At 49.6% G+C, this 57,671-nt stretch carries 36 protein-coding genes and 13 tRNA genes (1 of these 49 cut by a window edge); 23 read left to right on the top strand and 26 right to left on the bottom strand.

Going from position 1 to position 57,671, the window contains the following annotated elements:
- Positions 1-182: 182 nt before the first annotated feature.
- The gene (locus tag VR7878_RS05205) at positions 183-1,322 is read left to right on the top strand and encodes a flagellin (protein WP_077334030.1); all 1,140 of its coding nucleotides are present in this window, start codon (positions 183-185) and stop codon (positions 1,320-1,322) included.
- 540 nt (positions 1,323-1,862) lie between these two features.
- Positions 1,863-2,996, top strand: coding sequence for a flagellin (locus VR7878_RS05200; RefSeq protein WP_077334028.1), 1,134 nt, complete (start codon positions 1,863-1,865; stop codon positions 2,994-2,996).
- Between the two features lie 176 nt (positions 2,997-3,172).
- Here the strand turns inward: VR7878_RS05200 and VR7878_RS05195 are convergent.
- The 18 genes from VR7878_RS05195 to lolB all read right to left on the bottom strand — a co-directional run bounded on the left by VR7878_RS05195 (position 3,173) and on the right by lolB (position 9,538).
- Positions 3,173-3,257, bottom strand: a tRNA-Leu gene (locus VR7878_RS05195).
- 88 nt (positions 3,258-3,345) lie between these two features.
- Positions 3,346-3,420 (bottom strand) — tRNA-Gln (locus VR7878_RS05190).
- 15 nt (positions 3,421-3,435) lie between these two features.
- Positions 3,436-3,522 (bottom strand) — tRNA-Leu (locus VR7878_RS05185).
- 25 nt (positions 3,523-3,547) lie between these two features.
- Positions 3,548-3,624, bottom strand: a tRNA-Met gene (locus VR7878_RS05180).
- Positions 3,625-3,655: 31 nt separating this feature from the next.
- A tRNA-Leu gene (locus VR7878_RS05175) sits at positions 3,656-3,740 on the bottom strand.
- An 88-nt stretch (positions 3,741-3,828) separates the two neighbouring features.
- Positions 3,829-3,903, bottom strand: a tRNA-Gln gene (locus VR7878_RS05170).
- Positions 3,904-3,938: 35 nt separating this feature from the next.
- Positions 3,939-4,023 (bottom strand) — tRNA-Leu (locus VR7878_RS05165).
- An 89-nt stretch (positions 4,024-4,112) separates the two neighbouring features.
- A tRNA-Gln gene (locus tag VR7878_RS05160) sits at positions 4,113-4,187 on the bottom strand.
- 15 nt (positions 4,188-4,202) lie between these two features.
- Positions 4,203-4,289, bottom strand: a tRNA-Leu gene (locus VR7878_RS05155).
- Positions 4,290-4,314: 25 nt separating this feature from the next.
- A tRNA-Met gene (locus VR7878_RS05150) sits at positions 4,315-4,391 on the bottom strand.
- Positions 4,392-4,469: 78 nt separating this feature from the next.
- A tRNA-Gln gene (locus VR7878_RS05145) sits at positions 4,470-4,544 on the bottom strand.
- Positions 4,545-4,580: 36 nt separating this feature from the next.
- Positions 4,581-4,665: transfer RNA gene (locus VR7878_RS05140), tRNA-Leu, on the bottom strand.
- Positions 4,666-4,708: 43 nt separating this feature from the next.
- Positions 4,709-4,785, bottom strand: a tRNA-Met gene (locus VR7878_RS05135).
- 282 nt (positions 4,786-5,067) lie between these two features.
- Complete coding sequence (gene ychF / locus VR7878_RS05130) at positions 5,068-6,159, bottom strand: redox-regulated ATPase YchF (RefSeq protein WP_077334026.1); 1,092 nt, start codon at positions 6,157-6,159, stop codon at positions 5,068-5,070.
- 10 nt (positions 6,160-6,169) lie between these two features.
- Positions 6,170-6,760, bottom strand: a complete 591-nt coding sequence (gene pth, locus VR7878_RS05125; RefSeq protein WP_077334024.1) for an aminoacyl-tRNA hydrolase — start codon at positions 6,758-6,760, stop codon at positions 6,170-6,172.
- 225 nt (positions 6,761-6,985) lie between these two features.
- Complete coding sequence (locus VR7878_RS05120) at positions 6,986-7,933, bottom strand: ribose-phosphate pyrophosphokinase (protein WP_077334022.1); 948 nt, start codon at positions 7,931-7,933, stop codon at positions 6,986-6,988.
- A 106-nt stretch (positions 7,934-8,039) separates the two neighbouring features.
- Positions 8,040-8,933, bottom strand: a complete 894-nt coding sequence (ispE, locus tag VR7878_RS05115) for a 4-(cytidine 5'-diphospho)-2-C-methyl-D-erythritol kinase (protein WP_077334020.1) — start codon at positions 8,931-8,933, stop codon at positions 8,040-8,042.
- On the bottom strand, positions 8,930-9,538 hold the full coding sequence (lolB, locus tag VR7878_RS05110; RefSeq protein WP_077334018.1) for a lipoprotein insertase outer membrane protein LolB: 609 nt from the start codon (positions 9,536-9,538) through the stop codon (positions 8,930-8,932). The genes ispE and lolB overlap by 4 nt, the downstream gene beginning before the upstream one ends.
- 168 nt (positions 9,539-9,706) lie before the next feature.
- On the opposite strand from lolB, the gene hemA reads away from it, so the two are divergent.
- The 8 genes from hemA to ybaK all read left to right on the top strand — a co-directional run bounded on the left by hemA (position 9,707) and on the right by ybaK (position 17,686).
- Positions 9,707-10,963 carry a glutamyl-tRNA reductase gene (gene hemA, locus VR7878_RS05105; RefSeq protein ID WP_077334016.1) on the top strand — a complete coding sequence of 419 codons (1,257 nt, stop codon included), beginning with the start codon at positions 9,707-9,709 and terminating at the stop codon, positions 10,961-10,963.
- 32 nt (positions 10,964-10,995) lie between these two features.
- Positions 10,996-12,084: a peptide chain release factor 1 gene (gene prfA, locus VR7878_RS05100; RefSeq protein ID WP_077334014.1), complete on the top strand. Its 1,089-nt coding sequence runs from the start codon at positions 10,996-10,998 to the stop codon at positions 12,082-12,084.
- Positions 12,085-12,090: 6 nt separating this feature from the next.
- Entirely contained in the window at positions 12,091-12,945 is an 855-nt protein-coding gene (gene prmC / locus VR7878_RS05095) for a peptide chain release factor N(5)-glutamine methyltransferase (protein WP_077334195.1), read from the top strand.
- Between the two features lie 40 nt (positions 12,946-12,985).
- The gene (locus tag VR7878_RS05090) at positions 12,986-13,369 is read left to right on the top strand and encodes a SirB2 family protein (protein WP_077334012.1); all 384 of its coding nucleotides are present in this window, start codon (positions 12,986-12,988) and stop codon (positions 13,367-13,369) included.
- An 18-nt stretch (positions 13,370-13,387) separates the two neighbouring features.
- The gene (locus tag VR7878_RS05085; protein WP_077334010.1) at positions 13,388-14,197 is read left to right on the top strand and encodes a SirB1 family protein; all 810 of its coding nucleotides are present in this window, start codon (positions 13,388-13,390) and stop codon (positions 14,195-14,197) included.
- A gap of 24 nt (positions 14,198-14,221) precedes the next feature.
- Positions 14,222-15,073, top strand: coding sequence for a 3-deoxy-8-phosphooctulonate synthase (kdsA, locus tag VR7878_RS05080; RefSeq protein WP_077334008.1), 852 nt, complete (start codon positions 14,222-14,224; stop codon positions 15,071-15,073).
- Positions 15,074-15,362: 289 nt separating this feature from the next.
- Entirely contained in the window at positions 15,363-17,072 is a 1,710-nt protein-coding gene (gene ushA / locus VR7878_RS05075) for a bifunctional UDP-sugar hydrolase/5'-nucleotidase UshA (protein ID WP_077334006.1), read from the top strand.
- Positions 17,073-17,182: 110 nt separating this feature from the next.
- Entirely contained in the window at positions 17,183-17,686 is a 504-nt protein-coding gene (gene ybaK / locus VR7878_RS05070) for a Cys-tRNA(Pro) deacylase (protein WP_077334004.1), read from the top strand.
- Between the two features lie 87 nt (positions 17,687-17,773).
- On the opposite strand, the gene VR7878_RS05065 is transcribed toward ybaK, so the two are convergent.
- Positions 17,774-19,015: a uracil-xanthine permease family protein gene (locus VR7878_RS05065; RefSeq protein ID WP_077334002.1), complete on the bottom strand. Its 1,242-nt coding sequence runs from the start codon at positions 19,013-19,015 to the stop codon at positions 17,774-17,776.
- A gap of 186 nt (positions 19,016-19,201) precedes the next feature.
- Here VR7878_RS05065 and VR7878_RS05060 point away from each other — a divergent pair, with 186 nt between their 5' ends.
- A complete protein-coding gene (locus VR7878_RS05060; RefSeq protein ID WP_077334000.1) occupies positions 19,202-20,482 on the top strand; it encodes a DUF2066 domain-containing protein in 1,281 nt (426 codons plus the stop codon).
- 90 nt (positions 20,483-20,572) lie between these two features.
- On the opposite strand, the gene wrbA is transcribed toward VR7878_RS05060, so the two are convergent.
- From wrbA to bepA, 3 genes are read right to left on the bottom strand one after another with little or no spacing between them, the layout of a single operon-like run.
- Positions 20,573-21,160 carry an NAD(P)H:quinone oxidoreductase gene (wrbA, locus tag VR7878_RS05055; protein ID WP_077333998.1) on the bottom strand — a complete coding sequence of 196 codons (588 nt, stop codon included), beginning with the start codon at positions 21,158-21,160 and terminating at the stop codon, positions 20,573-20,575.
- Positions 21,157-21,507: an arsenate reductase (glutaredoxin) gene (arsC, locus tag VR7878_RS05050; RefSeq protein WP_077333996.1), complete on the bottom strand. Its 351-nt coding sequence runs from the start codon at positions 21,505-21,507 to the stop codon at positions 21,157-21,159. Before arsC ends, wrbA begins: the two co-directional genes overlap by 4 nt.
- 17 nt (positions 21,508-21,524) lie before the next feature.
- Positions 21,525-22,982 (bottom strand): beta-barrel assembly-enhancing protease, encoded by a 1,458-nt coding sequence (gene bepA, locus VR7878_RS05045; protein WP_077334193.1) that lies wholly within the window; start codon positions 22,980-22,982, stop codon positions 21,525-21,527.
- 438 nt (positions 22,983-23,420) lie between these two features.
- Here bepA and VR7878_RS05040 point away from each other — a divergent pair, with 438 nt between their 5' ends.
- A complete protein-coding gene (locus tag VR7878_RS05040) occupies positions 23,421-24,500 on the top strand; it encodes an AI-2E family transporter (RefSeq protein ID WP_077333994.1) in 1,080 nt (359 codons plus the stop codon).
- A gap of 125 nt (positions 24,501-24,625) precedes the next feature.
- Positions 24,626-26,497: a methyl-accepting chemotaxis protein gene (locus VR7878_RS05035; RefSeq protein WP_077333992.1), complete on the top strand. Its 1,872-nt coding sequence runs from the start codon at positions 24,626-24,628 to the stop codon at positions 26,495-26,497.
- Positions 26,498-26,617: 120 nt separating this feature from the next.
- Here the strand turns inward: VR7878_RS05035 and VR7878_RS05030 are convergent, their stop codons facing one another.
- Genes VR7878_RS05030 through VR7878_RS05015 form a run of 4 tightly spaced genes read right to left on the bottom strand, consistent with a single transcriptional unit; the run spans position 26,618 to position 30,141 of the window.
- Positions 26,618-27,877: a TRAP transporter large permease gene (locus VR7878_RS05030; RefSeq protein ID WP_077333990.1), complete on the bottom strand. Its 1,260-nt coding sequence runs from the start codon at positions 27,875-27,877 to the stop codon at positions 26,618-26,620.
- A 2-nt stretch (positions 27,878-27,879) separates the two neighbouring features.
- Positions 27,880-28,410, bottom strand: coding sequence for a TRAP transporter small permease (locus VR7878_RS05025; protein WP_077333988.1), 531 nt, complete (start codon positions 28,408-28,410; stop codon positions 27,880-27,882).
- A gap of 15 nt (positions 28,411-28,425) precedes the next feature.
- On the bottom strand, positions 28,426-29,391 hold the full coding sequence (locus tag VR7878_RS05020) for a TRAP transporter substrate-binding protein (RefSeq protein ID WP_077333986.1): 966 nt from the start codon (positions 29,389-29,391) through the stop codon (positions 28,426-28,428).
- Positions 29,392-29,412: 21 nt separating this feature from the next.
- A complete protein-coding gene (locus tag VR7878_RS05015; protein ID WP_077333984.1) occupies positions 29,413-30,141 on the bottom strand; it encodes a GntR family transcriptional regulator in 729 nt (242 codons plus the stop codon).
- A gap of 114 nt (positions 30,142-30,255) precedes the next feature.
- On the opposite strand from VR7878_RS05015, the gene VR7878_RS05010 reads away from it, so the two are divergent.
- The 10 genes from VR7878_RS05010 to VR7878_RS04965 form a co-directional block, all read left to right on the top strand.
- Positions 30,256-31,056: an amidohydrolase family protein gene (locus tag VR7878_RS05010; RefSeq protein ID WP_077333982.1), complete on the top strand. Its 801-nt coding sequence runs from the start codon at positions 30,256-30,258 to the stop codon at positions 31,054-31,056.
- Positions 31,057-31,579: 523 nt separating this feature from the next.
- A complete protein-coding gene (locus VR7878_RS05005) occupies positions 31,580-31,987 on the top strand; it encodes a hypothetical protein (protein WP_077333980.1) in 408 nt (135 codons plus the stop codon).
- Positions 31,988-32,126: 139 nt separating this feature from the next.
- Positions 32,127-33,320: a glycine-rich domain-containing protein gene (locus VR7878_RS05000; protein WP_077333978.1), complete on the top strand. Its 1,194-nt coding sequence runs from the start codon at positions 32,127-32,129 to the stop codon at positions 33,318-33,320.
- Positions 33,321-33,588: 268 nt separating this feature from the next.
- Complete coding sequence (locus VR7878_RS04995) at positions 33,589-35,187, top strand: lipase family protein (RefSeq protein WP_077333976.1); 1,599 nt, start codon at positions 33,589-33,591, stop codon at positions 35,185-35,187.
- Positions 35,188-35,192: 5 nt separating this feature from the next.
- Positions 35,193-44,708 carry a DUF6603 domain-containing protein gene (locus VR7878_RS04990; RefSeq protein WP_077333974.1) on the top strand — a complete coding sequence of 3,172 codons (9,516 nt, stop codon included), beginning with the start codon at positions 35,193-35,195 and terminating at the stop codon, positions 44,706-44,708.
- A 9-nt stretch (positions 44,709-44,717) separates the two neighbouring features.
- Positions 44,718-46,205 carry a hypothetical protein gene (locus tag VR7878_RS04985; protein WP_077333972.1) on the top strand — a complete coding sequence of 496 codons (1,488 nt, stop codon included), beginning with the start codon at positions 44,718-44,720 and terminating at the stop codon, positions 46,203-46,205.
- A 7-nt stretch (positions 46,206-46,212) separates the two neighbouring features.
- Positions 46,213-47,160, top strand: a complete 948-nt coding sequence (locus tag VR7878_RS04980) for a hypothetical protein (RefSeq protein WP_077333970.1) — start codon at positions 46,213-46,215, stop codon at positions 47,158-47,160.
- Positions 47,153-51,130: a hypothetical protein gene (locus tag VR7878_RS04975; protein WP_077333968.1), complete on the top strand. Its 3,978-nt coding sequence runs from the start codon at positions 47,153-47,155 to the stop codon at positions 51,128-51,130. Before VR7878_RS04980 ends, VR7878_RS04975 begins: the two co-directional genes overlap by 8 nt.
- Positions 51,131-51,222: 92 nt before the next feature.
- Positions 51,223-52,614, top strand: a complete 1,392-nt coding sequence (locus tag VR7878_RS04970; RefSeq protein WP_077333966.1) for a hypothetical protein — start codon at positions 51,223-51,225, stop codon at positions 52,612-52,614.
- Positions 52,615-52,694: 80 nt separating this feature from the next.
- On the top strand, positions 52,695-57,671 hold the 5' portion of the coding sequence (locus tag VR7878_RS04965) for a type I polyketide synthase (RefSeq protein ID WP_077333964.1). It continues 2,388 nt past the right edge of the window; only the first 4,977 of its 7,365 coding nucleotides appear in the window; its start codon is at positions 52,695-52,697; the stop codon falls past the right edge of the window.

Below are 57,671 nucleotides of genomic sequence, written 5' to 3'. Positions count from 1 at the left end.
GGGTTAAATTTTTTATTTTAAAGTTGGCACAGTAATTGAATTAAATCTATCAGAGCGCAAGTTATCGGTTTGGAACCGGCAATGTTGCAGATGTGGCAAGTTATTTACGGTCAGTGCTTCCAAATAAGAGTTAAAGCTGACCGCTTCGCAGAAAGCTTGCGGACTCAATAGGAGAGCAAACTATGACCATCACAGTCAATACCAATGTGTCAGCGATGACCGCTCAGCGTTACCTGAATAAGGCAACGGGTGAGTTGAACACCTCAATGGAGCGTCTGTCTTCGGGTAACCGGATTAACAGCGCAAAAGATGATGCGGCCGGTCTTCAGATTTCGAACCGGTTGACTGCTCAGTCCCGAGGGTTAGATGTCGCGATGCGCAATGCCAATGACGGTATTTCGATTGCACAGACTGCTGAAGGAGCTATGAATGAGTCAACCAGTATATTGCAGCGGATGCGGGATCTGGCACTCCAGTCTGCAAACGGTACCAACTCCTCATCTGAGCGTAAGGCGCTAAATGAAGAGTATACGGCTCTTCAGGATGAATTGAACCGGATTGCAGAAACAACCTCATTTGGTGGTCGTAAACTGTTGAACGGTACATTTGGTGAGTCTGCCTTCCAGATTGGTGCCAGCTCAGGTGAAGCGATTATTGTTGGCCTTACGAGTATTCGGGCTGATGATTTCCGGATGGGTGGCCAGACATTCGTGTCCGAACAAGGCAAAGACATGAGCTGGGGCGTTCCTGCGAATGCCCGGGATCTGAAGTTAGAGTTTACCAAGAAAAATGGTGAGCAGGTTTCAGTCGATGTTATGGCAAAACCAGGTGATGACATCGAAGAGTTGGCAACTTATATCAATGGTCAGGTCGATGATGTCACTGCATCTGTAGATGATGATGGACACCTTCAGCTCTTTATGGCTGAGTCTAATCTTCAGGGAAATCTCTCGATATCTGGCGGATTAGCCACCGAGTTGGGTCTGGATGGTGGCCCGGGACAGAATACGACGGTTCAGACAACCGATATCCTGAATATTGGTAACTCGCAGAACTCGGTCGGTGTTCTTGATGCAGCCCTTCATTATGTGGATGCGCAACGTGCAGATTTAGGGGCCAAACAGAACCGTTTGAGTCACAGTATCAATAACTTGTCGAACATACAGGAAAATGTTGAAGCGTCGAAGAGCCGGATTAAAGATACCGACTTTGCGAGAGAAACGACGCAGATGACCAAAGCACAAATATTGCAACAGGCAGGTACTTCAATACTTGCTCAGGCAAAACAGTTACCAAACTCTGCAATGTCACTATTGCAGTAGTAACCGAGCTTTATCATTCAGCTCAGACGTGGGTATGTGATAAAGCTTGTTTGGTAAAGTGTGATTTGTGGATGATATAAAGCTCTCTCAAGTTTAACACCTGCTTTATACTCATTCCTCATCATGCGCCCGGTTAGTCATGAGTGTTCATTTCTCTTGATCTCCGCATGATTGACTTACCACCAATAGCCCCGGTTCTCTCAAAGATAAGGGGCTTTTTCCTTTTCTATCAATTCCTTATCTATTAATCAGGTTTCTTCAAGCGTAATTGTGGTTGGCTTATTTACGCCATGCGCGCTGGACGACTCGGCACAATGACGAAAAACTTGAGTCTTTTCTGAGTTTTATCTGAGATTTGTGTTGCTTCTCTCATTTTCTCCTCCTGACGATCACTTCGCTATGATAATGCCACCTTTTTCCTAAAGGAAATTCATTCTGAGTCGCTAAAAGGTCGAACTTTGAGAGAACTATAGTTTTCCGAGACGTCGGAAAACAGTCAAGAATTTCCGCGACGTCGGAAAATCAATAGGAGAAACCACTATGGCGGTTAATGTAAACACGAACGTTTCTGCGATGACGGCACAGCGCTATCTGAATAGTGCCACGAAGTCGATGAACTCATCCATGGAACGCTTATCCTCTGGGTATCGAATCAACAGTGCCAAAGATGATTCAGCCGGCCTGCAAATCTCAAACCGTTTGAGTGTTCAAAGCCGGGGCTTGGGGGTTGCTGTTCGTAACGCGAATGACGGGATTTCAATTGCTCAGACTGCGGAAGGGGCAATGAATGAAACAACCAGTATTCTGCAACGGATGAGAGACTTGTCTCTTCAATCAGCGAATGGTTCTAACTCTAAATCGGATCGTGTTGCGATTCAGGAAGAAATTACAGCATTGAATGATGAATTAAACCGTGTTGCGGAAACAACATCATTTGGTGGTAATAAGCTTCTAAACGGTACTTTCGATACCAAATCTTTCCAGATCGGTTCTGATAGCGGTGAAGCGGTTATGCTCCATCTGAAAGATATGCGTAGCGATAATAGCCAGATGGGCGGCATGTCTTATATTGCTGAAAACGGTAAAGGGAAAGACTGGCAGGTTCAAAATGGTGCCAATGATCTGACCATTACAGTCAATGACAAATTCAGTGGCGAGCAAACCATCAATATCAATGCGAAAGCAGGTGATGATATTGAAGAGTTGGCAACCTACATCAATGGTCAGACTGACATGGTTAAGGCGTCTGTTGATGATGAAGGCAAACTGCAATTATTCACGGATAATAATAAAGTGGATGGTGAGGTAAGCTTCGGTGGCAGTCTCGCGGGTGAACTGGGTATCGGTGAAGGTAAAGCGACAACAGTCAGCAATATTGATGTCACTTCGGTTGGCGGTGCCCAACAGTCGGTTGCTGTCGTTGATGCCGCACTGAAGTATGTGGATAGTCATCGTGCTGAGCTCGGTGCATTCCAAAACCGTTTCGGACATGCGATCAGTAACTTGGATAACATCAATGAGAATGTGAATGCATCGAAGAGCCGGATCAAAGATACCGACTTTGCGAAAGAAACCACAGCATTGACCAAGGCTCAGATCCTTTCTCAGGCATCAAGCTCTGTTTTGGCACAAGCCAAACAAGCGCCAAGTGCTGCATTAGGATTACTTGGATAATATTCTCTTTATTATCGGTACGAGAAAAATCCAGTTTCGGCTGGATTTTTTTATGCTTAGCCAATGGGATAGAGTACTTTGGGCAGAATGGAATGCTCTCTGATATTGGGTGTCATCAGGTATATTTACGCGGTGCAGATAAAACAAAACCCAGACAGATGTCCGGGTCAGAATGATGGTGCGGAAGGAGAGACTTGAACTCTCACACCTTGCGGCGCCAGAACCTAAATCTGGTGCGTCTACCAATTTCGCCACTTCCGCATTGTTTTGTTTTGAGCTTTCGCTCTGGCTTTCAACGCTTGTTTAAACAATTATATTTCAAACAATCAATGTTCAAAGCCATTTGATATGGCAGGTCTACCTGGATTCGAACCAGGGAATGACGGGATCAAAACCCGTTGCCTTACCACTTGGCGATAGACCTGTAATATTCTTTTGCTGGTGCGGAGGGAGGGACTTGAACCCTCACGTCCTAACGGACACTAGCACCTGAAGCTAGCGCGTCTACCAATTCCGCCACCACCGCATATGAGTAGCAAAAGAATGAAGTATGGTGGCTACGACGGGATTCGAACCTGTGACCCCATCATTATGAGTGATGTGCTCTAACCAGCTGAGCTACGTAGCCATCATTGCGTTATCTGCTGATAACAAATTCATGGTGCGGAAGGAGAGACTTGAACTCTCACACCTTGCGGCGCCAGAACCTAAATCTGGTGCGTCTACCAATTTCGCCACTTCCGCATTGTTTTATTTTGAGCTTTCGCTCCGACTTTCAACGCTTGTTTAAATAATTACGTTTCAAACAATTAATGTTCAAAGCCATTTGATATGGCAGGTCTACCTGGATTCGAACCAGGGAATGACGGGATCAAAACCCGTTGCCTTACCACTTGGCGATAGACCTGTCGTCATAACTTCATATTGAAGTTATCTTAAGCATGGTGCGGAAGGAGAGACTTGAACTCTCACACCTTGCGGCGCCAGAACCTAAATCTGGTGCGTCTACCAATTTCGCCACTTCCGCATTGTTTTGTTTTGAGCTTTCGCTCTGACTTTCAACGCTTGATTTAAACAATTATATTTCAAACAATCAATGTTCAAAGCCATTTGATATGGCAGGTCTACCTGGATTCGAACCAGGGAATGACGGGATCAAAACCCGTTGCCTTACCACTTGGCGATAGACCTGTAATATTCTTTTGCTGGTGCGGAGGGAGGGACTTGAACCCTCACGTCCTAACGGACACTAGCACCTGAAGCTAGCGCGTCTACCAATTCCGCCACCACCGCATATGAGTAGCAAAAGAATCAAATATGGTGGCTACGACGGGATTCGAACCTGTGACCCCATCATTATGAGTGATGTGCTCTAACCAGCTGAGCTACGTAGCCTCATTTTAGAGCGAGACAATATAATCAATCCCGCTGTTTGTTTCAATCTCTTTTTCTCAGATTGAGACAAATTAAATATGGCAGGTCTACCTGGATTCGAACCAGGGGATGACGGGATCAAAACCCGTTGCCTTACCACTTGGCGATAGACCTGTCGTCATAACTTCATGCTGAAGTTATTTTAAACTATGGTGCGGAAGGAGAGACTTGAACTCTCACACCTTGCGGCGCCAGAACCTAAATCTGGTGCGTCTACCAATTTCGCCACTTCCGCATCTATTTCCTAAAGACTTTTCTTGTTAAAAGCTTTTAGGAAATGGTGGCTACGACGGGATTCGAACCTGTGACCCCATCATTATGAGTGATGTGCTCTAACCAGCTGAGCTACGTAGCCACAAACCCCGAAGCAGGAGAACCATAATCCTGCGAACGGAGCGCATTATGCGGATATGGCTTGAGAGCGTCAATAGTTTTTTTGAATAAATCGATGAAAAACAACTGTTCGTTTTTTTTTTAGTCAAACCGCGTTGTTTATAGACAAAATAACTCGCAAATCAATTGGCTGAGCGTGAGGGTGCGCGATTAGAGTTCGATATTTCAGAAGGAGAAATGACGGCAGATTAAACAAAAGGCCCTCGATTGAAGGCCTTATATACAGAGAATATTTGCAATCCGATTAGACGTTGAATCGGAAATGGATCACATCGCCGTCTTTGACAATATAATCTTTCCCTTCCAGACGCCATTTACCGGCTTCTTTAGCGCCACTCTCACCGTTATATTGAATAAAATCATCATAACCGACGACTTCAGCACGGATGAAACCACGCTCAAAGTCGGTGTGAATTTTTCCGGCAGCTTGCGGGGCGGTTGAACCAATCGGGATTGTCCAAGCTCTGACTTCTTTGACTCCCGCAGTAAAATAGGTATGCAGCTCGAGGAGTTCATAACCAGAACGAATCACGCGGTTCAATCCCGGTTCTTCAATCCCCAGATCAGCAAGGAACTCATCTCGCTCTTCATCATCCAGCTCAGAGAGTTCTGACTCAATGGCAGCACATACGGCTACGACGACGTTATTTTCTTTGGCCGCAAATTCCCGGACAGCATCCAGATAAGGGTTATTTTCAAAGCCGTCTTCATTGACGTTCGCGATATACATCGTTGGTTTGAGGGTCAGGAAGTTGAGATAACCAATGGCCGCCAACTCCTCTTTTGCCAGTGTGACACTTCGGGCCATGCCACCTTCGGTGAGGACGGGAAGCAGTTTTTCCAGAACGGAAATTTCAAATTTTGCCGCTTTATCTCCACCTTTAGCACGCTTGGCTTGGCGTTGAATCGCTCGTTCACAAGTGTCTAAATCGGCCAAAGCCAATTCTAAGTTAATGACTTCAATATCTTCAATCGGAGAAACTTTGCCAGCGACGTGTACGATGTTTTCGTTTTCGAAACAACGGACTACGTGACCAATGGCATCCGTTTCACGGATGTTGGCCAGGAACTTGTTACCCAGCCCTTCACCTTTCGATGCACCGGCAACTAAACCGGCAATATCGACGAACTCCATCGTTGTCGGCAATACCCGTTGCGGATTCACAATTTTCGCGAGCGCATCAAGGCGTAAATCCGGAACAGGGACAATACCTGTGTTGGGTTCGATGGTACAAAACGGAAAGTTTGCCGCTTCAATTCCTGCTTTGGTTAAAGCGTTAAAAAGTGTTGATTTGCCTACGTTTGGTAAACCAACAATGCCACATTTAAACCCCATGACTATAACCTTATTCAGCTTTGAATGTGTGTAAACGATTTTGTGCTTTCGTAAGACCTTCTTTGAGCAGTATGTCCAAACAGCGGACAGACTCGTCTACAGCGGCATCGAGGCATTCCTGTTCTTTTTCAGGCGCCTTACCTAACACATAACCTGTAACTTTATCTTTATGTCCCGGATGACCAATGCCGATCCGGAGACGGTAGAATTCTTTGTTGTTGCCCAGTTTACTGATGGTATCTTTTAAGCCGTTATGACCCCCGTGACTGCCACCCTGTTTAAATTTAGCAACCCCGGGCGGTAAGTCGAGCTCATCATGAGCGACCATAATCTCTTCCGGCTGGATCTGATAAAATTTTGCCAGCGCGGATATCGCTTTTCCTGATAAGTTCATATACGTTGTCGGGATCAGTAAACGTAAATCCTGACCTTGAATGCTAATTCGACCGGTCAGACCAAAAAATTTGGGCTCATTTTTTAACACTGTATGATGAGCTCGGGCTAATTCTTCGATGACCCATGCTCCTGCGTTATGCCTTGTTCTTGCGTACTCTGGGCCCGGGTTGGCTAGCCCAACAAGTAGTTTTATAGGTTGACTCACAGTCAGGCTCTCCTGATGTCTACAATGAAAAGCGCGGTATAATAGCACAGAATTTTTTATCCCCAAACTTCCTAAAACGACCGCATGAACCGTGATGATAGATGCTAAAACTGGTTGGCAGAAAATCAGTGCCAATGAATGGCAATGTACGGGGGAATAAAAAGCATCTCCGAAGAGATGCTTTTAAAAGACAACAATAAGCAATGATGAGTTAAACGTTAAACGTTAAACGTTAAACATTGCTGAGATTGACTCTTCGTTACTAATGCGGCGAATTGCTTCAGCGAGCATCGTTGAAAGTGTCAGTTGAGTGACACGCCCTGTTGCCTGCATTTCTTTGGAAAGCGTAATTGAGTCGGTGATAATGACTTGGTCGAGAACGGAGTTTTTAATATTCTTAGCGGCATTGCCTGAGAATACTGCGTGAGTTGCGTAAGCAAAAACACGTTTTGCCCCACGGGCTTTTAACGCTTCAGCCGCTTTACATAGTGTGCCACCAGTATCGATCATATCATCAACGATGACACAGTCACGGCCTTCAACATCACCAATCAGGTTCATGACTTCAGACACGTTAGCGCGAGGACGACGTTTATCAACAATCGCGATATCGATGTCACCGAGAGCCTTGGCTGTCGCGCGGGCGCGGACAACACCACCCAGATCGGGGGATACGACGACTGGATCTTCCAGACTTCGTGCTTTCATATCTTCAAGCAAAACCGGGGTTCCAAAGATGTTATCAACAGGAACATCAAAGAAACCTTGAATCTGTTCAGCGTGTAGGTCGATCGTCAGTACGCGGTCAACGCCAACGTTCGAAAGAAAGTCAGCAACGACTTTTGCAGTAATGGGTACACGGGCAGAACGGACACGACGGTCTTGGCGAGCATATCCAAAATAAGGGATAACAGCGGTAATACGGCCTGCTGAAGCACGGCGCATCGCATCAATCATTACCACGAGTTCCATCAGGTTGTCGTTGGTTGGTGCACAGGTTGATTGAATGAGAAATACGTCGCTTCCTCGCACATTCTCGTTGATTTGCACTGCAACTTCACCGTCGGAAAAACGGGAAACAGTGGCATCTCCAAGAGAAATATACAAGCGATCAGCAATACGTTGGGCTAGTTCAGGGGTAGCGTTACCGGCAAATAGCTTCATATCAGGCACGGTGGAAACCTCAGGGTTGCGTCCAGTATTTAAATAGGTTGGGTGTGAGCCGATTGATCATACTCTTGTTATAACGGTTGAATGATCTAATGCATCACTTGCCATCTTAACAATTGTTGTTTTCACAACGTTGAGTATAGCCTGTCAAAGTTTCTTTCAGCGGCGAAATATTACATCCCTTTGCTACAAAAGCAGAAACTCTATCCGGCAAACGGGAAAGAACCTGTTGTGCTTCATTTTTGTTCGAAAATTCAGCAAAAACACATGACCCTGTCCCGGTCAATCTCGACGGCGCGTATTGTAGCAGCCATGAAAGTTGCTTATCAACCTCTGGGTAAAGCTTTCGGACAATTTTTTCGCAATCGTTTTCGTACGGAGTTTGTAAAAGCGTTGTCAGATCTCGCTTGGGCGTGTTTCTAGTTAATTTGGGATGCGAAAAAATGGTGGCGGTTGAAATACTGACATCGGGTCTGACTACCAGATACCATTTTTCTTGTGGTGTGACGAGAGTCAGCTTTTCTCCGACGCCTTCCGCGTAAGCCGCATGGCCTTGTACGAAAACAGGAACATCAGCACCGAGCTGCAATCCGATTTCAGCCAGTTGATTTTGAGATAACCCGCATTGCCAGAGATGATTCAGAGCGACCAAGGCTGTCGCTGCATTGGATGATCCCCCTCCGATCCCACCGCCCATCGGTAACACTTTGTGCAAGTAAATATCAGCACCCAACGATGTTTGTGTGTCGAGCTGAAGTTTGCGGGCAGCTTTCCAGATCAGGTTGTCATGCAATGCAACGCCATCAATTTCCGGTGAGACAGTGATGTTCCCGCTGGTATTGATTCGGATTGTCAGTTCATCCCCGTAATCGAGAAACTGGAAAAGTGTTTGCAACTCATGATAACTATCATCCCGTTGACCCGTGATATAGAGAAACAAGTTCAGTTTGGCTGGTGATGGCCAGACAGTTTGGGCGGTATTGATAACATCTGATGTATTCATTGTGTGACTTTCCACTGCGAGATATGGATATTAATTTTGGTTGAGCCTTGTTGTAGCGACAGGCGATCCGGCAACGGGAGCGGGTGTGTTTTGAAGGTCACGGCAGTGTATGTTTTGTACTGTACTCGCCATTGCTGATTTGCCAGTTTTTTCTCTAGACTGTCCAGCGTATTTTCCGGGTTCAGTGAAAAGTTATCCGCAAGCGCCGGGCGCCCTAAAATCCACTGGCTAAGCGAACTCAGGGGAATATCGAGCCCGGTCAGTTGATGCAGTAATAATTCCGGAGTTTGAGCCGTGTAGTGCTGTCCTTCATAGGTATCGGCTTCCGCTCGCTGGGGATAAATATCCATTTTCAATACGGTTTGCCCCAGAAATGTCGTTAGACGTAGTTGACTGTGATGGTCTGATTTCTTCCATTGAAAATTGAGCGAGCGGCGCTCTTGTGGCGAAATGTAGCCCAGTTTTCCCACAATCTGATAAGTGCTGATCTGTTGGAGACGTTGCTGGTGTGATTGCCATTCCACGGGCTGAAGCGGTGTCTGCACAGTGCTACAGCCTCCTAAAATGATGATTGTCAGAAATACTCGGAGGATACGATAAGTCATAAATACGGCTTTTGTTGATCGAAAACGGGTTCTTGAAAACAGCAACACTATAGCATTGATATCACGAAGTTATAAAAACAAATCCGTTAAAGTCTTTTCTTCAATAAGGGCATACAGTAAAATTCCGGTCTTACCCCTTAAAAGATGTGATCAGAGTACCTCCAGTCGATGTCCTTACTTGCCATTGGAATTAATCACCAAACAGCGCCTCTGGAACTGCGTGAGAAAGTTGCGTTTGGTCCGGATAAGCTGCCTGAAGCCCTCAGCCAGCTGCGGAAATATGCGGATGTTAAAGGGAGCGTCATTCTTTCGACCTGCAACCGAACTGAAGTCTACTGTGACATCAAACCAACCAGTAAAGGGCGCTTGATCGATTGGTTATCTGAATTTCATCGGGTGAATCCTCAAGAGTTAAAACCAAGTATTTATATTCATGAAGAGCAAGCAGCAATCCGTCATCTGATGCGAGTCTGTTGTGGGCTCGATTCTTTGGTTTTAGGGGAGCCTCAAATTCTCGGACAGGTCAAGCAAGCGTATTCAGAATCAAAGGATTTGGCATCGATTGATGCCGCGATAGAGAAACTCTTTCAGAAGGCATTCTCGGTTGCTAAAAGAGTTCGGACTGAAACGGATATCGGTGGTAATGCCGTCTCGGTCGCTTATGCGGCCTGTACTCTGGCAAAACATATTTTCGAATCGCTGACCAATGCAACAGTGTTACTTGTCGGTGCCGGTGAAACCATCGAGTTAGTCGCGAAGCATCTCGCTGCCAACGGTTGTCAGAACATGATTGTGGCGAACCGTACCCGAGAAAGGGCAATGGGCTTAGCGGAACAATTTGATGCGCAGGTGATCCGTTTACAAGAGATTCCGGAACACCTTGCCAAAGCTGATATTGTGATTAGCTCGACAGCCAGCCCTTTACCGATTATCGGCAAAGGGATGGTAGAGAAAGCGCTTAAAGCCCGGCGCTATCAACCGATGTTACTGGTTGATATTGCGGTGCCGAGAGATGTTGAAGCGGAAGTTAGCGAGATCGGCGACGCTTATCTGTATAGTGTCGATGATTTGCAGTCGATTGTAGACAGCAATATCGAGCAGAGAAAGGTCGAAGCGATTCAGGCCGAAGCCATTGTCAGTGAAGAAAGTGCGGCGTTCATGAGCTGGATGCGGTCATTACAGGCCGTCGATAGTATCCGCGATTATCGTGACAGTGCGAATCATATCCGTGAAGAGCTTGTGAATAAAAGTCTTCAAGCACTCGCGTTGGGGGGCGATCCGGAAAGAATCCTCCAAGAACTCAGTTATAAATTAACCAATAAATTAATTCATGCGCCGACCCGTGCACTACAGCAAGCCGCCGAGCAAGGGGAACCTGCGAAGTTGGCTATAATCAGACAGAGTCTGGGGCTTGATAATCTTTAATTTCGAAATTATTTCCGTACAAAGAAGAAACTATGAAAGCGTCAATTTTACAAAAGCTTGAAACGCTCGCTGAGCGCTATGAGGAAATTCAGCACCTGCTTGGTGATCCTGACATTATTGGGGATCAAAACCGATTCCGTGCGTTATCTAAAGAGTTTTCTCAGCTTGAAGAAGTGACTCAATGTTTTCAGGCTTATCAGCAGGCGCAAGAAGATTTAGTCGCAGCCGAAGAAATGGCGAAAGAAGATGACGCAGAGATGCGAGAAATGGCTCAGGAAGAGATTGAAGCCGCACAAGCATCGATTGAGCAATTAACCGATACGCTGCAAATATTGTTGCTACCGAAAGATCCGAATGATGAGCGGAACTGTTTTCTTGAGGTTCGCGCCGGTGCCGGTGGGGATGAAGCCGGGATTTTTGCCGGTGATCTGTTCCGCATGTATAGCCGTTTTGCCGAAAGGAAAGGATGGCGCATCGAAGTGATGTCATTCAGTGAAGCTGAACACGGTGGTTATAAAGAGATGATCGCGAAAGTCAATGGTGAAGGGGCTTATGGGACATTAAAATTCGAATCTGGAGGTCATCGGGTTCAGCGTGTCCCGGCAACGGAATCGCAGGGAAGGGTTCACACCTCAGCCTGTACCGTTGCCATTATGCCGGAAATACCAGAAACCGAATTGCCTGAGATTAAAGCCAGCGATCTGAAAATTGATACTTTCCGTTCTTCAGGCGCGGGTGGTCAGCACGTTAACACAACTGACTCTGCCATTCGGATTACGCACTTACCAACCGGCGTGGTGGTCGAATGTCAGGATGAGCGTTCTCAACATAAAAACAAAGCGAAAGCGATGTCTGTACTGGCGGCACGGTTAGCTCAGGCTGAGGAAGCCAAACGGGCGGCTGAAGTGTCAGATACGCGGCGTAATCTGTTAGGCAGCGGCGATCGCAGTGATCGCATCCGAACTTATAATTATCCGCAAGGCCGGGTATCAGATCACCGGATTAATCTGACCTTATATCGTCTTTCAGAAGTGATGGACGGTGAACTGGATAGTTTGATTGGCCCGATTATTCAAGAACATCAGGCTGACCTCCTCGCTGCACTGGCAGAGCAAAGTTAATTGATGATGTCTCTTCCTGCCCGTATTGATGAATTAACCCGTTACAGCACTGCCGTTTTATCAAAAAGCGGCAGTCCTTCGCCTGCCATTGATGCTGCGGTATTACTTTGCCATGTTCTGGAAAAACCCCGCTCATATTTACTGACATGGCCGGAGAAAACGCTCACTGAATCGCAGCTTGATAGCTTTGCCGAATTATTAGCCCGTCGTCAAAACGGTGAACCGATAGCCTATATTCTCGGGCAACGGGAATTCTGGTCTTTGCCGCTGCAAGTCTCATCGGCCACGTTGATTCCACGTCCGGATACCGAGTGTCTGGTGATTGTTGCCTTGGAAAAGGCGCGGCAAGTCACCGGGCCTATTTTGGATTTAGGCACCGGCACCGGGGCAATTGCCTTGGCATTGGCTTCAGAGTTACCTGACATTAAGGTGACTGGTGTCGATATTCAGCCGGCAGCTTGTGAGGTCGCCAAGGCAAATGCAGAGCGGTTGGGGATCACGAATGTGAGCTTTTCTCAGGGAAATTGGTTTGAAGGGGTTGAGAAAGGTACGAAATTTGCTTTGATCGTTTCAAATCCACCTTACATTGATGCGGATGACCCGCATTTGCAATGTGGAGATGTTCGTTTTGAGCCGCGCTCGGCCTTAGTTGCAGAAGAGCAGGGGCTGGCGGATATCAGAACTATTGCAGCCGCAGCAAGGCAATACCTGCAACCACAGGGATGGTTGTTGTTTGAACACGGTTATGAACAAGCCGAATCAGTCAGAGGATTACTTCAATCTCTGGGGTATCAGTCCGTTCACACTGAGCAAGATGATTCTGGTCATGATCGCGTGACCGTCGGCTGCTTTTTGCCATAGCTGTTTTATGCCATAAAAAAGTGCCCATAAGAGGACGTTTATGTATCTGGGATTAAAATATTTCCACCTATTCACGATTGCGCTCAGTGTCGCTCTATTTTGTTACCGCTATGGGCTGATGATGATCAATTCTCAAGCGCTTCATCATCGCTTTTTGAAAATAGCACCGCATGTGAATGATACATTACTGTTGCTGTCCGGGGCTGCGTTATGTGTGGTGACCGGCTTTATCCCCTTTACACCTGAAGCTGCCTGGCTGACTGAAAAACTCATGTGTATGCTGGCTTATATTGCATTAGGTGTTTTTACCTTGAAGTTGGGGCGGGGTAAATTTTTGCGGAGTCTGGCATTTCTTGGTGCATTAGGCTGGCTTGCTATGGCCGGACAAATTTCTTTGACCAAGTTACCAATATTGATGCATTAATACTGGGCCGATATGTCTATGATTGAATTATTTGACGAAGATTTTGATGCGATGGAGCTGGTGGAAGGTGCGCTTGTCCTGAATCAGGCCATTAATCCTGAAACCCGGGTTGCGTGGGCGGAACAGACGTTAGTCAATATGACGTATGAAGCTGAAGCGTATCTCGATGACGCTGCTGAGCCAAAAGCACGCTTGGACGCCTTTTTGCAGTTATTCTATCAGCAATGGGGGTTCTCGGGTGATCACGAGGCTTATTTTGAGTCTCGTAATGCATTTATCGATCAGGTACTTGAACATCGTAAAGGGATCCCTGTCAGTCTGGGCGCGTTATTATTGTACTTCAGCAGCCGGCTGGGATTTCCGTTGAAACCGGTGATGTTTCCGACCCAGTTTTTAATTCAAATTGACTGGTCCGGTGAAGAGCCGGTGTATTTGAATCCGTTTTCTGGCGAATATGTTTCAAAGCATACGCTACAAGCCTGGTTGATCGGCAGTCAAGGACCACTTGCCAAATTAAAACCGAAACACCTTCGGGTCAGCGATCACCCGACCATTATCGGACGCTGGCTGGCTTTGCTGAAAAGTGCGTTGATGCGTGAAGAACGTTATACTCTGGCGTTGAAATGTACCAATCTGGCGCTGACGTTTGTCCCCGATGATCCTTATGAAATTCGCGATCGTGGATTTATTTATCAGCAACTGGAGTGTCATCAGATTGCGCTTTCGGATTATCAGTATTTTATTGAGCATTGCCCGGATGACCCCGCTGCTGAGTTATTGAAAAATCAGGTGAATTTGTTGCGTACTACAGCCGTAACCATTCACTAATATTGGGTTTATAGAGAGAATACGATGGAACAGAAAGTTGTAAGAGTTGGCGATATTGATGTTGCCAATGATCGACCGTTTACTTTGTTTGCCGGAATGAATGTCTTGGAATCCCGTGATCTTGCAATGCAGGTTTGCGAGCATTATGTCAAAGTGACAGAAAAATTAGGGATTCCTTATGTATTCAAGGCCTCATTTGATAAGGCGAACCGTAGTTCTGTTCACTCATATCGTGGTCCGGGTCTTGATGAAGGGATGAAAATTTTTCAGGAGTTGAAACAGACCTTCGGCGTAAAAATTATTACGGATATCCATACGGAAGCGCAGGCGCAGCCAGTTGCTGATGTGGTTGATGTGATTCAGTTACCGGCATTTCTTGCCCGTCAGACCGATTTAGTCGAAGCGATGGCAAAGACCGGGGCTGTGATTAATGTTAAGAAGCCTCAGTTTATGAGTCCGGGACAAGTTGGTAATATCGTCGAAAAATTTGCTGAGTGCGGCAATGATCAAGTCATTCTGTGTGAACGGGGTGCGTGCCATGGCTATGATAACCTTGTTGTCGATATGCTGGGTTTTGGTGTGATGAAAAAAGTCTCTCATGGCAGCCCGATTATTTTTGATGTGACTCACTCACTGCAAATGCGTGATCCGACCGGTGCCGCTTCCAGTGGTCGTCGTGAGCAGACTGTAGAACTGGCAAAAGCCGGTTTGGCAACCGGCATTGCCGGCTTGTTTATCGAAGCGCATCCGAATCCGGCACAGGCCAAATGTGATGGTCCTTCAGCACTACCTCTGGATAAGCTGGAGCCGTTTTTGGCGCAGATGAAGGCGCTGGATGACTTAATCAAAAGTTTTGCGGATATCGAGATTCAGTAAACTGTTTCATTGATGAGACTGAACCTATCAAAACCATCGTATTATGCGGTGGTTTTTTTATGCCTTCAGGTTTCTGAAAACCGGTTCGGCGGTCAGCTAATCTGGTGAAAGCTCGCGTGAATTGGTATCTGGTTTGCGATCACATCATCAAATATTTTTGTGACCTTAAGTTCATAATTTTATAGTATTCTTAACTGGTTAATGTATACGGCTAGCTGATGTTCAGGTCTGCTGAGGTAGCCAATAGCAACGGACAGTCAAGTCAGGGATCAGGATTGGCAGGAATATTATGCGATTATCACTTATTTCAACGCAATGGTTTTCAAATCAATGGTTTTCAAATCAGTGGCGTTACTCGAAAACCGTTCTCACCGCGCTGCTACTGGTGTTTTTATGGGGATGTACCACAACCCCTGAAAAACAGTGGCATCCGGATCAAACATACCATCTGACGGTACTTCACACCAATGATCATCATGGGCGGTTCTGGAAGAACAAATATGATGAGTATGGGATGTCTGCCCGCAAAACGTTGGTTGATCAGATTCGTCAGGAAGTTGCCGCCGAAGGCGGCAGCGTGCTGTTGTTTTCTGGCGGAGATATCAACACCGGTGTGCCAGAATCCGACTTGCAAGATGCAGAACCGGATTTTAAAGGGATGAATATCATCGGATACGATGCAATGGCGGTCGGTAACCATGAGTTTGACAATCCATTGTCCGTGTTATTCAAACAGCGCCAATGGGCGAATTTCCCGATGCTCTCAGCCAATATCTATGACAAGACCACTGGCAAGCGACTATTCCGCCCATATAAAATTTTTGATGAGCAGGGGATTCGTATTGCGGTGATTGGTTTGACCACCGAAGATACCGCGAAAATCGGTAATCCGGAATATATCGGCAATGTTGAATTCAGAGACCCGAAAGTTGAAGCGAAGCAACTGATTGCGGAACTGAAAAAAACAGAACAGCCGGATTTGATCTTTGCTGTGACCCATATGGGGCATTACGTCAACGGCCAGCATGGAATCAATGCTCCGGGAGATGTGGCACTGGCGCGTTATCTGGAGCCGGGATCACTGGATATGATTGTCGGTGGGCATTCTCAGGAGCCGGTTTGTATGGAAGGTCCGAATGTTGCTGATACACATTTTCAACCCGGGGATGCTTGCCAACCAGACAAACAGAATGGGACATACATTGTTCAGGCGCACGAGTGGGGCAAATATGTGGGTCGGGCAGACTATGAATTCCGCAACGGGCAGTTGAAGATGGTCAGCTATCAACTGATACCGGTCAACCTCAAGAAAAAAGTGACACATAATGGTAAAAAGCAGCGCGTGTTGGTTGATGAACAGATACCGGAAGATCCAGCGCTACTGAAGTTTTTGACCCCTTATGAAGAGAAAGGTAAGGCTCAGTTAGAACAAAAAATTGCGACAGTAAAAGGACGTCTGGAAGGTGACAGAAATGTTGTGCGTTTCCGGCAAACCAATCTGGGACACTTAATCGCAATGGCTCATAAAGATAAGGTTAAGGCTGATTTTGCTGTGATGAACTCCGGTGGGGTTCGGGATTCAATCGAATCAGGGGATGTCACGTATAAAGATGTCCTGAAAGTGCAACCTTTTGCCAATATTATCACCTATGTCGATATGTCCGGTGCCGAAGTGATCGACTATCTGAATCAGGTGGCGACCAAGCCTGTTGATTCGGGAGCCTACGCACAGTTTGCCGGTATTTCCATGACAGTCAGTGCTGCCGGTGTTTCTGATGTAAAAATTGGTGGTGAGCCGCTCCGGATGACACAAACCTATCGCTTTACTGTTCCGAGTTTTAATGCTGCCGGTGGGGATGGTTATCCCAAACTGACCGATCATATCGGTTTTGTGAATACCGGATTTGTTGATGCGGACGTTTTAAAAGCGTATTTACAGACGCATAGCCCTGTGGATGCTTCTCTATATCAGCCCAAAGGTGAGATTACCTATCAATAAAAAGCATTTGACTCAGACTCCTGAGTGATTTTTACTTGAGGCGGCAAAAATGGCCGCCTTTTTTCATCTGTGGAGGCGGACATTGCTTGATAGATAAAAAGGACTGACGTATGACTCCTGCGATTCGTTTGGCAAAGAAAAAGAAAATTCCCCATACAATTCATCAGTATGAACATGACCCGAGTCATACCAGTTTTGGACTGGAAGCGGCTGAAGTACTCGGACAGGATCCAAAGAAAGTATTTAAAACATTATTGTTTGCGCTGAACGGTGAGCCGAAATCGTTGGCCGTGGCAATTATTCCGGTGGATCAAAAGCTGAATTTAAAACTGGCGGCAAAAGCGGCCGGAGTAAAAAAGGCAGAAATGGCCAATCCTGACATTGCACAGAAAATTACCGGTTATGTCGTGGGCGGCATCAGTCCGCTCGGGCAGAAGAAAATGTTACCGACCTATATTCACACCAGCGCTGAGCAGCAAGAAACGATTTGTGTCAGTGCGGGCAAGAGAGGGCTGGAAATTGAATTAGCCCCCCGGGATCTGGCGGCGCTGACACGTGCAACATTTTTACCATTATGTTTAGACAGTGAATCGACGAACTCGGAACATCAATAAACCACCATCATTGGTCGTGCAGATAAAAAATCCCGGGGATTGACGCCCGGGATTTTTTTATCAATTTTTTATTAATGGTGCAGTGGACTAGTCTTCAATCTGAGCATTGTCAACGACGTGGTTTTCGCCCAAATCATCTGGCAAGATCAGATTCAATAAAATAGCGACAACACCACAGAGACTGATTCCCTGCAAGCTGAACTCACCGATACCGAAGGCCATACCGCCAATACCGAAGACCAAAGTGACCGCGACAATCACAAGGTTTCTCGATTTGTGCAGATCAACATGATTCTTGATCAGCGTATTCAAACCAACGGAAGCAATTGAACCGAATAACAAAATCATAATACCGCCCATGACCGGTACAGGAATGGTTTGGAGTAAGGCACCGAGTTTACCGACCAGCGCTAAAATAATCGCAGTTACTGCTGCCCAAGTCATAATCACCGGATTAAATGCTTTGGTGAGCATGACCGCGCCTGTCACTTCACTATAGGTGGTATTCGGTGGTGCCCCGACCATTGCTGCTGCCATGGTTGCAATGCCGTCTCCGGCAATTGTGCGGTGCAGCCCCGGTTTTTTCAGGTAATCCTTTCCGGTGACATTGGAGATAGAAAGAATATCTCCCACATGTTCGACTGCCGGGGCAATCGCAACCGGAATCATAAACAGGATGGCATTGATGTTAAACTCAGGCATGGTGAAGTGTGGAAGTGAGAACCAAGCTGCACTCTCAACCGCTTCAAAACTGACGACATCAAAAATCAGGCTTAGCGTGTAACCAGCAACAATACCGCCGAAAATCGGCAACAGCTTAAACATGCCGCGGGCAAAGACACTGATGAGAATTGTCGTAAACAAAGAAATACATGAAATCCAGAGTGCAACTTGTCCTTCAACTAACTGAACGGAACCGTCACCGGTTTTTCCCAGTGCCATATTTACGGCTGTGGGGGCGAGCCCAAGCCCAATCACCATGATGATCGGCCCGATAACAACCGGAGGCAGAAGTTTATGGATGAAATCTGCGCCATTGATTTTGATTAATCCACCGAGTATCACATAGACAGCACCCGCAGCCATCAGCCCACCCATTGTGGCCGGAATGCCCCAAGCTTGAACGCCATAGAGAATTGGTGCAATGAAAGCGAAAGAAGAAGCGAGGAAAATTGGGACGGAGCGACGGGTGACAAGTTGAAAAAGAAGGGTTCCGACACCAGCCCCAAACAGAGCGACGTTTGGATCGAGTCCCGTGAGGAGCGGGACCAGTACCAGTGCACCAAATGCAACAAACAGCATTTGAACACCTAATATGGCATTTTTCATGTTTTTTCCCTGATTAAGACAAATTTTGAGGATTCTATCACTTATTGAAACGTTTGCCATGTTTCAAAGTGGCTATTTTTTGGTGAGGGGAACGCAGGAATATTTATCATTGTCGCAGGGTTTTCTTGCCGGGAAACCAATAGTTGCTTATGATCGGGACACGATTGTTGATGTATTTGGATTACTATGCGTAATTTCGCTTGTCTGATTTTGTTATGCCTGACTTTTTCCGGTTATGCGGCAACACAGGTCAATATTTATCGTTCAGAAGTCGCGCTTGATCAAGAGCAAAATGAAGATCAGGCTCGAATTCAGGGCATGGAGAATGTGATTATTCGGGCGACCGGAGAAAAAGATGCTGTCGATAACCCGGTGGTGAAGAAAGCACTTTCTCATCATCGTCTGTATCTGTCTCAGATTAGCTATGGTCAGAAAGATGACCAAAAGATAGTTAAAATGCAGTTTAGTGCTAAGCAGATACGAACATTATTGACGCAGGCCCAGCTCCCTTTCTGGCCAGAAAAACGTGCAACGATTCTCGTCTGGTACGTTGAAGATCAAAATTTTCAGCGCAATATCGCCTGGGAAAATGTTGCGAATGCTAATGTTCAGCAACTTAAACAACTGGCTGAAAAACGGGGCTTACCGCTGATTGTACCGGTCGGTGATTTTGACGACATTACCAGTATTGAAGCATCGGATATCTGGGGCGAGTTTCTTCAGCCGATCCGTGATGCGAGTGAGCGTTATCATCCGGATGCAATTTTGATTATTCGGGCACAATCAGACACGCTTAACTGGAAGCTCTACGATCAAACACCGGAAAAACTGTTAGATATTTCGGTGCCGCCGATGAGCGGAAGTTTGAGTGGTGATGACGATCTCTCCCAGCTGGTGGATCAGTTAACGCAATATTATGCCAATAAAAATCGTGTGGTGGTTGCCGGACAATCATCTCATTCGATGATCCTCAATGTGAAGCATTTAAATCGAGCCGTTCATTTTTTCAAACTGGAGCAGGCGCTCAATCAGCTAAGCTCAGTGGCCAGTGTCGATACGATTCAGGTTCAAGGCGATGAAGTCACATTTCGGGTCCATTTGTTAACCACCCAGGAAGCTTTTGAACAAGAGCTTGCTTCACTCAATTTGATTGAACGATTGCCAGAGGCCAGTGGAGATGTGAGTTTAGGGCAACCTGCTGATGATTCTCAGACGGAGCAATCATTGCCATCAGAAGAGACTGCGATTGACGGAGCATTGACGAACCCGTCTTTGTCTGAAGAGCGCTCGCCTGAGGATTCGACAGAAAAGAAGTCCGTGAATGAAGTTGATGCTCAGACGATGAATCAGTCGCCGGCAGCAGCAAGTGTGACGGTATTGCAATATCAGTGGCATGAACGTCCGGTTTCGGAGCAGTCAGATAATGCTCAAACCGGTTCTTCACAAGACGCTTCATCCTTGAATTAGTCTCTTCACGAGACGCGATAATAAGATCAGTAAGAACAATATCAGTGAAAACAAGAGCCATTTGGCTCTTGTTTTTTATGTATCGGTAATTTATCGATTTGAAGTGGAAGCGGCAGGGGTGAGTCGAGTCGATAATGAAGCAAGGCGCTGACCAAGTCGTTGTGCCAGTGTTTTTTCTTCTGCACTCAGTTGACCCGGTATTGTGGCAAGATGGCTGGCTCCATATGGTGTGCCACCGCTTTGCGTGGTATGCAGTGCCGGTTCACTGTAAGGGATGCCGACAATGAGCATCCCGTGATGAAGTAAGGGCAATTGCATACTTTGCAGTGTTGATTCCTGTCCTCCGTGTAACGATGATGACGAGGTAAAAACACATGCGGGTTTATCGATCAGCGCACCACTGATCCACAGTGGTGTGGTTGAATCCCAGAAGTGCTTGAGTGGCGCTGCCATATTGCCGAACCAGACCGGGCTGCCCATCGCCAAACCGTCACAATTTTTTAACTCATCACATGTCAGATAAGGATCTGATGGCGGTTCTGCTGACGGTGGAATATCCGGGACGGTTCTCAGCAATGCCTCACAGCCCGAAACGGCATTGATTCCCCGGGCTATCTGTCTCGCCAGAGCCTGAGTAGAACCATGACGGCTGTAGTAGAGCACAACAATTCGGATCATAGAATATCGAGCACCTGCTCAGGCGGGCGACCGTGACGGGCCTTGCCATTGGCAACGACAATCGGGCGTTCAATGAGCTTCGGATGGTCGATCATCGCCTGAAATAGATCATCGTCACTGAGCGATTCGCGGCCTAAATCTAACTCTTTATAAATACTTTCTTTGGTTCTCATCATCTCTCTGACATGGCTGACACCGAGCTGAGCGTAAAGCGTTTTGAGAAGCGACGGTGTGAGCTCGGTTTCCAGATATTTGATCACCTGAGGCTGAATCCCTTTACTTTCTAAAAGGGCCAGTGTTTCCCGGCTTTTTGAACATTTGGGATTATGATAAATGACGACTGACATAATGACTCCTTCACGGATTATTTTTGTAAAGCAAGAAACTGTTCCCGCTGGGTGATAAGTTGGTCGATTCTTGCATCGTAGCGAGCCTGTTCCAAACTACCTAACTTGGCGAGTTGGCTGGCCCGGGTATAATACTGGATCGCCTGATCCCAGTCTGCTTTCAGCGCAAACAGTTCAGCACGTGCTGCATATTCTTCCTGCTGATTTCCCATATGGTTACTGGCTTGTGAGAGTATAGACCAGCCATTCGAATCTTCCGGATGATTGTGAGTGTAGCGTTGTAGTGTCTGTACAGCCCGTTGATATTGTTTGGCCGCCATTAACGCATTGGCGTAGTTAATCGTCAGGACTGAGTTGTGAGGCGACTGTTTCAGCGCCTGTGCGAGTAATTGAATTGCTTGCTTGGGTTTGTCTTGTCCAATATAGAGATCAGATGTTGCATCCAGATAGAAGTTATTTTGCGGATCGGCTTTGAGCAGGCGTTCCAGAATCGGTGCCGCTTTATCGTACTGTTTATTATCCAGATAGACCAGTGCCATTCCGTAATCACAAGCTGCCTGAATCACCGGAGCGTTCTTTTTCCGCTGGCGTTGTAACCAATCCAGTGCCGCTTTGTCGTCGATCCCCGTGTAACGGACGACGACTCTGACGCGGGCTAACTGATAGTCTTTGGCATAAGGAAGATTCAGATGTTTATAGTGTTGTGCTCTCGCCCGGCTATCGGTGATCCGGCTATCCGGTAATGGGTGAGTCAGCAACATGGCGGGCGGGTGACTGGAGTATTGATACTCTTCAGATAATTTGCCAAAAAAACGTGGCATTGCGTAAGGGTCAAATCCCGATTTTGCCAATGTTTCAATACCAAAACGATCGGCTTCTTTTTCATTGGCCCGGGTGTAGTTAATTTGTCCCTGAACAGAACCTGCGGTCGTGGCTGTGATCGCGGCAATCCCGGCTTCCGGGGCGGCAATGGCTAACAGTAGCGAGCCTGCAAGCGCAGCGAGGGTTGCCGGAGAGCGTTTTGCTTCTGCTTCCATGCTTCTGGCCAGATGGCGCTGGGTGATATGGGCAATTTCATGTGCCATGACTGAGGCCAGTTCACTTTCGGTTCGGGTGTGTAAAAACAGCCCTGAGTGCAGCGCAACGTGGCCGCCAAAGAAAGCAAACGCATTGATTTCACGGTTACGGATCAGGAAGAAAGTAAAGGGTGTCTTCACATCATTGGCATGAGAAACCAAGCGATGTCCCAGTGTATTGATATATTCATTTAACACCGGGTCATTGATAATCGGTTGTCTGCTCCGGAGAATTCGCATGTAAGCGTCTCCGTATTGTTCTTCCTGATCGATACTCAGTGTTGCACCGGCAACCGTGCCGATATCAGGAAGGTCATTGGTATCAGCCAATACAGATGCAGAGAGCAACATCGACGCAGACAGACATGAACAGAGTAAACTTCGGATTCGTAGACTCATCATATTAATACTATTTTTCCTTTGTAGTCCTGAAGATAGGACTTTTCTTCCGTTATTGGGTTCCCCGGCTTAGCGATATAGACAGCAGATTGACTTTGTGCGATCGAGTTTCCTATTTCACGGCATGATTAACGGTGGCATACGTTGTAAAACACTATACAATAACAGGCCTGTAGTAAGCATCAAGTGAAAGCATGAAACACTGTTTCCCCCCGATTGACACAAATAGTGCAGACTTATCTTCTTTGTTTTATGGCTCGACATCAATGTCAGAACGCTATGTTTCGGAGATAAAGCCAGTTTTCTTATGCCTGACAATATCAATAAAAAAACAGCTTAGAATATTTTCAGACTTCATTAGTCTGTGTGCATATATCCGTGGAATGCAATCAATTCGATGATTAATCTCAACTTCAAGTGATAAAAGGACGTTATGACATGTTCGATATGTTGAATCGGTGGTACAAACGGCGCTTTTCCGACCCTCATGCCGTTAGTCTTTTTGCAATGTTATTCTTCGGGTTTCTGATTATCTATTTTATGGGGCATTTAATCGCTCCGCTTCTGGTTGCAATTGTTTTAGCTTATCTGTTGGAGTGGCCGATTATCCAGATGGCTCGGCTAGGGATCCCAAGAACGCTGAGTGTCGTTCTGGTCATTGCGGTGTTCGTCAGTTTGATGTTGGTTGCCGTATTTGTATTAATTCCAACGATTTGGAACCAAGTCAGTAATCTGATTAATGATATTCCGGGAATGTATAGCCAATTACAACACTTGATCAATACTTTGCCGGAGAAATATCCCGAGCTGGCTGATCTGGCGATTGTTGAACCGATGATGGATAACATTAAGAATCAGGCACTGCATTTTGGTGAAAGTGTGGTGAAAGGATCGCTGGCTTCTCTGGTGAGTATCGCCACATTGGCGGTGTATTTGATCTTAGTGCCACTGCTGATTTTCTTTCTCCTGAAAGATAAAGGGGAAATGCTCAAAACGGCCAGTAATATTATGCCCAGAAACCGGAAACTGGTTACTAAAGTCTGGCTCGAAATGAATGAGCAAATTTCGAACTATATTCGTGGCAAAGTGTTGGAGATCCTGATTGTCGGGGGTGTGAGTTACATTGCGTTCGCCATTCTGGATTTACGGTATTCTGTATTATTAGCGGTGGCTGTCGGTTTCTCTGTCCTCATTCCTTATATCGGTGCTGCAGCCGTGACGATTCCGGTTGCAATCGTTGGTATTTTTCAGTGGGGATTTACCCCCCCGTTTTATTGGTTATTAGTCGTGTACGGTATTATTCAGACGCTTGACGGTAATGTGCTCGTACCGGTTTTGTTTTCTGAGGCGGTTAATCTTCATCCGGTTGCCATTATTGTTGCGGTACTGGTTTTCGGTGGGATGTGGGGATTTTGGGGTGTGTTTTTTGCCATCCCGCTGGCGACTTTAGTGAAAGCAGTTTGGCATGCTTTACCTTCAGGTGAAATTGAGGATGAGCCTTCGCAAACTGCATCATAAATTCGGCATTTATATTGATAATAATTCATAATGAAGAAACTCTTTTCTTGTATATTTAAGGTTTATTTTCACATTTGTCGCGTTGATAAGTGTGGGTTTTTATTGTGATGTCAGAGAGGTTTGCTATGAGGTTTAGCCAAAAGATAGTAGCAGCGTCATCGCTACTCTTAATCGTGACGATTTTGTTGCTGTCTTTGCAACAATTAAGAACGGTTAGAAGTAGTTTTGAGTCGTTGGTTTACAGTAGCTTGCAAGAGTTGGTGTCAGGTGTGAAGAACAGCATCACAACCGATATGCAGGCGAAAGAAGCGACAGCTCATTCGGTGACAGAAATTATTCAATTAGATCCCAATAATCGGGATTATGTTAAGAATGTGTTGGAAACCCCGACACTCAAATCAGGTTTTGTCGCTGTCGGATTGGGATATGCAGATGATGGGGCAGTGATCGAAAACGATGATAGCTGGGAGCCAACACCAGATTATGACCCACGGAAACGCCCTTGGTACATTGATGTTAAAAAACAAGGGGAAATGTTCGTTACCGAACCTTACATAGACTTCACATCGAAGAAAATCATTATCTCTATCGCGACACCTGTTTATAAAGATGGTCAGTGGGTCGGAGGGATGTATTATGATCTGGACCTCTCCGGTCTCTCAAATGTGGTCAATTCCGTAAACCTTTTTGATGCCGGCCACCTGTTTATCGTGACGGAAAAAGGGGAAACCATTGCACACCCTAATCGGGATTACAATGGTAAGAAATTTACCGAGTATCTACCCGGTGCCGAATTGAAAACCGGTATGCAGCATGTGGAAATTAATGGTAAAAACTACCTGATTAACTTCACTGAGGTGCCGAGTGAGCATTGGTATGTCGGTGCTGTGATTGATGAATCTATCGCTTTTAGTACACTTTCTTCATTAAGAAACAGCTCTATTATCTATACATTGGTCGGTGTCATTATCAGCTTGATTTTACTCACTCTGCTGATTAAACGACTGATTCGTCCGCTCGGTATTCTCAATACTGCGATTGATGATATCGCTTCCGGTGAGGGGGATTTGACCAAACGACTGGAAACAGATTTGGATCAGGAATTTGCGATGTTAGCGATCGGTTTCAACCAGTTTACCGAAAAGCTCCAGCATCAAATCAGTCAGTCGAAAGAAATTAGTCGTGATATTCTCGATGGTATCAAGACTATTGCCGATCATTCGAGCAACTCCGCTGAAGGAATGCAATCCCAAATGCTGGAAGTTGACCAGCTTGCAACAGCGATGAATGAGATGGCTGCGACCGCGTCTGAAGTTGCTCATAATGCACAAAATGCAGCGTCGGCGGCAAAAGAAGCAGATGATGCATCGCATGAAGGGGCTGAGGTTGTCAGTTATACAACTCAGGCGATTAATGAACTTTCAGCAAGAATTGATCAAGCCGTTGAAGAAGTTATTCAATTAGAGTCCGCAACGGCGAATATCGAAACAATTCTGGAAGTCATTAATGAAATTGCGGATCAAACCAATCTGTTGGCATTGAATGCTGCGATTGAGGCAGCCAGAGCCGGAGAATCCGGACGCGGCTTTGCTGTGGTGGCTGATGAAGTACGAACCTTGGCACAGAGAACGCAGAAATCAACAACAGAGATTCGTACCATGATTGAGCAGTTGCAATCCGGTGCATCTTCAGTGTCTGCTGCGATGGGCGAGAGTAAAGGTAAAGCGGCTGAAGCCGTTGATAAGTCCCATGTAGCCAATCAGGCGCTACAGCGTATCAGTCAAGCCATTCAGCAGATTAGTGACATGAATATCCAGATTGCTTCAGCCGCAGAAGAGCAAAGTCTGGTCGCTGAAGAAATTAACAATAACATGGTGAAAATTAAAGATATCAGTGGTGAAGTTGCAGACTCTGCCAAAGGGGCAAGTCATGCAACCCGGCAACAGGTTGATAAAGTTCACCAGCAGGAAAAACTGTTGAATCAGTTTATTGTTTGATTTGTGATGAAACGATTCAGATGAAAATGCCAGCCGTCAGGCTGGCATTTTTATAAACGAAAGCCGAATAATTTAATCGACCTGAGAAGCTGTCTCTCGTTTCAGTTTAGCGAAACCGTATTAACGAAACCATAGTGCCGTAGCAGGCACAAACGAGACAATCATTAAGGTGACAAACATCGCCAGAATGAACCACTTACCATACCGCATCACTTCATTGACTTTGATTCCTGTGGTTGAACAAACTGCCAGCAAAACTGATGCAACCGGCGGTGTTTGCTGACCGATCCCCAGATTCAGACAGACAATTACACCGAAGTGTATCGGATCGACACCGATTTGATGCGCCAAAGGCAATAACATCGGTACAACCACAATGATTGCCGCAGAGGCGTGTAACACCATGCCTAACAACAGCAGGAAGACATTGATCACTAGCAGCAATACCCAAGGCTCATCACTGACTGAACCGATTGATTTAGCGATGAGCTGAGGTAACTGCTCATTCGCCAAAAACTGTCCAAGGACTGCTGAACCTGCAATGATCATCATAACCAGCGAAGTTTGTTTCACGGTTGCGTTAATGATGGTGCCTAATTTTTTCCAAGTCAGATCGTTTTTGAGGATGGTTCCGAAAAACAATGCTGCAATCACGCCTACAGCCGCTGCTTCTGTGGGGGTTACCAACCCCATGATGAGGCCTCCGACCACAATAACCGGAATCATTAATGGCACGATAGCTGCGGTAAATGCTGCCACAAGGTGAGAGAATCGAAATGCTGAGTCTACCGGGTGATTTTCCTTATAGGCGAAAATATAGATCACCACCATAAATGCCAGACCAAGAATAATGCCCGGTACAATCCCGGCAATGAACAGATCTTTGATTGATTGATTTGATGTGACGCCATATAGCACCATCGGGATAGACGGTGGAATAATAATGCCCAGCGTCGCACTGGTCGCGGTCACCGCCGCAGCAAACTCCTTCGGAAAGCCTTTGCGCTCCATTTGTGGCACAAAAACCTTGCTCATCACCGCTGCATCGGCAACTGCGGAACCGCTCATTTCAGCCATGAACATCGATGTCAACACGTTGATGTGGCCCAGACCACCTCGCATCCAGCCTACCATCGAAGATGCCAGATTAATGATCCGTTCGGATATTGATGTTGCGCCCATCAACTCTCCCATAAAAATAAACAACGGGATGGCCAGTAGCACGACACTATTCGTTCCGGAGAACATCTGAATCGGAACCATGATTAAATCGATGCCAGTCATCAGCATACAGATTGTCGCAGTAATCATCAGCGTGAAACCAACTGGCACGCCAGCCATAATCAAAAGACAAAGGATGCCCAACACAACCCATATCATGTTTAATACTCCTTCATTTTTTTGATTATTTGGTCAGCTGTGGCAATCAGCATGAGGACTGAGAAAATGACCAATACCGACATAAACCACCCTTGACCGATTTCAGCCGTTTCAATTTCTGTCGTGCCGTCCACCATAATCATTCGGCATGCTTGATAAAACAGCATGACCAAAAACGCACCGACAAGGAGATCGCTAAGGAGTGTGAGCTTTTGACGAGCCTTTTGTGGCAGTTTGTCCAACAACATGTCAAAGGCGATATGGCCTCCGTCACGCATCGCAAGATAAGCGCCCAAAAATGCAACCCAGACCAGCAACAGACCCGGTACTTCATCCGCCATAGCACTGAGCGGAGACAAATATTGGTCAAAAAATTGGTACAAACCGGGCAAAATATGATGCTCAGCCAGTTTGTATAGCCCCCCTTGAACAAGGTAGCGATTGGCTACATTGATAATAATGAGCAGGGTTGAGGCGATCAGGGTTATCCCGGCAACCAACGCCGTCACCCGATCTAAGATCCGCATGAACATCGTATTTTTCCTCTGTTACCGGGCTTGTTCGATCAAATTCAGCCAGTCACTGCCAAATTTCTTTTCATACTTTGCACGGGTAGACGTTGTTGCTTGCTTGAATGGAGTCAAATCAACTTTGTTAATTTTGGTGAGCTTACCCATCTCATTCAGATATTTTTGCTCCAGCGCTGCCGCATCAGCATAGGTTTGTTGAGTAATATCGTGACCGACTTCTGCAAACACTTTGCGTTGCTCGTCGGTCAGGCTGTTCCAAAAGTTTTTCGATGCAATCAGAAAACTTGGAGTATAGACATGACTTGTTTCGCTGAAGTAGCCTGCCACTTCATATTGCTTTTGCTCATAGAAGCCATATGTTGCTGCTTCTGCACCATCAACAACGTGAGTCTGCAACGCTGTAAATGTTTCTTTCCATGCCACACTTTGAGGCGTTGCTCCGATCTTCCGGAACACGTCCTGACGCAGCTTTCCGCCCGAGACTCGAATTTTCAGCCCTTTCAGATCACTCGGTGTTTTTATGGCACGGACTGAATTCAGGATATGACGGAAGCCGTTCTCATAGATGCCGAGCACTTTGACGCCTGCTTTGTCTTCAATACGCTGTTCAACAGCCTGACCCAACGGGCCTCTCATTGCTCTTTCAACGTGTTCACGGCTGTCAAATAGCCATGGTAAATCAAAAATGCCTAACTTCTTATCCAGTTTCAGTACGCCAGAGGCCACACTAATCATTTCAATCGCCCCTGCTTTGACATTGGTGATTAATGCTTTCTCTGTTCCTAGTTGCCCTGAGGGATAAAGTTTAAATTCAAACTGACCGGGAAGACGCTTTTCTACTTCACTGGCAAACAGTTGACTTTGTTGATACAAAGGCGATAACGCTGATACGTGGCTGGCAATACGAACTTCGACAGGATTCGCGGCTACGGAAAAGGAGGCAACAATCGTTGCTGTTCCAACCAGAAAATGATTCAGTTTCATAGGTGACCTCTTACGTTCTCGTTAAAATATATTGATTTGATAGCGGAATTTTTCTGCCGCTCCTCGGCTGCTACGCCATTCAACGGTATTACCCGAAATATCGACAGTCGTTCGTTCTATGACGATGACCGGTTCACCGGCCTGCAAGCCCAATGCTTGTGCATTTTCGGTACTGACCTTTTCAACCATCAGTTCTTCTTTTGCTGACACAATGGCAGCGCCACACAAGGTTTCGTAAAACGGATACAGTAAATTTGGAAATTCTGTCGGAGAAATTGCCAGAAGTGGCTCAAATTTTGGCAGGGGAAGCCAGATATCTTCGATGAGGACCGGATTGCCTTTCCAAATACGTAAACGATTGATATGCACTGCGGAACTATCCGGGGGCAGACGAAGCTTGGCGGCAATTTCGGTGCAGGGTTTCACTTTCTGTATATCCAGAATTTTCCCTTCCGGAATAATGCGTTCGCCACTGTCGTCACTAAACCTGAAAAACCGGAACAGCGACATATTGAAATCCGCGCGGCGCACAAAGGTTCCGACACCGTGACGGCGTTCCAGCAGGCCGTTTTTCATCAGTTGTTGAATGGCCTTACGCATGGTGCCTAGAGCCACACCATATTCAGTAGATAACTGCGATTCAGCCGGAATTGCATCGCCCGGCTGCCACTCGCCATTGAGAATACGCTGGTGCAATTGGTCACTGATTTGTAGGTAGCGCGCCAGTCTTGTATCTAGAGAAACACTCATATCGATTACTTTTATTCTTTCACATTACATTTAGTTTACATAAATTTCACATAAAGATATACTCCTCTATAGGACTTGTATTAGTTATTTTAATTTTTGTGAGGTGAACCAAGAATGAGTCTGGTGATTGATTCTCATACCCATGTGTGGAGTGATAAGTGTCCGCTCACCCCAGTGCGCCGTTATACGCCAGCTTATTCACGCAGTTCTGAGGATTTATTGGCACAGATGAATGCGGCAGGTGTGAACCGTGCCGTATTGGTGCAACCTAGTTTTCTCGGTACCGATAATCGTTATTTGTTACAGCAGCTGGAATGCAACCCCGAAATATTCAGAGGGGTGGTTGTGGTAGACCGAAACATTCAAGAAGCTGATCTTTCACAAATGGTGGCAAAAGGTGTGACCGGTGTCCGGCTGAATATCATTGGTTCTGCTGTCTCTGGCGAGCAACTGGTACAAGAGCACCGGCATTTAATTCAATTGCTGAACAAGTTTGACTGTCATCTTGAAATCCAGTCTCACAATGATCACTGGGTCGAGTTATTACCTGCGCTCATGCAAACAGGTGTTACAGTCGTCGTCGATCATTTCGGTCGCCCTGATTCTAATCGTTCAGCCGGTTTTCAGGCAGTTCTTAACCACCTGAACAGCGGAAAACTGTGGGTGAAATTATCAGGGGAATATCGGTTTGCGGCAGCGCCCATTCCTTTAGCAACTGCCTTACTCAATCACAGGCCTGACCGATTAGTGTGGGGGAGTGATTATCCGTGGACACAACATGAAGCGGGCCGCAGCTATCAAAATTGTTTAACGCAATTAGCACAATGGACCAATCACCAGTGCCTTGATTCAATACTTGATGAAAACCCGGCTCGTTTGTTTAAGTTTGATACCAGTGTGGCCTCTCGCATTTGAAGGTAAATATTGAATACGGTGTCAGGCTAATTGGAGTGAATATAATTGGTTGTGCTCAAAGGAATGCCAGCATAGTATTGCTGGCATGAGGCTAGGGGCTGTTGATTTTTCGTGATGGATTCAGGCCAGATAATTTAATACCACTTCATGGTGATCTTTGGTTTTGAACTTATCAAAGACGTGCTCGATGACACCAATCATGACCTTGTCTTAGTCCTTCGAACAATATCAATCCCCATACGGTAGCTGCAACGGATTCCATTGGTGAATTTTTCTATTCAATATGAATTCTTATAATTTACAGTTAGTTTAATTGACTATTTAATCTATTAAATAAATTTATTCAAAAATGAATAACGCATACTTGCAATACAAGTGTAATTGCCTAATATTTAACCATGGGATTGCAATAAATTTACATTAATTTAAATATTAGTGACTTTAAATATTAGTGATCCATGGTTATTTATGTTTAGTAATATGCCTTATGTATTTTTAGACCAGCTGAAATGAGGAAGCTCTCATGTCATATACATTAACTGAGACCAGTGATGTGATGAAAATTAAAGAGCAAGAATATAGCAGTGCCGGTAAAGTGCAGTTTACGGCATTCACTTCTTGCATCGGAATTCTTGCCAAGAAAAAGGATAAGTCTGAAGTTATCGGGATCCATCTGGTGATGATGTCTAAAGATGAAGAATGGTTTGATAAGACGGCAGCACAAACTGTAAAAAACTGTTTAACAACTGAAAATTATGATAGTAGCGATGTGTTACTCATCGGCTGCCTGAGCCTGTGGGAGAGCGATGACCGAACCAAAGCAGGCTATGCTGAACTCAAAAAATTGATCCAACCGACTCACGAATACCAATTAGCAGATGGGAACTATGGTGGTGAAATTGAGAGCGGTAAGGTTGAATTAACTTATTAAACTGGCTTTATCAAAAATACTGTTCAACACGGTGAATGATAATTCATCGTTACTCATGGAAAATATTAATCATAAATAATCTATGTTTTATGTGAATTATTTGCTGTTGATTGAAATGAAATAATATCAGGAACGTATTATGCAATTATCAAAACAACAGCAAATGGATTTTGATGCCAATAATCGACGCTTTGGTTTTACTGCTGAAAGTTTGTCTCAATTACCGGCACACACACCTCAAAAGATTACATTTTCTAAAGATCCTCAAGTCTCGTCCGTCCCTCCGAAAATGATTACTGTTGCCAACCTCGCTGAGCTGAAAGCGCTTGTCTCATTGCCGAAGACAGACGATGACTCACATCTGAATTATCCTCCGGCACTTGATCTTGCTGAAGTGAAAACGGGGCTGACCGCCGCTCACAGGCAGCAATTGAGAGCTGCGTTGCATTGTGGTGTTGCAGGGGAAACGGGCAAAGTCGCAGACAGTGATCTGGCGTTACTTCAGGAGTATGAATTCCCGATGACACTGGCCGCCTTTGCCATGACAGACCATACGGTTAAAAGCGGTGAAATCCTTGAATTGGGCAATGGTACCACCACCAATTTTGGCACCCTCACTATCGAAGCTGGCGGACAAGTGAAATCATCCGGGCAGGCTTACCTAAACTGCCAGAACCTAAACCAGCAAGGATCGCAACCCAGTGGTTCGTACACGATTAATCTGTCGATGCCGACACTGAACCCAGTAAAAGCCGCCAACGGGAAAGCGGGCAATGATGGCCATCAGGGTCAGCAGGGTAGTCCGGGGGCCAAATGTGCCAGCCACTGCAAAACTGCCCCGGGTAATGGGGGGAAAGGGGGCAATGGCGGGAATGGTGCTCCCGGTGACAACGGTACGCACGGAGCCCATGGCCCGATTTTGTACTGCATGATTAACAGGGCGTCCGGCAATATCAGCATCCATTCCGGTGCACAGGAAGGTCAGGCCGGTGGTAATGGAGGGGCCGGTGGTAATGGTGGCAAAGGTGGTGAGGCGGGTCATAATCCGGGCCCTTGCCCGGATGCCAAAAGCGGTTCTGAAGGCGATGGCGGTAGTGGCGGCGCGGGTGGTAACGGTGGCAATGGTGGCAATGGGGCGCAGATCTATTTTTATTACGATAAGAGCCAACCTAAACCTTCAATTGAACCAACCTATAGTACCACCAATGGTGGCGAGCAAGGCAGTGGTGGGGCGCCAGGAAAAGGCCATACATCCGGGGATCCCGGTAAAGGCGGCGCACCGGGTAAACCCGGTGCACCCGGAGTGATCAAAGCGATTCCCAGCAATAACTAACCGATTCCCAGCAATAACTACTAACTGAGAGTGTGCCTTGGAGTGGTGTGCCAACCGTACTGTGTGAGGTTGAGGCACACTGCACCGTGATTTTCCTCTCACGCTTTTACTGATAGGTGTTATCAGCCTCTTTCCGGGTCGGCTGACCGTACCGAATAAAAAGTACGAATAAAGCTGTACTGGACGAACAGCCATATCACACCTGTCTGACCTCAGGCTGTTGCTGACTATTCCGGCAACAGAACGCCTTGCATCGAAGGAGGCAGGCATGAGTACAAAACAGCAGTCATACGAACAAATCATGGTTCAACTGGCGGGTGTTACGGTTGAATCCGGCTTAAGTACCGTTCCCAGTTTACCGGCAACTTGGAAGACGCTCACCACCAAAACTGTGTTTACCTCTTCTTTAGGTAAGATTCAGGTATTACTTGCCTTTGGCAATGTAGGAGACGAGGTGGTCGCTTGTTTGTCCATTGGGGTGCCGTGGTCTCATATGTTAGGGATGTACACGGCTGGATTTGAGCCTAAGGCGAAAGATGGTTTGCCTGAGGCGGTGGCAGGTTCAGCCCCTGAAGATGCAGTCATTTTTTCAATGTACACCTCAGCCTATGTCTGGCTGCGGCCGGTGGTCTGGCAGTTATTAACATCTTTAGAAAATACCGGAGCGGCCGGCAAACCTTTCTATATCACCGGCATGGGATTGGGTGGGCCTTTAGCGCAGATTGTGGCGCTGGATTTCCGGCCGGAACACAAGGGCCCGGAGCAACAGCTGCTCCCTTGGAGCACCCAACCAAGCAGTTATGTGTTCAGCACGGGGAATTTTGCCAACAGCACATTTGCCACCTATTACAACCAGACTGTCACGGGGGCATATAATTTCCGGGCCGGTTCGCTGGTTTTGACCGTCGATCCTTTTCCTGACCGGCCCGTGACTGATGTGCCCACCTCTTTGCCGGCAGCGGAGACATTCTCCCCACTTGGTGAGGTGGTATATGTTCCGGCCTCAGTCCCTAAGCCGTATGACACTCCCTGGCAAGTTCGGGATACGAATTTTTATCTGGCAGCGTTGGGCGGCTCGCCGAAAACCTTCCCGGCAACCGCCACCGTGATCCCGAATCCGCCCGCTGGATTTAGTCAGACTCTGGCTTTTAATCTGGGCGAGTTAGTCGCCCAGTTGTATCGGCAGGCACAGAACCCGGATAACCCAAACCCACCGAGCCTGATTTATTCATTTGATCTGGGTGAATCGCCTTATATTGCAGCGGTTTTTGAAACCAGCAATACGCTGATGCTGGCTTTCAGAGGCAGTCTGACCTATCAGGAATTCTTGATGATGGATGCGTACAGCACCACTGCCACCACCCCTTACAGCGACATCATTACCGCTGGGGTTCATGAGGTTCTTTACACCCCACCAAGTAAAGGTGAAGCATCTCTGGTGTCGAAAATTAAGACTTATCTTCAGACACTGTTATCGGACAAAACAAGGGCAGAGAAGTCACTGTATCTCATCGGACACGGTTTTGGCGGGGCGCTGGCAAATGCGATGGCCGCCGATATTGCCTTCAATCCTTCGTCTGAGAATACATCATCGTTGACTGTGGCTAAGCTCTATACGTTCGGTGCCAGTTATTTTGCCAGTGTCAATCTGGCGAACAAGTTCCAGCAAAAATTTGGTGCGGTCAGTTATCAGGTGCTCCGGCCCGGAGATGATGTCGCAACTGCCTTGCAGGATCAGCCCTACTGGAACCCGGTAGAGAACACCGTGGCGCTGTTAGGGAGTCTGGACACACATGACAACACCCAACATTCACTGAGTCGCTATTTGTTGTTGCTTGATCCGAGCCGACCCCAACCTAAGAGTTGAAGCATATGAACCAGATAAATCCTGTCAATCGGGCATTCGAACCGCAGACTGCTCCGGTGAGTTTTTCTGGCATTGATCCGATTTTATCCAGTTTGGGGGTGCTAGTTGGCCTCTTAGAAAGTCAGGGGGAGGAGCGCTTTGCGCTGGTGCCGGAATGGTTTACCGATCCCTACACCCAAACCAAAGCCGGAATCGTCAATCATCCTGAAGAATTCAATGCCTTGTTTGAGGCCCTGCTGGGCGAGATTGGCGGCAATGCATTCGGTATTCCCATTCAGAATCCGGCGTTGTTGGGGAACTGGTATCCGATTCGGTATGAAAAAGCGGGACAGGATGTACAGACGGGCGTCAATGTCGTGTTATATCAGGTAGGGAGTGCTACCGTTTTTGCTCTGGGCGTCTATCATGACTGGTCTTTCGGCACGCCCGCGACTTTACAGGCAGCCGTCTGGGGTGTCATGCCGTTTGTTGCGATTGACCCGAAGGCGGATGACCCAATCAAAATCACCTTTGTGACACCGGGATTTCCGATTGTGGCCGGTGCGTCCGTGACCGGAGCCGATCCAGACAAGCCTATGATTGATATCAATGATATTCAGTTCAATGGTGTCAAAATCAATCTCAATACCGATTTTGCGGTGCCTGATCCCTTCTCTCTGGGGGTTGAAATTGTTGGTTTACAACTGGCGGGAGAAACGACACCCAGCAATCGCTCGCTGGCGGATTTAGAAGCCATCACAGCTGAACAGATTATGGACACGGTGGCGAGTCTGTTTGTCGGTGGACTGAGTGAGGTGTTCCCGAATGCGAAAGACAATATCGCCTACTTCCCGCCACTGTTTGGTTTAAGCGGACGTGTTCCGGACGTTGAAGGCGCACCGCAGGCCACGATTCCGCTTTTAAAATGGTATGACTTATTGAGCGCAGCCCGGCAGGGACAGGCCGGACAGCTTTTCTTAGACTGGTTTAATGCTATTGCCTCAGACCATGAGGTGTTAAAAACCTGGCTCTCCTGTTTTTCCGGATTTTTATTCAACCGGCCTCAGGTGATCGGATCAGGGACACGCACCGATCCTTTCCGGATCACGGCACTGGAAGTTGACAGCATCGGCACCTTGCAATGCACTCTGGGGACAGACGTCACCGGACAGAGCGCGCGCGCGTTGTATTTTGGGATCGATTTCTCCGGAACGCCGATTCCCTTGCAAGGTGCCGACATGGCATTTGTCCTGCAAGCCAGAGCGGAACTGGTCAACCTGCAACTGACCGGGCCTGCCCCCGGCCTGTCTGACGCAATTCAGATAACCGCGCAGTTCTGCCTGCAAAATACTACGCTGGCCTCACCATTGGTGACGTTTGAGTCCAATGACATCGCGTACAGCATTGGCACGTTGCAAGGCGGGGTGACGCTGAGCATATCCGGTCAGATGATGCCTTGGTTTGAACTGAATCAAGTGATTATCGGAGAGACCCACTACGACACCCTGAACTTGTTATCGCCCGGCCAGCTTGCTAATGCCGGGGCTGCAGCTCTGAGTACCGGGCTTCAATCTTTACTGAATTTCGGTACCGATAATCAGTCTCTGTCAGATAGTCTGGCCACAATGATTGGTCTGAACGCGCCGGTTGCGTTGGCTTCACAATGGCCCGAACAACTTACCCCACCTTTTTCACCTGCCGGAATGGCGGACGCTCTGGCCGATCCGATTGGTGCTTGGGCCGATTATTACAGCCATGTGCTGACCTATCAGCCGCTGATTGACGGCAAGCAGGCATTTACCTACATCGTGCAGTCACTGGCAACATTGCTGAAATCGGCAACGGACACAACTGGTGTCACCGTTACGGGGACAGGCACTTCAAGTGACCCATGGCAAGCGGGGATTTCGGTTTCCGATTTGGCTCTGCCTGCGTATCTAACCGGATACTATGACGACGCGGCGAGGGCTCTGACACTCGGTGCCTCACTTGCTCCGGAAATCAAGATTAACAGTACCGTGATTGTTGCTGCATTAGAGATAGATGCCGTGACCATCCGGTTCGGCACCGGACAGGATTCTATCGGGACAGTCGCAAACTGGTTTGCCGGGGCTACGGCCAGACTGTCATTACCGGACGGGCTGGAAACCCCCGCCGTCGGCGGGATGCAAGTCAAGGTGGATTCGGCCCAACTGTCTGCGTGCTGGCAGCAGTCCGGTGGCTGGTCTTGGTCGATGTGCATTCACGGACCGGCGCTGGTGGTAGACGGACAGGTTACTGCCCTTGGCAGTGATTTAAATTTCAGTGATCAGTCTTCTCTACAGGATTTAGTGACACAAAGTCAGCAAACATTCGGCCCATTTTTCATCAGTGCACTAGGTGCCATGTTGATGCGGTCGCAGTCTGAAACGGGTTTATGGTTCGCCGGTACGTTTGGTTTGGTCACAGATTTGTCGGCCTCCCCCGTCTTTCCGACCAGTGGCCTGACTTGGTCCGGTTTTGAACCCTATCCTTTCCACAGCTTTGATACCCCCTGGCCGGATCTGAATCAGCAGCTTGAACAACTCCTGAGTACGGATGAAAAAAGCCGGAGTACTCTGGGGTTACTGGCTTGGGCCATGACCGATCAGCCCGCGGCACCTGCGATTGCCGGACAAGGTACGTTTACCGAACCGTGGCAAACCCCGATTGGCGAGTCAGCGTTTTATCTGCCCGTCTGGTCTGATCGGACGCAGCATTTACTTGGGGCGGGTCTCGGGCGGCAACAGACATTTCAACTCATCGGCACGGGTGAAAGCAAGGTCGATTTTGCGCTGGATATCCGGCTTAACCTGTTTGAGTATTCGATGGCGACCCGGCATCTGTCCTCTCTGGACAGTTTGCCCTCTTTAATATGTGTAGGCACTTTGTCTCGACCCGACGGCAAGCTGGTTGATCTTGGCAGTGTCGGCTCCGCTGGGGCGGTGCAGTTGGGCTTTTCGCTCCGAATTGTCAGTAGCACGCTGGTATTTGAGCCAGTGGTGTCCTTCACGGATATCACTCTGGGGGAGAGCCCCCCGCAGGACACCGTTACGCTGCAAATGTTGATGAACGGAGAGCTTGCCTTAAACTTAGAGTCGGCTTTTCTTGCTCTCCTCAACGGTGCCATTCAGGAAGCGGTGCAACTGACCAGTGTGACGGACGACACGCAATTCCAAACCCTGTATCGCTTGCTGACCTTACTCGGCCTGACTTTAACCCGAGACACCGAACAGGCGGCCTACGGCATCAATGCCAGTGGCTGGCAAGGTCTGCTGGCCGATCCGACCGGGTATATGCAGGACAATCTGAACCGGCTGCTGACCGAACCGGCCAGTCGCAGCGAACTGTTTGATTTTATCCAAAGTGTGACCGGGGTGACGTTGCCGACGTTGCCCGTACCTGCGTACCAGTTCCTGTCCGCGTTACAGATTTGCGGATCGGCGGCTCAGGGATACCCTCTCAATCCGCAGGCACTACTGGAAATCGCCAGCAACCCGGTTCGGGGACTTTCGTCAAGATTTGAAGCCCTGTTTACTGATGTCGATGCCGTCACGACGCTGGCGGCCCAGATTTCAAGCAATATCACGCCTCAAACCTATGGCAAGTTCACGTTCAGCACCACCGCAAACGGTTTGGTCAGTTTGACCGTGATGCCGGAGCAAGCATTTGACATTGCCGGATTGCTGCAACTCGATGGCGGGCTGACCTTCAACCTCAGTGATCAGACCCTTGTCCTGGCGGTGAATGCGGCCGTGCCTAAGCTTGGTCTGACGCTGGTCACCCGACTGCAATTGCGGATGGCGCAGGGGCAGTTGCAACCCCCGGATCTGTCGATTCAGCTTGTCTGGGGGAATGGCCTAACACCTGCGGCTGAGCCACTGGTGCTGTATCCCTTTGTGTCGGATATGTTTGTCGATCAGGTCGCTCATCTGGCCCCGGCTTATACACTCAACCTTTTGCTCAATGCTGTTTTTGAAGATGAATTACTCGACCAATACGAAGTGATTCAGAAGCTGTTCACCGGGCTTGGTCTGGCAAAAAATGAGGATGGGCTCTGGCAAATGCCGTCCTTGATGGGATTGTTGACTGACCCGCTGGGCTGGTTGCTCTCGGATGAAGTGCTTGGGGACAATGGGCAATTCAGCACCGCTAAACTGGTGGCATTACTTGGCGACCTGCCTGCTTTGTCTTATCAGGGCATACAGCTCACACCGGTACCGGATTCGGGCGCTACCCTCAGTGGATTACCGTTTGACTTCAAGGTACAGGTGTCCGGACAGGATCAACGAACGACCTTGAATATTGGCGTTGATCAGATTGAGATTGTGGACCATCTGGCAGCACTGAAAAACTTACAATTGTGCCTCACGCTTGATCAGCAGTATCAACCCGCGTTTTCCGGTGGACTGGATCTGGAGGCGACGATTGCGGCGTTGGACCATGGCTTCTTCACTCGGATTGCGTTTGACAAAACATTCGCGTTGCAACTGTCTCAGGGCACGCCGGAACAACCCACCGGACTCGGTGTGCAGTTTTTGCCATTCCTTGGTTGGGGCACGCTGGCAACACAGGCACTGGCGACCGGGGCTGTCGTTGTGATTCAGGAGGTGATCCCCAAACTGATTGCGCAGATGAAGTCGAAATATGCCGCAGACACCAGTGCCGGTCAGTTCTTCAGGGCGATGGAAACCTTTGCCCAGCAAACGGATGTCTCAACGCTGGTGGACCATTTAGTACAGGACTTTACTACAGCAGTAACCGAAGGTCAGAGTCAGGCCGATTTGCTCAATACCTTAGAGGTGACGGCGTTTGACTGGGTCTCTGAACGATTCTCCGAATCCGGTGCACCACATACCGCGCAGGCAATTGTGGCGTTGCTGTCGCTGGTGTTGCCGGAAGATGCGATTGAAGCAGTGGATGGACAAATCCAGTACATCCCAAGCGAGACTCTGCCGCTCAAGCTCCTGTTCGGGTATGACTCCTCGAATGCGATTGGCGTGTGGGCCGGATTTGACCTGCCGGACGTGCCTTTGCTGAAAATGCAGGTTGCCCCGACTGGGGTGGCCTACAGCCTGACTGACCAGACACTTACAGCATCTTTTGGGCTGGAGATGATCGCACCGATTGAAACTCTCAACGGCCCGGGACTGAGCCTGAGTTATACACATAACCAGTTTGAGTTTCGGTTTGATCCACTGGCCGATCCGGAAAAACCGGGGGAAGCCTCTGCTTTGTCCGTGACCTTACTGCCAGCGTTTTTTGGCGGTGGGGACGATGTCGGCGACAAAGTCACGGCTTGGCTGATGGATGTGATCAAAGATGTGCTGCCCAGATATGTCTCGCTCTTGACTCTCAATCAGGAGACCGTGAAATCATGGCTGGAAACGCCTTTCAACTCAGGCACAGAGATCACGCCGGTACTGTTACTCACCGCCACCCAAGTGGTGGCAGAACAATCGGATTTGTATGTGCTCCGATCGTTTGATGAGCTGACGCAGATCACCGCTCAGAGTTTCTTCGGCGGTTTGCTGTTTACTCTGTTGGAAAAAACCTGGACTCTGCTCGAATTCGGTCAGAATGGCAAACTTATCCTCGGTCCGAAAACCGATGTGGACGGCTATTACGGTCTGCTATTACAGGCACCGGATCTCACGCTCAAAGCTGTGCCTAATCTGGTCTTCCAGCTTGGTGCCGAGAATACCGATTGGATCACGCAGAGTAGCAGTGGCACTCCTGCGTTCGGGGATAAAGGGATTGGGCTGTATGTACCGGTCAGCCATAGCGGGGATGATTTCTCCGTCGCTTTCGAACAGTTTAATCTGGTGCTCAACAATGTCGGCTTTGACATTGTTGGTCAAAATGCACAGCCGATTGTGGATCTGAGCCGGTTTAAATTAGGTCAGATTGAACCGCGCGCCTTGTTTGCGATGCAGTTCCAAGGTTCGTCTTCCATTGACATGACTTTCGGTGTCGGCCTGACCTTGGATGAAATGGGCATCTCACTGGCCCCGACACTCATTTCAGAAGGCGGTGGCAATAACCCGATTGCTAAAAATGTGCTGGGTTCGGGCGAAAAGCAAAGCGCGTCTGCGGAGACCGACACCAGTACCACGGATCCGCGGTTTTCTGTGGACATCGGCTATCTCGACAAGCTGTGGGTCAATCTGCGCAGCCCGATGGGCAACGGTCATGATGTGATTATTCCGGTGCAGCGCAGTTTTGGTCCGCTTTATATTGACAATGTCGGCATCGGCTGGGAAGGCGAGAACACGCCGCCGTTACTTGATTTTCTCAGCTCCGGCAGTTTCGAAATCTCCGGTCTGACGGCGGCAATGCAAGGGTTGCGCGTCGGAGTGCCGGTGACACATCCGACGGACTGGAACCAATACACCATCGATTTGGATGGCTTTGCCATTGACTATACCGGTGGTGTGACCATTGATGCCGGATTCCTGAAAGAAGAAACCGATGGCATCGTCAGTTACACCGGGGTCGGGATTGTGTCATCCGGTAAGTTTTCACTTGGGGCGTTAGGCTCCTACGCCCAAATTCAGATCGATGGGCAAGAAGCCACCTCAATGTTTATCTTTGGGGTGCTCAATGCGCCTTTGGGCGGTGTGCCCGCCTTCTTCATTGAGGGTATCGCGGCTGGTTTTGCCTACAATCGGTCGCTGGAGATCCCCAGTATTGAAGAGGTCGCGAACTTCCCGCTGGTCAAAGGTGTGGCTGATGGTTCCTTCACGGAAGGGGAAGACCCGATGGCTGCCCTGACGCAACTGAATCAAGTGGTGACACCTCAGGTGGGGCAGTATTGGTTTGCCGCAGGGCTGAAGTTTTCTTCTTTCAAACTCATTGATACCACGGCGTTGCTCTTTTTAAGTTTCGGCAAGGACTTTGAATTCAATCTGTTGGGCGTGTCGGTCGCTACGTTACCGCCGAAGGCCAAGCCGAATTTGGCGCTGGCATATATGGAGCTGGCCTTAAAAGTTACGATCAATCCCAATGCGGGCTACGTGAGTGCGGAAGCGCAGCTCACACCGAATTCTTATGTTCTGGCGCAAGGCGTGAAAGTTACCGGTGGGTTTGCCTTCTACCTGTGGTTTAAAGACGTCACGCTGGCGGATGGTACCTTGATTCCGGCCGGTGATTTTGTGTTAACGCTGGGCGGGTATCACCCAGCGTTTCAAAAACCCGTGTATTATCCGGATGTACCGCGGCTGGGTATTCAGTGGAAGCTGGATTTCTCGGTCGGCAAAGTGTCGATCACCGGAGGCGCTTACTTCGCAATTTGCCCGACTGCAATTATGTCCGGCGGCTATTTAACTGTGGCATTTGATGCCGGGCCGCTTGTCGCCGGGCTGGACGCCTATGCCAACTTTTTACTTCAGTGGCAGCCTTTTTATTTTAATGTGGGAATTGGTGTCAGTGTATATGCCGGATTTGAAACCTCGATTGCCGGCGTCTCTGTTCGTTTGGTTGCCAAGCTCGGCTGCCAGTTGAAACTACATGGGCCACCGGTGTTTGGGTCGGTTGATGTCGATTGGTATGTGATTCGTTTTTCGATCCCGATTGGCAATCAGGATAATCACCCCAGTACTCAGGTGCTGGATTGGGCGGCGTTTGAACAAGAGTTTCTGCCTTCAGGCAGCGGTGGGCAGACGACTGACGTAGTCACGTCGGCACGGCTGTCTGCGACGGCCGTCTCAGCGACCGCAACGCAGGAAGTGGTGAAGTGGACTGCTCAAAAAGGCTTGCAGCAAGACAGCAATACCAACCCTGATGCGAAGGGTGACGGTGCCTGGGTGATGAACCCGATTCCGTGGCAAATTACGGTGGAGTCTGCGATTCCGGTCAGTGAACTGACGGTAACACAGTCAGACACGACACTGAGCGGGAGTGTCGCAGTCGGTGTCCGACCGATGGGGAAAGAGGACACGCTCTCCTCGCCGATGACTGTCACCCTGACCGATTCATCCGGTACCGAGATCGACCTGAAAGAGCGAAACATTGCGCTGACCGGTGCCAACAACGGCGCTCCGTCAGCGTTATGGGCGCGTAGCGCACTGAATCTCAATGTTGCGCCGGATCCGAAGACGATGCTGATCGAAAACGTACTTTTTGGTCTGGTGCTCAATGCCAGTCAGTACATCTACGATACTGTAATCCCCACCTTCCCGCTAGAGAATCTGGCGTATGTCAGCGGTGACACCAAACGCCTGCCGTTTGCCTTTACGCCCAAGATTCCAGCGGCAGCTCTGTATCCGGAGAGCCGGCAGCAACAGGCGTTTACGGTGATCCGGGAAACCCTGATGGCGGCAGTTGTGGTCACGGCCAGAAATGACATCTATCAAGCTTTGCAAGCCTCAGGTATTGACGCGCCGCTCAGTCCCGGACTGAGTGTGATGGCGGCCTCGGTCAGTCAGATTTTGCAGGATTTTCCGGTGCTGGCGAAAATCGGCATCTATCAAAATAACGGGGTGCCTGAAGCGGGCAACCCCATTGCTGCTCAGACTCACCTTCAGTCTGCTGCGCCCGCCACCGAGACGATGTCAGTCACTGCGCCGACGGTGATTGCGCAATTGCAGGCTTATCAGGTGCCGGCCAAATCAGTGCGAGCCAGTCAGGCGCTGGCGACTCTCCGAAGTAAGTCGAAAGGTCACTGGCAGGTGTCCGGTGCCGGGGTTTCAGCCACCAGTTGTTTGAAAAGTCAGGGTTCAGCCACCGCGTCAGTCCATCGGTTGTATGAAGGTACTACGCTGGTGGTGAAAACCGATCCGGCGCAGTCCCTGCGGGTACATGCAGCTGGCAATCTGGCGGTGCTGATCGTCAGCTTTGATACCTATGGTAGCCTGCTGGGATTTGATGTGTGTCCGGCAGCGGGAGACCACACGTTGCCGAAAGAGACCGCTCGGGTTGTGGTTCAGGGGGTTAGTGACGGATCTTTGTCGGATGCGGTCGGCTGGCAGGTGGGCTCGCAGTTGTCCAAAGTCTCCGGCAACTGGACTCTGGGGGACGGGTGTCTGGTTCGGGTGCAGAACAGTCGTCAGATTACCTCTGCAACCGGCAGCATCGGACATGTCAAAGTCAGCGATATGCTGGCAAACAACACGGTCTTGAGTATGGACCGTCAGTCGGTGAAAGGCTGGGTTCAGACTGTGTTTGATTCTGAGATTCGCGTTGTGGGCGTGTTATTGAAGGGCAAAGTCAGTGATGACGCCATTCAGGTCACGGTCGGGGCTGATGAAGTTCCGACTAAAAGTGGCGACAGCCAACCGCTCACCGTCAAAGACTATCATGGCAATACACTGTTCCTTTTCCGGGTGCCGGACACCGTTCGCGATTACTCGGGCACGCTCGTCCGCTGGGTGGATCAGCAGGCGGTTATGCTGGGCATGTATGGCCTGAATCAGGACGGGTTGCAACAAATACAGCAGTGCCCTCGCTTGGCGCTGAGTCAGGTTGGGATGGATGTGTATGTTGCAACTTTGCCGGAAACAACCATTCAATTCATACCGGGGTAACGGAAGATTATGACAAACAATGTGATTGACACTCCGGGAACGGTTGGTGCCGGGGATATACAGTTTTTTGACGCCATCCAGCCGCCGCTGAAAACGGATCAGTACACGGTCACGGCGAGCCAGAGCGTCACGAATGTGGGCGATCAGGCTCCGGTGTATGAGAATCAAAAGGCGCTGACCATCGATGGCCCGCGTTTTCAGTTGAATCCCAGCCGGATTCATTCGATTTTCCCGCCGGCCAATCAAACGGGCAATTACGCTAACTTTCTGCCGAATATTGTCTTCAATGATTTTAGCCTGCCGTGGTCCCGCGCCATCGACCCGGATCACACTACCGCCCATGAGAACACGCCATGGCTGGGGTTGCTGACTTTGCATCAGGCCGATTTTGCAGGCACGCAGGCCCCGGTGTCTGAACCGGTCACGGTGACAACAGCCGCTCTGGTTGCGCCCGGCGGGAAGATTCTTCCACCGGATTTGGGGGCAGATTTTGTCGGGGATGAAACGAAAGTCAGAGTCGTGGATATGTCGCTGACTTTCTTTCAGGCCATCGCCCCACAACTGACGGAATTGCAGTACTTATCCCATGCTCGTGCGGTCAACACCGATGGTAAAGTGATTTTGAATATGGATGCAGATGGGTGCTTTTCTTTGTGTGTGGGTAACAGGCTCCCGGGCATCGGACAAACTAACCAGATCATGCTGGTGTCGTTTGAAGGCCATGAAGCGCATCTCAACGGTGACACGATTACAGGCGACTACGACACGATCCGGTTGGTGTTGCTGGGCGGATGGGAATTCACCACTACCAACTTTGACAATGAGTTTCTGAACATGATGGAGGCCTTGTGTCAGGCAGGAAACGGTGGGGTGTCGCTGATGCAAATGACTGTGACCGGGCAGACCCAAAACAATCCGGTGGCTAAAGAAGCGCTGGAGACCGGCTATGTGGCCCTGCAAAACCAAATGCGCGCCGGGGAACAGGCAACTGCCTGGTATCGGGGGCCGTTGACGCCCAGTCCGACCCGGCGGGCGTCGAATTTATCGGACACGGCAGGCAATTATGGTCCTTATCTGTATTCTGATCATGCAATTCACTATGACCCGGATACCGGAATCTTTAATCATGCCTATAGCAGCGCGTGGCAAATCGGTCGGTTGCTGGCCTTATCGGACGGCACATTTGCCCGGAGCATCTTTAACTGGCGGGCGGATTATCTGCGGCTGATTGTCGATCAGGCTAAGCAAAGACAAGTCTCCGCGACGGCTACAACTTTACAGTCCGCGATGGGGTCAGCCGATGCCGCAACTTTACAAAGTGCAACCCGGACTTTCTTTGCCGAGACGTTTCACAAGGTGAACTGGGACATGATGAAAACCCGCAAGCAAAAGGTGTTGGGGGACCATGTGCCCGGTGTGATGAGCACGCAAGAGGTGGCGAAGGTGCATCAGCAGGGAGAAGACCCATTGTTCACACTGAATAAAAAAGTGAGGTAACAAGACCATGCAATCACTCACCAATCGCACGGATGTGTATTCAGACATTGCTCAGGCGCTCGTACAGGCGCACAGCGGCGAGTTACCCAAACCGATCCTGCCGGAGGCACTTAAGCAACAGTTGGCGCAATTGTCCCTGTTATACGGGGTGCCGGTGGACTACATGGTGCCGGATATCCGGTTGCTGCCCACCGAATCGATGCGTTTTTTCTACCTTGACCGAAACTGGCTTGATCGCTTGATTGATGGCGCGATGAGTGTGGGGGTGTTATCCACTCAGGATGCGGTCTTCAATCTCGCCTTTTTCAAAGACATTTATCAACAGGTTGATCAGGCGCAAGTGATGCTACGCTCCACGTTACGCGGTGTGACGCAGGCGCCTCCGACGGTATCGGGTGGGCCGATCACCGGCTTGATTTTTCGCTCTCAGGTGGTGGCTGATTTCCCCGGACTGGAGGTTCAGCCGCTGAGCAATGGCACGTTGCTGCCGATCCTGCGTATGGACACGTTATCCCCGAACGTCCTGTTGTGCTTGTTTGATGGTGTGCCTGATCAGGTTGAATTGATCCAACCGGGAGAAGGCTTACAGCTTGGCTTGTTTCCTAATGATCCACCTCGGAACGGCAGTGATTTCCATCTATTTCTGCGTGGACTGGGCGAGGGCGGTTATCCTGCGGGCGAGCAAATTCAAAACCGGCAGGGGGAGAAACTGCGCGGTTACGGGGCCTACCGGGCAGGCACTGAACAACCGGGACGCGTGGTGGATATCACCGGGCTGGTCAACAATATCAAAACGACTTTGCCCGACGGGGCGCTGAAAGACAATGTGCTGACCGCCGGCGGTTTTGCTATCCAGCTGACGAAAACCGCGCAAAAGCAATCCTATGACACTGCGGACAACTTTCCGCCCTGTCGTCCTTCAACGACAACCGGGAGTACGGACAGTCATGAGTAACTTATCTCCGGTCTGGAATGGACCCTCCGTTCTGGTGCCATTACCGACAGACGTGCTATTGATTGGTCAAGGTGACGTGAATGCGGCATCGACCTGGGCTGACCTGAAAAATAACTATTATGCAATGTGGTCATTTGGCACATCTGCACAGCCAGCGCCTTTTGCCGATGCAAGCTGTCCTCCGGTCGGGGCTCACCTGATGTGGACCTTGCCCAATAGCCTGCGTCAGGGGACTCAGCAGGTGAAAGCAGGCGCCCCGGTGGATTTTCCCTCGGCACCCAACCGCTGGCTGATCACTCGTCTGAGCGTGAATGCGGATGCCCAAAGCCTGAGTGCAGTCCCGACGGTGGTTCAGGGGGACAGCCTGACAGCGGTCAGCGGTGATCTGAGTGACATCAACCAATACCCGTATTATCAGGACACAAACCTTGGGGTGCGTGAGATCGGGATGCAGGTAGCGCTGGCCGACTTTGACGGTGAAAATAACGGCACCGTCGATCTTCAGGCGATTGGTCCGGGAGATGTGACCTGGTCGGTGGCCTATGACAATGTTCGCAACGTGTTCGCGTTGCATGATGTCTTGCCTGATGAGACACAAACCTACCTGTATTCGGTGATTGGCTGGTATGCCGATCCCTCCTCCGATCCCTTGTTTGACCTGCCTGCTACTTCAGGGACGGACTGGCTGAGTATGCTGGAACAACAGTTTCAATGGACCTGTGAAGATGTGGATCAGGCAGAGCAGGACTGGCTCGATTGGCAAACGTTATTCGGGCTCTCCGAGGACTGGAATCCGGATGCACTGAACTTAGCACCACAGGCCAAAGCGATGATTGAAGCGTGGCACACTTGGCAGCAGGCCAACGGGCGTCATGGCGACGCACCTGATTTTCCAACCCAGTCTGTGTATCACTCCATGGTGGCGACTGTGCAATGGCGCGGCGTCCACACCTCTTATGGGACGGGGGCACCGATTGGCGGTGACGGTCAGAAAAAACTGCCTTCGATCACCATTGCCAATACTCCGGAATCGGCCCTGTCCACCTACATGGCGACTCAGGCGGCGACGGTCGCCGGATCCGGGATCACCCCTGAGGACATTCCCGGCCTTGCCCTGACGCTGGAGGCGTTTCAGCGCGGCTTATTGTTTGACATGCAAACTGATCCGCAATGGGCGGAGAACATGATTCATAATGCCAAGTTCGATAAGCAGTACCGGGGACAGACCTGGGTGGTAGCCCGGCCAACACAAAGCGGAATCGGTACAGCGTCGGAGCCGAGTTATGCCGGGCAACAGTCGGTTGCGCTCAGCGACTCCCAGACACAACTGCTGATCCAACTCAATCAGCAGCAGGACCGGCTCAACACACTCAGTCAAGCTATGGCGAGCCGGCGGCAGGAACTGTATGCCCTGGCCATGAAGCAGGAATTTTTAACCTATAACCGGCGCACCATCAGTCCGGAGGCTTATGAGACGCTCAGTCAAAAAGTCACTCAAAGTATTGAGGCGATCTCAGGGGAGCTGACTGCCAATGAGACGCAACTGTCACAAGAGCAGATGAACGTACAGCAACTCTCGGCAGAATTAACCACGAGCGTTGGCGATCAGTATGAGTTAAAAGCGGTTGATCTCGACCCGATTGCATCACCGGCGGATCCGGTGGTTTTGCTCAGCGGGGCGGAGATGGACACCAAAATCCTGCCTCCGTCTTACAATAGGTCCGACTCCGGGCAGTCCGACTTATTGCCGGTTCGGGTTACCGGTCAAACCGTGACCGCGATTCTGGTGACGTTTCAGGCGGTGCAGGATGCCGCGATTCAAATCACTTGGCAGGATGTGCTCAATCAGGTGACGTTACCGGGATGGAACGCCATACCGAAAGAAGTGCTGAACTTGTGGGTTGAAATGCTACTGCTGGATACCAGCTTTGCCCCGATCCTTGCGCATATTTATTTCGAAAAAGCAGGCAAGCCACCGCAAGATGATCAATTGGCAACGCTGATTGAAAAAATACAGATGCAGCAGACTGTCTGCTGGACTCAGTTTGAGCACCAACCGCCAACCGAAGCACTCACGCAAGCCTGCGGTTTCGAGGGGTTGCTACCGGATCCGATCGGGGTGGCTTATCGGCCGGATCGCAATCCGTGGACACCGATTTATATGGATTGGCAAGTGCGCTGGATTCCGGATACGCAGACAGGTGCCGATGCCCTGCAACACTGGCAACTTGGCGATCATGATTATCAATGGACTGGCTCGACCCTCGAACCCAACACGGGGATCTTGTTTGAAGGGCGGGCGACGCTGAACCTGAAAACGACCTATAACATGCAGGCGCAGTTTGCTGCGTTTCAGGCGGATTCTAACTATGACCAATTGCCAGCGTTCATTGTGCAGAACCTGACTTGGGTGTCGAACAATATTCAATACATGGATTTGGTCACGCAATCTATGTCCGGACTGACGGAACAGTTGAATACGTTACTGGCGACGATGAAAAACACCCCGGAAGATGCAGCCATTAGTAAATTGCTGGACGGAACTGCTTATTTTGCACCGCAGACCGGCACAACGACCCAAACGAGTGTCCCGGATTTTCCGGTTCGCGCCGGGCATTTTCAGGTGATGGATTTGCGTTTGATTGATTCGTTTGGGCAGGTTCTGCCGGGCAAAAGCAGTTTGCTCAGTGACCATGACCCCATCAATGACATCACCTGGTCTGACAGCATGCAGACCAACAGTCCAAACTATCGTGGTGAGACTTCGACTTACGGGCAGCTCCCGCCCCGTTTTTCACAAAATGCCATGATGTTCACCCGTTTGTTGCAACGGGATGATGACACCATTGCAAGCAATTCATCGGACAGTACCAGCCCGATTTGCGGGTGGGTGATGGCCAACCACTTAGATGATGCATTGATGGTGTTTGATGCCTCGGGTCAAAGCTTGGGGGAGGTGATCAAAATCAGGCGTGAGACGCAAGAACAGGCGGAAAGTTCTCTCACCATTCGCTGGGATGCAGCGCCGGGGACCAACGCTCAGTTGGGGGCTGATCCGGTAATCGGCAATGTCCATTTGCAAGCCATGATCAATGCCTTGCTCAAAACCGGCGTGACCGAGTCGGGGGTACAGAGCTACGCGGATCTGATGAGTGCGATCGATACCTCGCTTTGGCTGAATAACCTGCTTACAGCTAATCAGGGTAATCTGGCGATCCTGCTCGGACGTCCGCTGGCGGTGGTCCGGGCTGAAGTTGTGCTTGACTTAGCTGGGGACCCGGCCTTCAGTCAGGGCTGGTATCAGACTGGTGCGCATTACAATGACGATGGCACGTTCAAGCTTACGCAACCGCCGTTTGTTGCCACTGATTTTCAGGTACGTATCGGGGACAGCCAACTTAACAAAAATGGCGTGATGGGCTATTTCGTGGCGGATGACTACGACACTTTTTATGCGGTTTACGGGAATAACAGCCAAACGCAGGTACTGCAACAGCAGCTCAGGCAGAGCCGGGTTATGCCCAAAGCCGAGCAGATGAAGGCCATGGTCAGCGTCCCGACCACACCATCCTCCGGGTATGTGATGACCGATCATGTCGTATCCCTGTCCGTACAGCAGCAGACCGTAAAACTCACGCTGCTGATGGATCCGTTCGGCGATCTCACCCTGACACCGGGCAGCCTGCCGGGCAGCAGTGTGACTTTGCCCACCGGCCCGGTCACACAGGCGATGGATAATTTAAGTGCCACCTTCAGAACCGGCCCGCTGTTACTGGATCCACAACAAATTCAGATGCCGACACCGTCTGAGGTGCGGGGCAACTGGTCGTGGGTGGCCCGACAAGATGTCACCAACTGGCAACCCAATCAGGCCATTACCAACAGCGTGCCACAGGCGAGCCTGAATCCGACGCCGTTAAATCTCATTGAAGGCTGGTTACGGCTGGCTAATTTTAAGCAAAAATCATAGCTCGCTCGTGTTGACGCAGGCCGGGGTGCCCGCCGCAGGTAAGCCGCTGTATCACATCAATCACAGGAACATGCACAGGGAGAATCGTCATCATGAGTGACATCATTCGATTTAGTTTTGTACCGGATATGGTTTTTGCCAATGCCTCCGGCACCTTGAAGCTGGTTGCCGAGAATACGTCACTGACTGAGTCCATCACGTTTCACGCAGGCCGGGTTCCCGATTCCATTGTGGTGACTTTTCCGACCGGTAGTTCAGCGGAGGATTTGGTCAATACGTCACCGACGTTTCAGGGACAGCCGGCGCCGGGCGTGTTTACCTGCAGTTTTGTCAACGGTCAATTCATCATTTCTCCTACACAAACCACGGAGCTGGCCGGCGGGGATGCCATTGATGTGATTTTTTCAGACATGCCGGTGAACAGCACGCCCGGTACTGTGCAGGTGACAGCCAGTTATTTTATCGGGACGGAGAGTGGCACGCAGCAACTGATGGTCACCAAAAAGCCCAAGACGCTGGGGGTGATTGCTTGGTTTGACCCCTTGATTGTCGGGCTAAATCAAACTTCACGGCTCTACTACCAAAGTGAGGCGAGTACCAAAGTGGTGATCTCCGGTTTTCCGGAGGGGAGCGGGGAAGAGACATTTGTCACTCCACCTTATTCAGGCAGTACGCCCGCTGGGATCGGCTCCGATACTACGCCGCAGAGGGTTTATACCGTTACGGCGTGGGCCGGTGGCAATCAGTCTGAACCGGAAACCGTCGCTCTGACGCAAGTCGCTCCGATGATTCTGAATTCGTCGCCGGCTTCTGCATCGGTGGGGCCGGATGAAAGCCTGACGCTTGACTGGCGGGTGCGTTATGACGATGGCAACAGCCTGCAATGGCTGGGAAATGCCATTGCCAATGTGCAGGCACCTTATGTTGTCGTGCCGGGTTCGGATCTGACATCGGTGTATAACATCGGCAATCGTAATGCGCAATTTATGCCCGCGGGGATCAATTACACTTTAACTGTCAATGGGTTTCAGCATCCTGATACAGCTGTGTTTCCGGTTACCGTCACGCCTGTTTCGCTGATGTATTTGAAATATGCAGATCCTGAGCTGACGCAGATTGTGCATGACTTCACCCCAAGTGACTGGCAAGCCGCTGAGCTTGATTTCGGTCCGGGGGCGGCCACCTTAACGATTTACCAGCCCGGCTATAAAAAAGACGTTTATTACCTCAGTAAGGAGAACGATACCGTGCACCCTATGATTTTGTATTTTGATAACGAATCGGGCACGTTGCACTGGATCACCGCCAACCTCAAGACCTTATCCCTGACAGTGCTCGAACCAGCGCCCCAGAAACCGCTGCCGATTGCAGACAGTGACATTGACAAAGGGATAATGCCTGTCCCCACTGGGGCAACCTGTGTGGTACTGACCGGGGAAGGTCATAACGGACAGGCGATCCGGAGTCAATTGGCTCTGATCTGAACCGGCCCGGCGGGGCAATGCGGGAGCGACACCCCGGCAAGTGTGAGCCCGCACTACAAGAATAAACGGAGATAAACAGAATGCAATGGAAATCGGAAATGCGTCAGTGTGTACAGGACTTGGTGACCTGTCATCCGGAAGAGCGGATGAACGACTATGCGTTGATTTTTTTGGATCACACTGGCCAACGCCGGGAATTGCTCACCTACATCGACCTGAAAACTCGTTGTCTGGCAGCGGCGCGCCAGATGCGCCACAGGACGAACCCCGGTGATGTTGTGCTAATCGCGATTGAAGATCAATGTCAGTTTGTGATTGGTTTTTTTGCCTGCCTGTTGGCCGGATGTGTCCCAGCTCCCTTACCGGCGTTTCGCCATCAAAACGACAAGCAGACTATTGGCCGTATCCGGGCGATTGTGCAGGCCGGGGATGCCACAATCCTGTTACTGCCGGTAGAGCAACAGGCGCTGGCACAGATGTGTTTTGCGGATTTGCCACTCAACATACTGTGTGTGACATCGCTGATTGCGCCGGAGGCGGACTCCGATTCATCAGAACCGCTTGTCCTGCCGGAAGTCTCGCCACAGGATATTGCCTATATTCAGTACACGTCCGGCTCCACCAGTCAGCCGAAAGGTGTGTGCCTGACCCACACACAGGTGCTGGCGAATCTGGATGCGATGGGCGGTACGTTTCAGCGTCAGGAACGGGTGCGGATGGTGGGCTGGTTGCCCCTGCATCACGATATGGGGCTGGTCGGGCATTTGTTTACGGTGCTTAATGAATCGGGTCAGGGGTACTTTCTGCCGCCGGCGTCTTTTCTGGCGGCACCTGACGTTTGGCTTGCGGCCGTTCACCGCTACCGGGGGAATCTGGCGGCGGTGCCTGCGTTTGCGATTGACGACTGTTTGCGCCGGGTCACGACGCCCGATCCCCAATGGGATCTCAGTTGTCTCAAGTATTTGTATGTCGGCTCCGAGACTGTGGATGTCGGGCAACTGACCGCTTTTGTCGAGCGATTTCAGGCAGTCGGGATTCAGGCCAGCGCCATTTATCCGGTTTATGGTCTGGCGGAGGCCACGTTACTGGTTGCCGGCGGGATGTTGAGTCTGGCTGCATTGGAGCCTTACATCATGGATAAATCAGCAGGCAGTGTGCAGTGGCGTTTAACGCCTTATCCGCTCAGTGCTCTGCAACAGGACATTGGTATCTGCGATCCCGCTTCTGGCACCGAGCTACCGCCGGGGCAGGAAGGGGAGATTATCGTCCGGTCGCCTTCCATCTTCTCCGGTTACTATCAGTCGGACTCAGGGCAACTTCCCGGCGGGGTGACAGCCCTGCATACCGGGGATTTGGGATTGTTGGTCAACGGATGTCTTTATATCACCGGGCGTTTGAAAGAAACGGTGATTCTCCGGGGCGTCAGTTATCATGCAGAAGATCTGGAAATGGTCGCTAAATTTGATCATGACAGTCTCCGCAGTGACGACAAAACCGCTTGTGTCGGCCATGTGGTGAATGGACATGAACAGTTGGTGATTTTTCAGGAAATCCAGCGGCATACACCCAGACATCAGTACCCGGCCATTGTCCAAACCATGCAGGCGAATTTGTCTGACAACTTCGGGATTCAGGCGCAGGCTATCCACCTGATTGCCGCAGGTCTGATGCCGAAAACTCCGAATCATAAATTGGCCAGAAACCGCTGCATGGCTTTGTATCTTTCCGGGGAACTGAAAACACTCTATTCGAGTCCTGAAGTGCCGGTGGGCAAGGTATCTGCATCATCAGCCACGTCAGAGGCCGATGATGCGGTGGTGATTGTGGGCATGGCCTGCCGTTTCCCCGGTGGCGTCGAGACACTGGAGCAGTTCTGGCAGATGTTGTGTGAAGGTCGGGACGGGATTACCAAAGTTCCCGCAACCCGTTGGGACAACAGTATTTTCTTTGACCCTCAAGTTGCAGTGCCGGGAAAAATGAATACCCGCTGGGCCGGATTGACGGATCACATTGATCAATTTGATCCGGCTTTATTTGGTATCTCGCCCTATGAAGCGGCAGAAGTCGATCCGCAGCAGCGAATGTTACTGGAAACCTCTTGGCGACTGCTGGAACACGCCGGTGTGACCAAAGCCGACTTAAAGCATTCCGATACGGGGGTTTTTATTGGCATTGCGAACAATGACTATCTCTATCTGAAAATCAAATTGTCTGAAACGCTGGAAGGGTTTAATGCGTATTCCGGCTTGGGGAATGCCAACAGTATTGCCGCCAATCGATTGTCTTATTTTTATGATCTCAAAGGGCCGAGTGTGGCCATTGATACGGCGTGTTCTTCCTCTCTGACGGCTTTTAATTATGGTTTGAAAGCCATCCGTGACGGTGAATGCGAACAGGCGATTGTCGGGGGGGTTAACGCGATTATTTCTCCGGGGACCACCGTAACCTTGTCTCAGTTTGGGATGATGTCCCCCAAGGGACGGTGTAAAGCCTTTGATGCCAGTGCGGACGGGTATGTCCGGGCTGAAGGGTGTGGTCTGGTGATGCTGAAACGCCGCAGCGCTGCGATGCGTGACGGAGATCGAATTCTGGCAGAGGTTAAGGGTTGTGTAGCCGCACAGGACGGGCAAAGTGCCGGTATGACTTTTCCTAATGGCACGGCCCAGCACCGCCTGATCCGTAAAACCCTGCAACAGGCCGGATTGACCGGTTCGGAAGTTCGTTTTATTGAAGCGCACGGAACAGGCACTCCTACCGGTGATCCGGTGGAGATGGAACAGCTCGTGGATCTGTATGGCGGCCCGGGTGGTGCCCCTTGTTATGTCGGTTCTGTGAAAGCGAATATCGGGCACCTTGAATCGGCTGCCGGAATTGCCGGAGTTATTAAAGTGGTGTTGATGCTCAACCGACATATCATCCCGCCTCAGGTTCATTTTTCACAATTGAATCCACGGATTCACCTTGAACACAGCCGCTTGATGATCCCTGTTGAGGCGCGCCCGTGGGAGGATCGGCACAAAGTGGCAGCGGTGAGTTCGTTTGGGTTTGGCGGCTCTCTGGCGCATGCTATTCTGGCCGCACCGGAACCCGTTACAGGTGTTCAGACGGCCGAAACGGGGGAAATGTCATTTTTCGCAGATTATAAACGGGCTTCCCGTGACGGGGCGTTCTATGAAGATATATGCCATGAAGGGACAGAACAGTTGTTTGTGCTTTCCCATCACAGCGCTGGCGGGCTCCTGAATCAGGCCCGTTGCTGGTCGGAATTTCTGGAGACACCACCGCTGATTTCTCTGGCGGATCTCACCACAACGCAGGCTCAGTGCCGCACGCACCTCAGATACAGGAAAGCCTTTGTGGCTGACAGTCACTCGGGTTTGCAAGCGCAACTGGCACAGTTCGTCAGTCGGCAGAGTAAGGTCACCGTCCCGGCGGACATGTCGGCGCGTGTGTGTTTTCTGTTCAGCGGGCAAGGCGGACAATACCTACACATGGGAGAAACGCTGTATCAGACACTGACTGTTTTCCGTCAGGCTTTTGACCGCTGCGCCAAAGCATGGGCAGAGGCGAGCTTACCGGGACAGACACTCCTCGGGGAGCATCAGGACCGACACGCACAGAGCTTGTCATTACAAACGCTGGCTTTCGATACGCCGGCAGATAATGTGGTTGCGCAATGCTATCAGCCGGTTGTTTTATTCGCGATTCAATACGCGTTGGGAATTGCCTGGCAGGCGTGTGGAGTCATGCCGTACCGACTACTGGGACATAGTTTAGGAGAGTATACAGCGGCGTGTCTGGCAGGATGTTTTTCACCGGAAACCGGGGTCAGGCTGCTGAAAAAACGTGCAGAACTGGTGGTGAAGCTTGCCGCACCGGGCACCATGGTGACTCTGTTTGCAGGCAAGGCTGAAGTGGCAGCAGCATTGGGGGATGCCCCGGTGCAGATTGCGGTGGTCAACAGTCCGGGTAAAACCGTGATTGCCGGGCCGGAGGCTGCTGTCCGGCAGGTCGCACAGCAATTTTCCGACAGAGGAGTACAGGTGCAACCTTTGCCGGTACCGTATGCGTATCACTGTCATTTGCTGGATCCTGTTCTGGCGGCCTTTAACGCGTATGCCAGTCAGTTTACGTTTCTTCCACCGGTCAAATATTGGATATCTTCAACCACGGCAACTCGGATGACGGAAGCCCCGACTGCTGCCCACTGGGTGCGGCATATGCGCGAGACGGTGCTGTTCTCTGATGCAGTCGGACATCTGGCGCAGGACAACGTCAGCAACTTTCTGGAAATTGGACCGGGTACCGGCACTTTAGTGGCAGTCCGGGAATGTCTGACACAACCGGATCTGGTGTTACTGCGTTCTTTGAGTCCGCCAAAAGGCGGTAAAACCGAGCGTGCTCATTTTCTTGAGAGTGCCGGGCGGCTTTACGAACAGGGTGTGGATCTCATCTGGCAATCACTGCTTGCCGGCGAGCAAAAACCGGATCAGATTCCCGGTCTGGTTTTTGATCACCAGCGTTATTGGCTTAAAGGGCTCGAACCGGAAAACATCGCAGCCTTTGCCGGGCCGATTTATGGCAGACACTTACCCATCTCGTCCGACGCTTCAGCGTCAGCCGGGAGACCCGTACAGCCAGCCCGGTACGATTTGGTGTGGGTCAAACGGCAACCCGTGCCGCATCCTGAGGACGTGGTGGATTTGAGAACCCGGCTCTCTTGGTTGTTGGTCGGGCCGGATTCGGCCATCTTACAATCTCTTAGTGCGCAAATCAGGGCGCGCGGGCATCAGGTCTTCTGGCTTTCGACCGACGGCGCGGATCGTCACGCCTGTGATGCCTGCCTGTTACCGCAGGCGGAGACGGCTGATGCCTTTGTCACCCTGAATCATATTCTCACCAGCAGAAGCCGGGCAGATATTGAAGCCTGGAAAGTGGTTTACTTATCGGATGAGGATACCCTCATAGCCCCGGATCAACTTGCATTACCAGAGATGGATCAAGCACTGAGAACGTCATTGGGCGGCTTGATAGTCTTGCTGAAAGCGCTCCGTCAG

It is taken from the genome of Vibrio ruber DSM 16370 (genome assembly GCF_900163965.1).
Taxonomy (GTDB): domain Bacteria; phylum Pseudomonadota; class Gammaproteobacteria; order Enterobacterales; family Vibrionaceae; genus Vibrio; species Vibrio ruber.
The sequence above is the reverse complement of the archived record's forward strand: the minus strand, read 5'-3'. Positions and strand labels throughout refer to the sequence as shown.

What these genes read in the sequence shown, in the direction of transcription:
- VR7878_RS05205 (WP_077334030.1), top strand. Translation starts at nt 183, where the DNA reads ATGACCATCACAGTCAATACCAATGTGTCAGCGATGACCGCTCAGCGT.
- VR7878_RS05200 (WP_077334028.1), top strand. Translation starts at nt 1,863, where the DNA reads ATGGCGGTTAATGTAAACACGAACGTTTCTGCGATGACGGCACAGCGC.
- ychF (WP_077334026.1), bottom strand. Translation starts at nt 6,159, where the DNA reads ATGGGGTTTAAATGTGGCATTGTTGGTTTACCAAACGTAGGCAAATCA.
- ispE (WP_077334020.1), bottom strand. Translation starts at nt 8,933, where the DNA reads ATGAATACATCAGATGTTATCAATACCGCCCAAACTGTCTGGCCATCA.
- lolB (WP_077334018.1), bottom strand. Translation starts at nt 9,538, where the DNA reads ATGACTTATCGTATCCTCCGAGTATTTCTGACAATCATCATTTTAGGA.
- hemA (WP_077334016.1), top strand. Translation starts at nt 9,707, where the DNA reads ATGTCCTTACTTGCCATTGGAATTAATCACCAAACAGCGCCTCTGGAA.
- prfA (WP_077334014.1), top strand. Translation starts at nt 10,996, where the DNA reads ATGAAAGCGTCAATTTTACAAAAGCTTGAAACGCTCGCTGAGCGCTAT.
- prmC (WP_077334195.1), top strand. Translation starts at nt 12,091, where the DNA reads ATGTCTCTTCCTGCCCGTATTGATGAATTAACCCGTTACAGCACTGCC.
- VR7878_RS05090 (WP_077334012.1), top strand. Translation starts at nt 12,986, where the DNA reads ATGTATCTGGGATTAAAATATTTCCACCTATTCACGATTGCGCTCAGT.
- VR7878_RS05085 (WP_077334010.1), top strand. Translation starts at nt 13,388, where the DNA reads ATGATTGAATTATTTGACGAAGATTTTGATGCGATGGAGCTGGTGGAA.
- kdsA (WP_077334008.1), top strand. Translation starts at nt 14,222, where the DNA reads ATGGAACAGAAAGTTGTAAGAGTTGGCGATATTGATGTTGCCAATGAT.
- ushA (WP_077334006.1), top strand. Translation starts at nt 15,363, where the DNA reads ATGCGATTATCACTTATTTCAACGCAATGGTTTTCAAATCAATGGTTT.
- ybaK (WP_077334004.1), top strand. Translation starts at nt 17,183, where the DNA reads ATGACTCCTGCGATTCGTTTGGCAAAGAAAAAGAAAATTCCCCATACA.
- VR7878_RS05065 (WP_077334002.1), bottom strand. Translation starts at nt 19,015, where the DNA reads ATGAAAAATGCCATATTAGGTGTTCAAATGCTGTTTGTTGCATTTGGT.
- VR7878_RS05060 (WP_077334000.1), top strand. Translation starts at nt 19,202, where the DNA reads ATGCGTAATTTCGCTTGTCTGATTTTGTTATGCCTGACTTTTTCCGGT.
- wrbA (WP_077333998.1), bottom strand. Translation starts at nt 21,160, where the DNA reads ATGATCCGAATTGTTGTGCTCTACTACAGCCGTCATGGTTCTACTCAG.
- arsC (WP_077333996.1), bottom strand. Translation starts at nt 21,507, where the DNA reads ATGTCAGTCGTCATTTATCATAATCCCAAATGTTCAAAAAGCCGGGAA.
- bepA (WP_077334193.1), bottom strand. Translation starts at nt 22,982, where the DNA reads ATGAGTCTACGAATCCGAAGTTTACTCTGTTCATGTCTGTCTGCGTCG.
- VR7878_RS05040 (WP_077333994.1), top strand. Translation starts at nt 23,421, where the DNA reads ATGTTCGATATGTTGAATCGGTGGTACAAACGGCGCTTTTCCGACCCT.
- VR7878_RS05035 (WP_077333992.1), top strand. Translation starts at nt 24,626, where the DNA reads ATGAGGTTTAGCCAAAAGATAGTAGCAGCGTCATCGCTACTCTTAATC.
- VR7878_RS05030 (WP_077333990.1), bottom strand. Translation starts at nt 27,877, where the DNA reads ATGATATGGGTTGTGTTGGGCATCCTTTGTCTTTTGATTATGGCTGGC.
- VR7878_RS05025 (WP_077333988.1), bottom strand. Translation starts at nt 28,410, where the DNA reads ATGTTCATGCGGATCTTAGATCGGGTGACGGCGTTGGTTGCCGGGATA.
- VR7878_RS05020 (WP_077333986.1), bottom strand. Translation starts at nt 29,391, where the DNA reads ATGAAACTGAATCATTTTCTGGTTGGAACAGCAACGATTGTTGCCTCC.
- VR7878_RS05015 (WP_077333984.1), bottom strand. Translation starts at nt 30,141, where the DNA reads ATGAGTGTTTCTCTAGATACAAGACTGGCGCGCTACCTACAAATCAGT.
- VR7878_RS05010 (WP_077333982.1), top strand. Translation starts at nt 30,256, where the DNA reads ATGAGTCTGGTGATTGATTCTCATACCCATGTGTGGAGTGATAAGTGT.
- VR7878_RS05005 (WP_077333980.1), top strand. Translation starts at nt 31,580, where the DNA reads ATGTCATATACATTAACTGAGACCAGTGATGTGATGAAAATTAAAGAG.
- VR7878_RS05000 (WP_077333978.1), top strand. Translation starts at nt 32,127, where the DNA reads ATGCAATTATCAAAACAACAGCAAATGGATTTTGATGCCAATAATCGA.
- VR7878_RS04995 (WP_077333976.1), top strand. Translation starts at nt 33,589, where the DNA reads ATGAGTACAAAACAGCAGTCATACGAACAAATCATGGTTCAACTGGCG.
- VR7878_RS04990 (WP_077333974.1), top strand. Translation starts at nt 35,193, where the DNA reads ATGAACCAGATAAATCCTGTCAATCGGGCATTCGAACCGCAGACTGCT.
- VR7878_RS04985 (WP_077333972.1), top strand. Translation starts at nt 44,718, where the DNA reads ATGACAAACAATGTGATTGACACTCCGGGAACGGTTGGTGCCGGGGAT.
- VR7878_RS04980 (WP_077333970.1), top strand. Translation starts at nt 46,213, where the DNA reads ATGCAATCACTCACCAATCGCACGGATGTGTATTCAGACATTGCTCAG.
- VR7878_RS04975 (WP_077333968.1), top strand. Translation starts at nt 47,153, where the DNA reads ATGAGTAACTTATCTCCGGTCTGGAATGGACCCTCCGTTCTGGTGCCA.
- VR7878_RS04970 (WP_077333966.1), top strand. Translation starts at nt 51,223, where the DNA reads ATGAGTGACATCATTCGATTTAGTTTTGTACCGGATATGGTTTTTGCC.